Source organism: Dyella telluris, assembly GCF_014297575.1.
In the GTDB taxonomy this organism is placed as follows: Bacteria; Pseudomonadota; Gammaproteobacteria; order Xanthomonadales; family Rhodanobacteraceae; genus Dyella; species Dyella telluris.
Window position 1 is genome coordinate 1,307,736 of the sequence record NZ_CP060412.1, and the last position, 57,671, is coordinate 1,365,406.

The window sequence follows — 57,671 nt, forward strand, 5'->3', positions numbered from 1 at the left end:
GGAAAGTCATGTCAATAGACGTCTAAACGTCTATGCACCTAGCCATCGCCCTATTTCTGCAAAAACCGCGACAAACCAGGCGTTCACGGCGGTTTCAAAGCGTGACGATGATCACTTTGCCGCCAATCCGCCGCCACTCTGGAAGCCCCGGGCCTGAACGGGCCGAATCGCGGCTAAACCATCCAAGGGCGGCACATCGGTTTCGCCTGAAACCACCCCGGGTCGACGTCCGCCCGGCCAACGGACGGACGTCCATCCATCCATCACTGCTTGATTGCGACGAACGACATCGTGCGGTTGCGCAGCTTGTCGTCGAAGACCACGTTCATGGACTTGCCGTCGGCCGATATGACGGACGTGACCACGCCAACCACCTTGCCGTCGCGCTTGTCGGTTTCCACCATGGAGGCCTTGCCGGTCTGTTTCACCGTGACGCTGCTGATGCCCGGGTCACCCTTGTAGGGTGCCTCGGTGCCGTCGAGCTTCGCGGTATACGACTGCCCGGTCGGCGTGGTCATGGTGAGGGCGCCTCCCTCCTGCTTGAAGGTGATCTCGGTGCCGTTGTCGGACAGGCTGGCGATATTGGCCGTGACCCAGGAGCCGGAGATCGCATGGGAACCGGCCGGCCCCGCCGCGACCTGCTTCAGCTCGCCGCTGCCGGTGACGGGCGCGCCCTGGCTGTTGCTGCTGTCGCTGAATTCGAAGTGCGCACTCTTGCCGTCCGCCGCCACCGTGGTGGTGGTCGTGGCGACCACCTTGCCGCCCTTCTTGTCGGTCTCTCTCACGGTATGCGCATCCACGACCGCCACGGCCATGGTGTCCAGGTAGGGATGCCCGGTGACGGCGTGATCCTCACCATCGGCCTTGATGCTTACCGGCGGCACGCAGGTCTTGCAGGCATACGTACCGTCCTTGAGCACGAGCACGTCGGGCTTCTTGGGCATCTGCAGCTTGCTCATGTCGATTTTCCAGGTGCCGTCGAACGGCCCGTCGGCCATGGCACCAAGCGGAAACAGCAACAGCAGGCACAGCCCTGCGGACAGTGACTTGTTCATGGCATGACTCCCCAGCAGTTGGAATGACCGGGCGATGCCCATGTCCCCTGGGAACGTCACTGTCCGGTGGGCGCCCTCCTCTGGCCCAGCCACGCCAACCTACGCCGCAGCCATGACCACAGCCATTGGCCGGAAGTGTTAGCCGGGCCGGGGCACCGCGGCTGTTTTGCGGCCGGGAAAGACAGCGGGCTGCCGTGCAGCTTGTCCTGGCTATCGACCGGCATGCTGCAGCGATCCGCGGCCACGGCAACCCACGCCCGCGCCAACCACCCGGCCATCAACGAATGGCCCTGGGGCCATAAAGAATTTGACAGTACGTCCAGCGGCATCTCGTTATGCTTGCCTTCTGCCGCCCCAGGCATGTCATCTGAGGAAACCGCGTGTCCCTTGCTGCCAACGTCGTGATCGCCGTGATTGCCCTGCTGCACGTCTGGTTCCTGGTGCTGGAGATGTTCCTGTGGGACAAGCCGTCGGGCCGCAAGGCGTTTGGCACCACCGCGGAATTTGCCACGCAGTCGAAAGTGCTGGCTGCCAATCAGGGGCTCTACAACGGATTTCTTGCCGCGGGCCTGATCTGGGGCTTGCTGCTGGGGCCGGCTGGCCTCGCCATCAAAAGCTTTTTCCTCGCTTGCGTGCTGGTTGCCGGCATTTACGGTGGGCTTACCGCCAGTCGCAAGATACTGTGGATCCAGGCTGCGCCCGCGGCGCTCGGCCTGATCCTGCTATGGGCCTGACCTGAAATGACGACCGACACACCCTTCTCCGCCCACGAAGCCGTTGGCGAACCCTTCGACGCTGCCTCGATGCAACACGCCCGCGAGATGAGCTGGGCCGCGCTGCACGGCATCCGCGAACGCATGCGTCCCGGCATCACCGAACAAGAAGCCAGGATCGAAGCTGCTGATGTGTTCCGCCAGCTCGGCATGGAGCGGTTGTGGCATCCGGTGATCATCCGCATCGGGCCCAACACCACCAAGACCTATCGCGAGCGCTCCGAGCCGGTTCGCCTGGGCGACAACGACATCTACTTCATCGACCTGGGGCTGGTGTTCAACGGCCACGAAGGCGACGTGGGCGACACCTTCGTGGTCGGCCATGCACCAGAGATGCAAGCCTGCGCCGATGCCGCGCGCGATCTGTTCCGTGCCACCGCGGAGGCCTGGCGCAGCCGTGGCCTTACCGGCGAAGCGCTGTACGCATTTGCCGAGCAACAGGCCGAAGCCATGGGCTGGCGGCTCAACCACGAGATCAAGGGCCATCGCGTCAGCGACTTCCCCCATTCGGTGCACAAGGCCGGTGACCTGGGCGAATACGGCGAACGCCCGTCCAGCGGACTGTGGATCCTGGAGATCCAGATCAGCCACCCCACGGAGCCCTATGGCGCGTTCTACGAGGACCTGCTGACCCGGGACTGAGCACGGGAACTCCCTGCGCAGGGGTTGTCCGTGAGCGGCGACACCCGGATGGAAGGCGGCGGCGGCGGGAAGGGCAGGCCGGGCTGGGTCGTCGCTACCGGATCCACCTTTGTGGGAGCGCGCCCTGAGCGCGATGGCCCCGGTAAAGATTCGGCAGCATGAGTCGCGCACAGGGTGCGCTCCCACACAAATAAGGGCCTGCGGAACGCCCACCGGCACCCCTCCCCTACCCTTGGTACAATGGCGGGTTCGCGAACCTGATACCCCGCCATGTCTACCCATCTCACCGAAACCCGTCGCCGCCGCACCTTCGCCATCGTCAGCCACCCTGACGCGGGCAAGACCACGCTGACCGAAAAGCTGCTGCTGTTCGGCGGTGCCATCCAGATGGCCGGTTCGGTGAAGGGCCGCAAGGCCGCCCGTCACGCCACCTCCGACTGGATGGCGCTGGAAAAGGAGCGCGGCATTTCGGTGACCTCGTCGGTGATGCAGTTTCCGTATGAGGGCCGCATCGTCAACCTGCTCGACACCCCGGGCCATGCGGACTTCTCGGAAGACACCTACCGCGTGCTCACGGCGGTGGACTCGGCCCTGATGGTGATCGACTGCGCCAAGGGCGTGGAAGAACGCACCATCAAGCTGATGGAGGTGTGCCGCCTGCGCGACACGCCCATCATGACCTTCATCAACAAGCTCGACCGTGAAGGCCGCTCGCCGATCGAACTGCTGGACGAAGTGGAATCGGTGCTGGGCATTGCCTGTGCGCCGCTGACCTGGCCCATCGGCATGGGCAAGCGCCTCAAGGGTGTGTACCACCTGTTGCTCGACGAGGTGCACGTGTTCGAGCAGGGCAAGAATTTCACGCGCCAGGATTCCACCATCTTCAAGGGCCTGGACGCACCGGGCCTGGAAGCCGCCCTCGGTACCGAGGCGCTGGCCGAGCTGCGCGACGAACTGGAACTGGTGCAGGGCGCTTCGCATCCGTTCGACGTGGAGCAGTACCTGGCCGGCAAGCTCACGCCGGTGTTCTTCGGCTCGGCGGTGAACAACTTCGGCGTGCAGCTGCTGCTGGATTTCTTCGTCGAGCACGCACCGTCGCCGCGCTCGCGCGCCACGCTGTCGCGCGAAGTGACGCCGGACGAAGGCGCCCTCACCGGCTTCGTGTTCAAGATCCAGGCGAACATGGACCCGGCGCACCGCGACCGCATCGCCTTCATGCGCGTCTGCTCGGGCACCTACAGCGCCGGCATGAAGATGATGCAGACGCGTACCGGCAAGGACGTGCGCATCGCCAACGCGCTCACCTTCATGGCGAGCGATCGTGAGATCGTCGAGAACGCCTATCCCGGCGACGTGATCGGCCTGCATAACCACGGCACCATCGGCATCGGCGACACCTTCACCGAAGGCGAGATGGTCAGCTTCACCGGCATCCCCAACTTCGCGCCGGAACTGTTCCGCCGCGCGCGCCTGCGCGATCCGCTGAAGATGAAGGCGCTGCAGAAGGGCCTGGCCCAGCTGTCCGAAGAAGGCGCCACGCAGTTCTTCCGCCCGTTGATGAGCAACGACCTTATCCTGGGTGCGGTGGGCGTGCTGCAGTTCGACGTGGTGGCCTATCGCCTCAAGGACGAATACGGCGTGGATGCCACCTTCGAGCCCGTCACCGTGTCCACCGCGCGCTGGATCCACTGCGACGACGCGAAGAAGCTCGAGGAATTCCGCGAGAAGAACGCCAACAACCTCGCCATCGATGCGGCGGGGGAGTTGGTGTATCTGGCACCGTCGCGCGTGAACCTGCAGCTGGCGCAGGAGCGTTCGCCCGCCGTGCGCTTCTCGGCCACGCGCGAACACGCCACCTCGGTCGACCTGTAACGTTCCCGGCCACCGTCACCCTGGCGCAAGCTGCAGGGTGACGGCTGGCAGATGTCCGCACCGATACCTGCGCTGCTAGCCTTGTCCGCTCTTCAAGGGACATCCAGCCACATGCCAGCCAGCCCGATCGCCTTCACCCCTCCCGCCACTGCCACCACCTGGCAACGCTGGACGGTGTTCTCGCCTTTCGGCCGCATCGTGTTTTTCGCGGCGCTGTTCTTCGTACTGATCAAGCTGACTTCGGCGGCCGTGGGCGTCATGGGCCTGATGGGCCCCGGCGTGCCGCCGCTGTCGCGCGCCGTCGGCGTGCTGATCGTGCAACTGGTTTCCGCCGGCGTGGCCTATGCCGTGCTGGTCAAGGCCATCGAACGCCGGCCGATCCGCGAACTCGCCGCGACGGACATTGGCCGACTGGGCGTGCCGGGCCTGCTGCTGGGCGCCTTCCTGATGAGCGCGACCGTGCTGGTGCTGTGGTTGGCGGGCAGCTATCACGTGACCGGCACCAACCCCTCCGTGAACTGGTTGCCGGCCGTGCTGACCACCGGCCTGGGCGCGGGCATCTCCGAGGAAATCATCACGCGCGGCGTGCTGTTCCGCGCCGTGGAAGAAGGCCTGGGCACCTGGGCCGCACTGGCCATTTCGGCGCTGTTCTTCGGCGCGGCCCACATCTTCAATCCCGGCGCCACGCTGTGGAGCTCGCTCGCCATCGCCATCGAGGCCGGCGTGTTGCTGGCCCTGATGTACCACGTGACCCGCTCGCTATGGCCGTGCATTGGCCTGCATGCGGCATGGAACGTGATGCAGGGCACGGTCTACGGCATCCCCGTGTCGGGCACCGAAGCCCACGGCTGGCTCGTGTCCAGCCGCAGCGGCCCGGACTGGCTCAGCGGCGGCGTGTTCGGCGCGGAAGCCTCGGTGGTGGCCCTGACCCTCTGCTCGGCTTGCTCGGCCCTGCTGCTTATCGTGGCGATCCGGCGCGGCACCATCATCCCGCCGTCCTGGAAGCGCGAGCACGCCAGCGTGGCGTGACGCCAGCTACCGCCTTCACAAAACAGCGGATACCCTGAGGGGAACCGCCCCGGCCGGGTCACACGACCCGGCCCAAAAACTGTGAAGACGCATGGCCGCTCAGAAGAACCGGTATTCCTGGCTGGCCCACCAGCCGATGCAGCTGAAGATACTCACCGCGATCGGCACGCTGGTGCTGCTGTTCGTGATCTGCAGCGCCTTCACCTTGCGATCGCTGGCCCGGCAGGATGTCAGTGCGCACTGGTCACGTCATACCTACGACGTGCGCGCCAAGATCGACGACGTCTTCGAACACCTGCAGGCAAGCCAGATCGCCGTGCGCGGCTACCTGCTTGACCCGCGCAGCAGCGAGCTCGACAAGCACAAGAAGGCCAACGAGGATCTGGCCAAGGACATTGCCGACCTGCGCGGCCTGACCAGCGACAACCCGGTCCAGCAGATCCGCATCGATCGCCTCGCGACGATGGTGGGGCAGTGGCAGAAGGAAGCCCTGCACACCGGCATCGAGCCTATCCAGGCCATCCGTGCCAGCGGCACCGGCGAAGCCGCCGCCGAACAGGTCCGCGTGCAGAGCGAATACCTCAAGCGCGTCACGGCCGGGCTCGGCGACATCCTCGTCGTGCTCGATGACATGGACGATACCGAGCGCAACCTGCTCGACCAGCGCGAGGCCACCCAGCGCCGCGACATCACCGAAGTGCGCACGGCCATCTGGACCACCCTGCTGCTCAGCCTGCTGCTGGGCATATCGGTGGTCTACATGACCTTCCGCCTGATCACCCGGCCCATCCGCCGCATGACCGACCTGATGACGCGGCTGGCCAATCACGACCACACGGTCGAGATCCGGCAGCTGGAGCGTCGCGACGAAATCGGCGAGATCGCCCGCTCGCTGCAGGTGTTCAAGCACATGGCGATCGAAACCGCCGCGCAGGCCTGGGTGAAGACGCAGGTCTCGCAGATCGCCAGCGAACTGCAGAAAGTGGAAACCGAGCAGGAGTTCGCCGAACAGCTGAACAGCACACTGGTGCCGCTGCTGGACTGCGGCGTCGGCGTGTTCTACCGCTACAACGAAGAGCATCAGCGGCTGCGCCTGCAAGGCAGCTATGGCTACCAGCAGCGGCGCCACCTGAGCACCGAGTACGCGCTGGGCGAAGGCCTGGTGGGCCAGTGTGCGCTGGAACGCAAGCCGATCACCCTGCAGGACGTGCCCGACGACTACGTGCGCATCCATTCCGGCAGCGGCGAAGCACCGCCGCGCAGCATCACCGTGCTGCCACTGGTGCTGCGCGACAAGCTGCTGGGCGTGCTGGAACTGGGTAGCTTCCACCATTTCAGCGAACCCCAGCAGCGCCTGCTCGAAGAGTTGCTGCCGATTGCCTCGCTGTCGCTGGAAAACCTCGGCCGCGCCATCCGCACGCAGGACCTGCTCAAGCGCACCAGCGAGCAGGCCGACGAGTTGCGGGCGTCCGAGGAAATCCTGCGCCGGCAGCAGCAGGACCTCCAGGTCACCAACGAAGAACTCAACGCCAAGACCCACGAGTTGCAGGAGCAGTCGCAACGCCTGCTCGCCTCGGAAGAGGAACTGCGCGTACAGACCGAAGAACTTCAGGCTTCCAACGAGGAGCTGCGCCAGAAGACCGACACGCTGAACCAGCAGAAGCACGTGCTGGAAACCCTGCAGCAGGAGACGCAGGAAAAGGCCGAGGAACTCGCGCGGGCCAGCCAGTACAAGTCCGAATTCCTCGCCAACATGTCGCACGAGCTGCGCACGCCGCTCAACAGCCTGCTGATCCTCTCGCGCAGCCTGGCCGACAACCGGGAAGGCAACCTGGATGAGGAACAGGTGGAGTCGGCACGCATCATCCATGACTCCGGCACCAACCTGCTGCGCCTGATCAACGACATTCTGGACCTCTCCAAGGTCGAAGCCGGCAAGATGGACATCGTGCTCGACGAACTGCCGTTCGCCGACCTCGAGCGCGTGCTGATGCGCACATTCCAGCACGTGGCACAGGAAAAGAAACTCGGCTTCGTGGTGCAGATCGACCCGAGCCTGCCCGCGATCATCCGCACCGATGGCGCCAAGCTCGAGCAGATCGCCAACAATCTCATCGGCAACGCCTTCAAGTTCACCCACCAGGGCACCGTCACGGTGCGCATCGAGCGCCCGTCTGCCGCCATCGCCCTGCCGCCGGTGCTTCATGGCAAGGACGCCGTCGCCATCGCCGTGAGCGACACCGGCATCGGCATTCCGCAGGAGAAGGCGCAGAAGATCTTCCAGGCGTTCGAACAGGTCGATGCCAGCACCAGCCGCCAGTACGGCGGTACGGGCCTGGGGCTGACCATTTCGCGCCGCATCGCGGAACTGCTCGGTGGCGACATCGTGCTGGACAGCGACGCCGGCCGCGGCAGCACCTTCACCATCCTGCTGCCGCTGGAGGGTCCTTCCGGGCATGTTGCTTCGGCGACGCCCTCTCCCGCTCCCGCACCACTGCGCCCGGCCGGCACGTCGGCGCTGCTGCCAGAGACCATCGAGGATGATCGCGACAGCATCACCGGGGACGATACCGTCATCCTCATCGTCGAGGACGACCCGGTGTTCGCGCGGATCCTGGCCGACATGGTCCGCCGCAAAGGTTATCGCGTGCTGGCCGCGGCCGATGGCGAATCGGGCCTGCAGCTGGCCATGCGTTACACCCCCACCGGCATCCTGCTCGACGTGATGCTGCCGGGCATGGACGGCTGGACGGTGATCGAACGCCTGAAAGAAAACGCCGCCACGCGCCATGTGCCCGTGCATTTCATCTCGGCGGTGGACGAAGCCAATCGCGGACGCGAACTGGGCGCGGTGGGCTTCCTCACCAAGCCGGTGAGTCGCGAGGCCATCGGCGATGCCTTCGAACGCCTGATGCACTTTGCCGAAGGCCATATGCGCCACCTGCTGATCATCGATGACGACGCCGACTCGCGCGCCGCCATGCGCACGCTGCTGCGAAACGACGACGTGACCATCGACGAGGCCGGCAGCGCCGAAGAAGCCATCGAGCGCATGGCCAATGCCAGCTACGACTGCATCGTGCTCGACCTGGGCCTGCCCGGCATGTCGGGTATCGAGTTCCTCGAGCAGCTCTCCGCCACCGGGCGCATTCCGCCGGTGGTGGTCTACTCGGGCCGCGAGCTGAGCCGCGAGGAAAGCCTGAAGCTGCGCCAGTACACCGACAGCATCGTGATCAAGGGCGTGCGCTCGCCAGAGCGCCTGCTCGATGAGGTCAGCCTGTTCCTGCACAGCATCCAGGATGGTCGCACGCGTCGCGCCGGCAACGGTGCCGCCGGCGCAGCGACGACCTCGCCCGCGATCCGCACCGCACACGATGCCAGCGCACTGCAGGAGCGCAACGTGCTGCTGGTGGATGACGACATGCGCAACCTGTTCGCGCTGTCCAAGGTACTGCGCGGATGGGGCATGCACGTGACCATGGCGCAGGACGGCCAGAAGGCACTCAAGGTGCTCGCAGACGGCCATGACATCGAACTGGTGCTGATGGACGTGATGATGCCGGTGATGGATGGCTACGACACCATCCGCGCCATTCGCGCCCAACCGCAGCTGACCGCCCTGCCGATCATCGCCCTCACGGCCAAGGCCATGCGCGGCGACCGCGAGAAGTGCCTGGCGGCCGGCGCCAACGACTACCTGTCCAAGCCCATCGACATCGACAAGCTGTCGTCGATGATGCACGTTTGGCTGCATCGATGAACTCGCCCGCCGGCAAGGCGAAGGCGCCGGACACCTCGCTCGAGGACATCGAGGTCGAGCTGTTCGTTCGCGCGCTGAAGCTCCGGCATGGCTACGATTTCAGCCAGTACGCGCCCGCGTCCCTCAAGCGGCGGGTGCTGCAGCTGGCGCATGCGCAGGACACCGGCAACGTGAGCGAGCTCACCACCCGCCTGCTGCATGAACCGGGTTTTCTTTCCGTCGCCCTGGAAGGCTTGTCGGTGCCGGTCTCGGAAATGTTCCGCGACCCGGACGTCTTCCTCGCCCTGCGCGAGCAGGTGTTTCCGGTGCTCGCCTCCTACCCCCAGATCAACATCTGGCAGGCCGGCTGCGCGCACGGGCAGGAGGTCTACTCGCTGGCCATCCTGCTGGAAGAAGCCGGCCTGTATGAGCGCACGCAGATCTACGCCACCGACTTCAACGAAGCCGCCCTGCAGCAGGCCCGCGAAGGCATCTACCCGGCACGCGAGGCGCAGCTGTGGTCACGCAACTACCTCGCTGCCGGCGGCAGGCACACGCTGGCCGATTACTACAGCGCACGCTACGAGTTCATCAAGCTGGACCAGCGCCTGAATCGCCACGTGATCTTCGCCAACCACAACCTGGTCACGGACGAAGTGTTCTGCGAGGCGCACCTGGTGCTGTGCCGCAACGTGCTGATCTATTTTTCCGACCCACTGCAGGACCGCACCCTGGCCTTGTTCCGCGACAGCCTGGTGCGCGGCGGCTTCCTCTGCCTGGGCACGCGCGAGAGCCTGGATTTCGCCCCTTCGGCCAGCGACTTCGCACCGGTAGATGCAGCCCGCCGCATCTATCGCCTCGGGTCGCGCAGCGCAGGCAGGGACTGAGATGGCTGCCCCGCAGGCCATCGTGATCGGGTGCTCGGCCGGTGGACTCACCGCGCTGGAGCAGCTGCTTGCCGGGCTTGACCCGGCGCTGCCGCAGGCCATCGCCGTGTGCTGCCACACCGGTTCGGCCAATGTCGACCTGATGTGCGAGTTGCTGGCCAAGTACGCCACGCTGCCCGTGGAGGAAGCCCGCGAACGTGCCCCCATGCGCGGCGGCGTCATCCATGTGGCGCCCAGCGGCTATCACCTGCTGGTGGAAACAAGCCGGCGTTTCGCACTGTCCGTGGATCAGCGCGTGAGTTTCGCGCGCCCTTCCATCGACGTCCTGTTCGAGTCCGCCGCCGAAGCATGGCGCGAGGCGCTGGTGGGCGTGGTGCTCACCGGAGCGAACAGTGATGGCGCCCGCGGCCTGCTGAAGGTCCGCCAGGGTGGCGGCGTGGCCATCGTGCAGGACCCCGCGGATGCCGAATCCCCCACCATGCCAACGGTCGCGCTGGAACTAGCCGGCGCGGACCATTGTCTTCCCCTCGCGGACATCGCGCCGCTGCTCAATCGCCTCTGCCTGCCATGACCTTGCCTACTCCCAAGATCCTCGTCGTCGACGACACCGCCGCCAATCTCGTCGCCATGCGCCACCTGCTGGCCGACAGCGGGGCGGCGGTGTACGAAGCCAGCAGCGGCAACGCGGCCCTGGCGCTATGCCTTGACCATGAGTTCGCGCTGATCCTGCTCGACGTCAACATGCCCGACATGGATGGCTTCGAGGTGGCGTTCCTGATCGGCGAGGACGAACGCCTGCGCGACACGCCCATCATCTTCGTCACGGCGGCCTACGCGGACGATATCAACCGCGTGCGCGGCTACCACTTCGGCGCGGTGGATTACATCGAGAAGCCGGTCAACGACATGATCCTGCAGTCCAAGGTGCGCGTGTTCCTTGAGCTGTACCGCGCCCGTGCGCAGCTGAAGGCGACGCTGGAGGAGCTGGAAGAGCGCAACATGCAGCTCAACGTGGAGATCGGCGAGCGCCTGCGCATCGAGGAGCGCATCCGTCACCAGGCCACCCACGACATGCTCACCGGCCTGCCCAACCGCGTGCTGTTCCACGACCGGCTGCAGACCGCCATGCAGCGCGTGCCGCGCCACGGCCCCGAGCTGGCATTGGCACTGCTCGACATCGACGGCTTCAAGGCCGTCAACGACAACCATGGCCACCCCGCCGGCGATGCGCTGCTGAAGGCCATCGCGCACCGGCTGGCCCATGACGTGCGCGCCAACGACACCGTGGCCCGCCTGGGCGGCGACGAGTTCGCGCTCATCTTCGAAGACGTCAGCGATGAACCCTCGCTGCTGCATCGCTGCGAAGAGGTGTGCGCCATGCTGGCCGAGCCTTATCCACTGGAAGGCAGCCAAGGTCCGTTCGAGGCCCGCGTGAGCGCCAGCATCGGGCTGGCCGTGTGGCAGGGCCAGCAGCAGGATGACGAGGCGTTGATCCAGTCGGCCGACCGCGCGCTCTACCAGGCCAAGGAAAGCGGCAAGAATCGCTGCGTGATGTCGGCCTGAACTCAGGCGGCCTTGCGCGGCGACACCCACATGTCGATGCGCGCGCGGAACACCTCTTCGCCTGCCTGGTTGCGCACACTCACCCGTACCGGCCACGCATAACCGTTGGACGCCTCCGCAGCCGGCGACTCCGGCACGGCCCGGGCGACCAGCGTGCCCTTGGCCTTGGCCAGGTATTCCACCGTCATGCCCTTGGGAATCCAGCGCATGCCTGGGGGAATGGTCACGTCGGTCATCATGCCGGCGGTGAGTTCGGCCGCGTTGCACAGCGCAATCGCATGCACCGTGCCGATGTGGTTGTGCACGCGACGGCGATCGCGGATCGCCACTTCGCACGCGCCCGGCTCCAATGTCAGGAAATGCGGCGCGATGGTGGCGAAGTAAGGGGCCTTGAAACAGATCAGGCGGCCGTACAGCCAACGACCACCCGGCAGCGAAACCAGACGACGGTACAGCGACAAGGCCTGACTCATGGCGAATCTCCGGCGCGGACGGCGCCACGGCGCCGCCCTTTCGTACGTCGATGGATGGCCGTCACCCGCGCACGAAGCGAGGGCGACGGCCACGGAAGTCAGGCCGCGTCGGCCAGCTTCTTCTTGCGGTCGGCGCGCGTCACCGCGGCACCGAGTTCGGACGGGTCGAAGTCGTCCACCGAAATGAACTCGAACACCCCTTCGCGCACGCGCTTGAGCAGTTCGAATTCGGCGGCGTTGATCACGCCGGCCTGCATGGCTTCAGTGAGCTGACCCACGTAGTCGTGCGAGGTGAACTGGCCCGACTTCTGCGCCTTGCCGAACTTGCGCTCCACCGGCTCGGCCGCGATCACGTCCGGCAGCAGTGCGTTCATGCGGCCGATGGTGTTGTTCGCGGTGGGCGTGAGGTAGGTCCATTCGGTGAGGCGATCGCGGGCTTCGCCCGGTGCCGTGATGATGGCGGCCACGCGACGACCCAGGCGATCCGACGGCGGCACTTCGCGACGACCGAACGGGAACACCAGCGCACGCAGCAGCCACGACACCGGCTTCACCGGGAAGTTGCGGATGGCGCCGTCGAGTGCGGTCTGGATGCGCCACATGCACTCATGGAAAGCCCAGGCCAGCAGCGGGCGATCCGCTTCCGGACGACCGGTGTCTTCATAGCGCTTGAGCATGGCGCTGGCGATGTACAGGTAGCTCAGCACGTCGCCGAGACGGGCCGAGAGCTTTTCCTTGAACTTCAACTTGCCGCCCAGCACGCCCATGAAGGTGTCGGCACACAGCGCAAGCGCGGCCGAGTAGCGGTTGAGCTTGCGGTAGTAGCGACGCACGTAGGCATCGCCCGCCGTATCACCGATGCGTGAACCAGTCACACCCAGCGTGAACGCGCGCACGGCGTTGGAGATGCCGAAACCGATGTGGCCGAACAGCGCGCGGTCGAAGGTCTTCAGGCGATCGCCGTAATCGGCGATCGACAGCGCCTGCATTTCCTTCAGCACGTAAGGATGGCAGCGGATGGCGCCCTGGCCGAAGATCATCAGGCTGCGCGTCATGATGTTCGCGCCTTCCACGGTGATCGCGATGGGCACGCCTTGCCACGCACGGCCCGCATAGTTCTTCGGACCCAGCTGCACGCCCTTTCCGCCGTGCACGTCGAGCGCGTCACCGGCAATGGTGCGACCCCACTCGGTGGCGTGGTACTTCGCGATGGCCGACGGCACGGCGGGCTTCTCGCCGCGATCCACCGCCGCGGCGGTGGCACGTGACAGGGCAGCCGTCGCATAGGTGAGGCCGCCGATGCGGGCCAGCGCTTCTTCCACGCCCTCGAAGCGGGCAATGGAGAGACCGAACTGCTTGCGCATGCGCGCATACGCACCGGTGGCGGCTACGGCGGCGCGCACGCCGCCCGTCGCGTTCGACGGCAACGAGATGGCGCGGCCCACCGACAGGCATTCCACCAGCATGCGCCAGCCGTGACCGGCCATGTGCGGGCCACCGATCAGCACCGACATCGGCACGAACACATCCTTGCCGTGCAGCGGGCCGTTCTGGAACGGGATATTCAGCGGGAAGTGGCGGCGGCCGATTTCCAGGCCGGGCGTGGAGCGCGGCAGCAGCGCCAGCGTGATGCCCAGGTCGGCCTTGTCGCCCAGCAGCTTGTCCGGGTCATACAGGCGGAACGCCAGGCCCACCACCGTGGCGATCGGCGCCAGCGTGATGTAGCGCTTGTCGAAGGTGAGCTTCATGCCCAGCGTTTCCACGCCGTCGACCATCTGCTTGCACACGATGCCGAAGTCGGTGATGGACGTGGCGTCGGAGCCGGCGTACGGGCCGGTGAGCGCGAAGCAAGGGATTTCCTCGCCAACGGCAAGGCGCGGCAGGTAGTGGTTCTTCTGCTCGTCGCTGCCGTAGTGCAGCAGCAGTTCCGCCGGGCCCAGCGAGTTGGGCACGGCCACCGTGGATGCCACCGTGGCCGACATGGTCGCCAGCTTCTGCAGCACGGCCGAGTGCGCCAGCGCCGAGAAGCCCAGGCCGCCGTACTGCTTGGGAATGATCATGCCGAAGAACTTGTGCTTCTTGATGAAAGCCCAGACGTCCGGCGGCAGGTCGGCAAGCTCGTGCGTGATCTGCCAGTCGTCGATCATGCCGCACAGTTCTTCGACCGGGCCATCCATGAAGGCCTGCTCTTCCACGTTCAGCTCGGGCTTGGGCTGCTTGAGCAGCTCGTGCCAGTCGGGCTTGCCGGAGAACAGCTCGCCTTCAAAGCCGACCGTGCCCGCTTCCAGCGCGGTCTGCTCGGTTTCCGAAAGCTTCGGCGTGACCTTGGCGAACATCTTCAGCAACGGCGCACTGATCTGCCGGCGGCGGAAGGCGGGCATCAGCAGCGGCACGGCAATCGCCAGCTCGATCACCAGCAGGATGAAGGTAGTCCACGGCGCGCCGGCGATAAGGCCGACGACGAGGGTGGCGGCCACGGTGGCAATCGCCCAGGTACGCAGGCTGCTGCGGTGGTAGGCACAGGCGCCGGTAGCGATGATCGCCGCCAGCAGGGTCAGTATCACGGACATCACAACACCTCGTTACGAATGGCGTCTGGGTGGAACAGGGAAATCATCGGGCGGCGTTTCATCGGATCAGGCCGATACCGCATCGCTGCGATCGGCGGAAGCAAGCTTGGTCACGAAGCGGGCGATTTCGCGGATGAACGCGTCGTTGGCATCGCCCGCCACCATGTGCGTGGCACGCGGCAGCTCCACGTGTTCGGCGTGCGGCACCAGCTGCAGGAATTCGTCGACCGTGTCGCGCGACACCACGTCGCTGCGACCGCCGGACAACAACAGCACGGGAACGCGCACCTTCGCCGCGGCCGCCATCAGGCGCGGCTGGTAACGCTCGCTTTCGCGCACCAGCCCGTTGAGCAGGGCCGGATCCCAGTGCCAGCGCAGGCGGCCGTCGTCGCCTTCGCGCAGCAGTGGTCGCAATTGGTCTTCTGATTTGCGCTCGGCGCGATGCGGCAGGTATCGGGCAATTTCCTCGGCGGCCTGCGCATAGCTGGCAAAGCCGTCCGGATGGGCCTGCATGAAGGCCAAAATGCGTTCCACGCCCTTGGTTTCCCAACGCGGCGTGATATCCACCAGCACCAGCGCACGGAAGGCGGCGGGGTCAATCTCACCCGCCATGACCAGGCCCAGCAGCCCGCCCATCGACGCGCCCACCAGGATCGGCTTGTGCAGCTCCGCATGTGCCAACAGGCGCAAGTCGCCGATGAACTGCTCCATGTGGTACTCGCCATCCACCGCATGCTGGCTCTCGCCGTGGCCCCGCGCATCGAATGTCACGCAGCGGAATCCCTCGGCGGCCAACGCCCTGGCGGCTCCGCCCCAGGCGCCCCGGGTCTGCCCGAAGCCATGCGCGAACAGCAGCGATGGATGGCCCGCAGGCCGGCGCGTCTCAACGGACAGCGTCAGGCCATCAACGGCCGTGACGCGGGTGACGATCTTCTCGGTGGCGGGCTCATGTACCATACGCATGAGTATGGGTCGCAACAAACCGCTGCGTCAATACGCGCCGCGACAGGCCGAGCATCCGGCGATTCAACGACTTGCCGTCCAGCCAATTGCAATGCTGCTGTCAGGGGATACCATACGGGTATGAATGCAAGCGCCAAACCTGAACGCACCCGCCTTTCCGCCGAGGATTGGGAAGACGCCGCCCTTCGGCTGATCGCCGATCAGGGTGTTGGCGCTCTCGCCGTGGAAGCGCTGGCCCGCCAGCTGGGGGTCACCAAGGGCAGCTTCTACTGGCACTTCCGAACCCGCGAGGCCCTGCTGCAGGCGGCACTCGAGCGCTGGGAGCAGTACGGCGAGAAGGAAGTGATCAGCCAGATCGAGGCCATGCCCGATGCGCTGGGGCGCTTGCCGGAGCTGTTCCGCCGGGTGGCTCACGAAATCGCTCCCCACCGCGTGTATGCCGCGCTGCTCAAGGCGCTGGATCATCCGCAGGTGGTGCCGGTGATGGCCCGCGTGTCGCAACGACGCATGGAATTCCTCACCAACATCTACCGCGAGGCCGGCCTGGTTCCGGAAGAGGCGCTCAACCGCGCCCGCCTGACCTATGCCGCCTACGTGGGTTTCCTGCAGCTCAATTTCACGCTTGGCCTGCCACGGATCAGTCACGAGGAGTTCGACGCCTACGTGGAGCACATGATCCGCACGCTCACGCCGCGCTGATCCCGGGTACGGGGAAGTCCAGGGGAACGCCGCCTTCGGGCGGCGTTTTTTTATGCCTGCCGACAGCCCGGGCAACGGCCCCATGAGGCACGCCGGCAGCGATTCTCCCGATCCGCAAGCCACTGGCAGTCCACCTGCCAAAGTGGTCTGCTGTTACATCTGTAACTGTCCAGTGCAGCAACGAATTAGGGGTGCGCCCAGTTGCCTTTTGCTGCACCCCGACTTGTCATGCCAGTACGCGTAAGTTACCGTTTCTACTCTTTTTTGGCTTAAGACCAGAGCGAGGAAACGATGTCGAGCAAGCTGGAAGCGCTGCAGCGCTGGGTGGATGACGTGGCGGCGCTGACCCGCCCCGCGAAGATCCATTGGTGCGACGGGTCTGACGCCGAGTACAAGCAGCTGGTGCAGCAGATGCTGCAGACCGGCGACCTGATCGAGCTCAACCAGCAGACCCATCCGGGCTGCTATCTGCACCGCTCGAGCCCCTCCGACGTGGCCCGTGTCGAGCACCTGACCTTCGTCTGCACCCAAGAGCAGGACGACGCCGGCCCGAACAACCACTGGATGGCCCCGGCCGACGCGCACGCCAAGATCGACGGCCTGTTCGACGGCTGCATGGAAGGCCGCACCATGTACGTCATCCCGTACTGCATGGGCCCGATCGATTCCCCGCTGGCCCGTTGCGGCGTGGAGATCACCGACAGCCCGTACGTGGTGGCCAACATGCGCACCATGACCCGCATGGGCGCTGCCGCGCAGGCGCGCATCGAGCGCGAAGGTTCCTTCGTGAAGGGCTTGCACTCGACCGGCGAGCTCGATCCCGAGCGCCGCTTCATCATGCATTTCCCCGAAGAGCTGACCATCAAGTCCTACGGCTCCGGCTACGGCGGCAATGCGCTGCTGGGCAAGAAGTGCCACGCGCTGCGCATCGCCAGCTACCAGGCGAAGTCCGAGGGCTGGCTGGCCGAGCACATGCTCATCGTCGGCATCGAGAATCCGCAGGGCGAAACGCACTACATCGCCGCCGCATTCCCGTCGGCCTGCGGCAAGACCAACCTCGCCATGCTCATTCCGCCGGAGGGCTACCGCAAGGACGGCTGGAAGGTGTGGACCGTCGGCGACGACATTTGCTGGATGCGCCCCGGCGCGGATGGACGTCTGTATGCCATCAATCCGGAAGCCGGCTATTTCGGCGTGGCGCCGGGCACCAGCGACGCCACCAACCCGAATGCGTTGTCGACCATCGCGCGCGACACCATCTTCACCAACGTGGCCGTCACGGCCGACAACCAGCCGTGGTGGGAAGGCCTGCCAGGCACGCCGGTCACCGACTGGCAAGGCCGTCCGTACGATCCGGCCAATGGTCCGGCCGCGCATCCCAACTCCCGCTTCACCGTGAGCGCGAAGCAGTGCCCCACCTGGTCGCCGCGCGCGGAAGATGCGCAGGGCGTGCCGGTCAGCGCCATCGTGTTCGGCGGTCGCCGTCCGTCGCTGATCCCGCTGGTGTTCGAGGCGAAGGACTGGAAGCACGGCGTACTCGTCGGCGCCGCCATGGGTTCTGAAACCACGGCCGCCGCCACCGGTGCGGTCGGCGTGCTGCGCCGTGACTCGATGGCCATGAAGCCGTTTGCCGGCTACCACTACGGCGACTACTTCCGCCACTGGCTGTCGTTCGACCAGCCGGGTGCGAAGCTGCCGAAAATCTTCCACGTCAACTGGTTCCGCAAGGGCGATGACGGCCGCTTCATGTGGCCGGGCTTCGGCGACAACCTGCGCGTGCTGCAGTGGATGATCGACCGCGTGGAAGGCCGCGTCGCCGGTGACCAGACCCCGATCGGCACCCTGCCCAAGGCCAACGAGCTCCAGCTCGACGACTTGGCGCTGGATCGCTCCACGGTCGATGCCCTGCTCCATGTCGACCACGCCGGCTGGACCGCCGAGCTGGCCGCCATTGGCGAGTACCTCGAAAGCTTCGGCAACCGCATGCCCACCGAGCTGCATGCCGAGCAGCAGCGCGTTGCCAAGGCGCTGGACGATGCAGCGGTGACGCCGCGCGCGGCCGTCGCCTCCTGACGACCGCCCCACCCCGCCGGCCGACAGCGCCGGCGGGGTTTTCTGCGACTCCCATCTAAACCTTGCCGCGCGGTGGCGCATCCAAGCTGGCAAGATGATCGCAGCCTGCCCCGCCACCGGAACCACGATGCCGCCAGCACCCGCTGCGGATCCCAGCGACATGGATGACGTCCACGCGGCGGCGGCCGGTGATCGCCTGGCATTCCAGCGCCTGTATCGCGCGCATGTGGATCGCATCTACGGTGCGGTCCTGCGACTGGCCGGCTACGACCACGCCCGCGCGGAAGACCTCACGCAGGACGCCTTCGTACGCGCCTGGCAGAAGCTGTCCGGCTTTCGCGGCGAGAGTGCGTTTGGTACGTGGCTTTATCGCCTTGCCGTGAACGTCGCGTTGATGGACATCCGCTCGCGCAGCGCGGACCCGGTCGCCATGATGGACGAGGACAGCATCCCCGATCACGGCGAAACGCCCTTCTGCGCCGCCGAGCGCGACGAGCTGGAACGCGCGATCGGCAAGCTGCCGCCGCGGGCGCGTGCGGTGCTGGTACTGCATGACGTGGAAGGCTGGCGACACGAGGAAATCGGTGCCGAACTTGGCATGGCAGTGGGTTCGTCCAAGGCGCAGCTGCATCGTGCCCGTGGCCTGCTGCGGAAAGTATTGGGAGAACGCTCATGAACGAATTTGAATGGCTTCGCCAGACGCGCGCCCTGCGCGAACCGGTCACGCCGCGCCGCGACCTGTGGTCCGGCATCGATGCCGCGCTGGATGGCGTCGACACCACCAAGACGACCGCGCCCGTACCACGACGCGCCCTGCGCCAGCCGCAGAACTGGCTGATCGCGGCAAGTTTCGTCGGCCTGTCACTGTTCGCCGGCAGCCTTGCCGTGCACCTGCGCGACCGCACGCTGGCCAACGCCACCGCGACCACCGCGCCGGACATGGGCCGCTGGCGCCCGAATGATCCGCGCCTGGCCGGCGCGGCTGTTGAACTCGACGCCGCCAACATGGAACTCAAGCAGGCGATCGAACAATCACCCCATTCACCGGCATTGCAACGACTGCTCAACCGTACGCAGAAGCAACAGGCGCAATTGCGACAGATGGAACACCAGGCTGGTTGAGTCCAGCGGAGCCTTCACCATGAAAACCGCACGCTTCATCCCACTCCTGCTCAGCCTGTCGATCGGCCAGGCCCTGGCCGATACGCCCATCAACCTCAGCCACGATGCGCTGCCCAACGCACGCGTGAGCATCAGCAACATCAAGGGTGAAGTCACCGTAAGCGCCTGGGATCGCAACGAAGTGCAGGTTACCGGCCGCCTCGGCGAAGGCGCCAAGCCGCTCGCCATCGAGGGCAGCAACAGCAGCATGAACATCAAGGTCGAGTCGCAGGGCAAGTCCGGTTGGCTCAACTTTGGCAGCGATACCTCGATGGGCAGCAGCAAGCTGGACGTTCGCGTGCCGCGAGGGGCATCGCTCGACGTCGAGGTCGTCAGTGCGCCCATGAACATCGACGGCATCGACGGCGGCACCATCAAGGTCAACACGGTGAGCGGCAAGGCACGCATCAACGCGCGCTCGCCCAACGTGGATGCCAATGCGGTCAGCGGCAGCATCGAACTTGCCGGCGGCGCGGACAAGGTCTCGCTGCAAACGGTCAGCGGCGACATCCTGGCGCCCAATGTCGGCACCGAGGCGGATCTGCAGACCGTGTCCGGGCGCATCCGCGTCAACGGCGGGCCGTGGCGCAAGCTCAACCTGAGCACGGTTTCCGGCGACGTGCAGCTGGGCGGCGGTCTTGCTCCCAACGGCACCTTCGATGTCGACAGCATGAGTGGCGACGTGCAGGTGCAAGTGCCCTCCAACCTGTCGGCCACGATCAAGGCCAGCACCTTCAGCGGCGATCTGCGCAGCGACTTTGGCAACGTGCAGAAGGGCGACCACGGCCCGGGCAGCGAACTGCGGGCCACCGCGGGTAACGGCAGCGGCAAGATGAATATCGAGACCTTCAGCGGCGACCTGCGCATCCGGCGCCAGGACTGACCGCCACCTCTCGCGCAAACAAAAACGCCGGGCAATGCCCGGCGTTTTTCATGCGTGCCGGCAGCAACCGGCAGTAACGATCAGAGATCCTGGTGGTACTGCACGTACGGCGTGCGCGACTGATCCGGTTCCGGACCCGCCGGCGTGTTGACGCCACTGCCCGACGACCACAGGTTCTGCGCGCCGATACTCAGCTGGCCCTGCCACGGCAGACGCCAGGTCACGCCCAGGTCGATGCTGTTCCAGCGACGATCGGGGTTGTAACCATTACCCGGAACACCGGCCTCCGGCGCCATGGTACGACCCACGATGCTGCCGCTCAGCGGACCGCTGTCCACGCCGAAGCTCACCGCCTTCTGGTCAAGCGTGTTGACGCCCAGCAGGTTGCCCGGAAGCAGGCGCACGCGTCCGACGCTGGCACCCAGATCGATGCCGCTCTTGGCATCCAGCGACATGCGCCCGCGCGCGTTGATCTGCGTGCTGCTGTCAAAACCGGAAAGACCATTCACGCCCGGCAGTGCGCCCGGCAGCAGTCGCGGCAAGGTGGCGGCACCCTGCACATTGTCCGTGCCCACGCTCAGGCCCACGGAGTAACGGCCATCATTGTAGGTGGCCCCCACTTCGCTGCCGATGATGCGCGGCGCCTGGTTGTTGGCCCAGTTGTGCTCGCTCACGCCCACGTGAGCCTGCACGTTGGGAGCGATGCCATAACGGATATCAGAGGACTGCACCGTCGCCGAATCGACCGCGCGGAATTGCAGCGGCGCATCGGTAAGCTGGGCGGAGGTCAGCGAATCGCTGTTGGTCTGCAGCGCGAGCCAACGGCCGTCGGCACCACGCCAGAGCGGCACGCCGTTGCCCATCGCATTCTGGGTGGCCTGGTCAGGCGACTGCGAGAGCAGTCGGCTGGCGGCGCTGTACGAATCATTGGCCGAACTCTGCCCTGCCGCGACAAACGGCATGAACAAAAGTGGCAATGACAAGAACAGACGACGCATCTACGCGAAAACCCCCGCGGTACCATGTGGTCGGGACGGATTTCGCCCCCTCCCAGAGACGAATTCGCCGTAACGATACCACGTTTTACTTTTTGCTAACACCCAAAAACCAGGTTTGTGCACCGGATCCTGAAGACCCGCATCACAAATTTTTGACATCCGGAAACAGAATAGGTTCCCGGTTCATCCGGTCAGCGACAAAGCTGAATGGAGGAGATATATAGTCCTCCCCTGTCGACAACGTACGGATCCGTCCTGCGACTGATGACCCCGGTTCTCCCAAGCCACATGCCCGCCACCCCGGCGGACAGCGCTCTCGCTGCCCTTCATGCAGCGGTGGAGCGCCTCTTCCGCGCGGCCGATGCGGCCAGCGTGGCGGAGATCTGTGAGGCCATGCTTAGGGATCTGGGCATCGAGGGCCGCCTCCACTGGCGGCTGCTGGGCGACACGGAGCCGCCGAACGAGCAGCTGACCCAGCTTGATCTGGCCGAGGACCCGCAGGGCCTGCGCTCGCTGGTTCTGGCCCTGCCCACCGGCACGATCTCAGACCCCATGAGAGAAAATCTCTCGTGGATCGGGCGACTGGTGGCCTGTCGCCTGCGCCAGCTGGCCGAAACCTCGCGTCTTTACGAAGCCATCTCGCGCCTGGCCCTGGCCGAACGACTGCAGCGCGCGCTCTACGCCATCGCCGACCAGGCGGGCGCCGAGCACAACATGACCGAGATGATGCATTCGCTGCACGCCATCCTCGGCAGCCTGATGTACGCGGAGAACTTCTACATCGCGCTCTACGACGCGCCCACCGATACGGTGCGCTTCCCGTACTACGTGGACACGATGGACAAGGAGCCGCCCTCGCCCGACGAGTCGGTACCGCTGCAGGACATGCGCTACAGCCTGACCTGGAACCTGTTGCAGACCGGCCAGGCCATCATGGGTTCGGTGACCGAGCTCACCGAGCAGTTCAAGGGTCGCTTCGTGTTGCTCGGACCCGTGTGCGAACACTGGCTGGGCGTGCCCTTGCTGCGCGATGGACGCATCGTGGGCGGCATCGTGATGCAGAGCTATCGCGAAGACACCCACTACAGCGAGCACGACCGCGAACTGCTCAGCTACGTCGCCAAACACGTGCAGACGGCGCTCGAGCGGCGCGAGGCGCACGAAGAGCTCGAGCGCCGCGTCTCCAGCCGTACCGCGGCCCTGCGCGAGGCCAACCGCGTGCTGCGCCAGCAGGTGCTGCAGCGCCAGCGTGGCGAGCGTTTGCAGGCCGCCCTCTTCCGCATCGCCGAGCTGGCCAACGCCTCCGAGAGCATCGACAACTTTTACGCCGCGGTGCATCGCGTCATCGGCGGCCTGCTCTATGCGCGCAACTTCTACATCGCGCTGCTGGACGAAGAACAGAAGACGCTGAGCTTCCCCTACTCCGTGGACGAGTTCGACACGGTGCGCCTGCCGCGTGCCCATGGCCGGGGCGTCACCGAGTACGTGCTGCGCCATGCCAAGCCGCTGCTGGCTGATCCGGCCGAATTCGACCGCCTGCAGCACATGGGCGAGGTCACCCATCGTGGCTCGCGCTCGCTCTGTTGGCTGGGCGTGCCGCTGATCTGGGGCGACCGCGCCATGGGCGTGCTGGCGGTGCAGAGCTATTCGCAGGAACACACTTACGACGTCCGCGACCAGGAGTTGCTCACCTTCGTGGGCTACCACGTAGCCAACGCACTGCAACGCAAGCACACCACCGAGTCGCTGAAGCAGGCCTACGCAAGCCTGGAGCGCCGCGTCACCGAACGCACGCGCGCCCTTGCCCTGGCCAACCGCGACCTGCGTGAGCAGATTGCCGAGCGCGAGCGCGTGGAGCGCCGCCTGAAGTACGAAACCCTGCACGACTCGCTGACTGGCCTGCCCAATCGCACGCTGTTGCTGCAGCGCCTTGAACAGGCATTGCAGCGCTATCACAGCGATACGCAGGAACTGTTCGCGGTGCTGTTCATCGACCTGGACCGCTTCAAGGTCATCAACGACTCCGTCGGCCACCTGGTGGGCGACGACCTGCTGTTCCAGGTGGGTGGTCGCATCCGTGCCTGCCTGAAGACGCGCGACGTCGTTGCTCGCCTGGGCGGCGACGAATTCGCCGTGCTGGCCGAAGGCATCACCGACCCCAAGATGGCGATGCTCATCGCCGAACGCATCATCGACGAGCTGCAGACGCCCTTCCGCCTCGGCGCGAAGGAGATCTTCACCTCGGCCTCGATCGGCATCGCCCTGCCCAGCCCGCACTATCAGCGCCCGGAAGAGCTGCTGCGCGACGCCGACGCCGCGATGTATCGCGCCAAGGATGAAGGCCGCCATCGCGCGGCGGTGTTCGACGATCGCCTCCGCCGCGAAGCCTTGTCCCTGCTGGAAATGGAAGGCGACCTGCGCCGCGCGCTGAGCCGCAACGAATTCGTGCCGTTCTACCAGCCCATCGTGGCCCTGCAGACCGGCCGCACGGTGGGCTACGAGGCCTTGCTGCGCTGGCGCCATCCCGATCGTGGCCTGCTCACGCCGGGCGACTTCCTGGCCGTGGCCGAGGAAAGCGGCTGCTCGGAAAGCATCGACTGGCAGATCTTCGAACAAGTCTGTGCACAGGCCGAAGCGCTGGCCGGCAGCGACGGCTTCGTGAGCATCAATGTGTCCGGCCGGCACTTCCGCTCGCTGGACCTGGACAAGCGCATGCTCGACCTGATCGAGTCGCATCGCGTGCCGCCACGCTGCCTGCGCATCGAGGTCACCGAGCGCGCCCTGCTGGAGAACGCCGCGCAGGTGAAGCGCATGCTCGATAACCTGCGCAGCCAGGGCGTGAGCATTGCCCTGGACGATTTCGGTACCGGCTACTCGTCACTCAGCTACCTGCACCAGTACCCCATCGAAACGCTGAAGATCGATCGCTCCTTCATCGTGGAATTGCCGCGTGAAGGCGGGCATGGTGCGGCCGTGGTGCGCGCCATCCAGGCGCTGGCCAATTCGCTGCAGATGCAGGTGATCGCCGAAGGCATCGAGGATGAGGAACAGCGCGAGGCGCTGCTGCGCATCGGTTGCCGCTACGGCCAGGGCTTCCTGTTCGCCACGCCCAAGATGGCCGAGGTGTGGCTGCAGCGGGAACACCACTTCGCTCTGCCCTGAGGGCACGCCCATTCGTTCGCCATTCCGGCGCACCCCGCAAAAGGGGACAAGGGCCGGAGTGACGAGCAAAAAAACGGCGCCTCAAGGGCGCCGTTTTTCTTGCTCGCGAAGCAAGGCTTACTGCGTCGTCTGGGGCGCACTCGTGGTCGGGCTGACGCTGAGCAGGTGCTCGGCATCGACGCGATCGAAGGTGTAGCGCTGTGCACAGAATTCGCAGATCACCTCGATCTCGCCTTCACGGGCTTCCAGCGCCGCTTCCACTTCGTCGCGGCCCAGCGAGCGAAGCACCGCCTCGACACGCTCGCGCGTGCAGCTGCAACCAAAGGCCAGCGGACGGGGCTCGAACAGGCGCACCGACTCCTCGTGATACAGGCGGTACAGCAGCTGTTCCGGTGCGGTGGCGAGCAGCTCTTCTGCGCCCAGGGTGGCCGTAAGGTGCTGGATGCGCGTCCAGGCATCCGCATCCTCCACCACGTCGTGGCCACCTTCGTCCGGCAGCTTCTGCAGCATCAGGCCCACGGCATGCTCGCCGTCGGCGGCCAGCACGATGCGTGCCGGCAGCTGTTCGGACTGGCTGAAGTAGTTCTCCAGCGCCGAGGCCAGCTCCGGATGCTGCAGGTCGACCAGGCCCTGGTAACGCTGGCCACGCTCGGCATTGCCGATGGTGATGGCCATGATGGCATCCGGCAGCTCGGCCAGATCCAGCGTGGCCGGCAACGGATCGCTCCAGCGCGCCAGGCCACGCAGGCGACCCTGATCGGTGCATTCGGCAAACAGCAGGCGCAGCGGGCCGCTGCTCTTCAGCTCCACCGAAAGCGCGCCTTCGAGCTTGATGTTGCCCGTCAGCAAGGCGCTGGCGGCCAGGGTCTGGCCAAGCACGGAGCGCAACGTGGCCGGATAGGCGGAACGACCGGCGACTTCGCGCCAGGCCGGCCCCAGACGCACGAGCACGCCGCGCACGCCGGCGCGCTCAAGCATGAAGCGATGCAGCACATCTTCGACAAGCACGGTTTCCACGGGATGGACCTCTCAAGAACAATTCAACTAGATGGGGGCGCCTGCATGCGGGCACAACGGCCGGCGGCGAGAGGGGGCTGGGGCCCCTATACTGCCGCCAATTCCGCCCAAGCGCCGCCATGACATCACGACGCCCGTTCGCCGCCCGCCTTTTGCGCTCCATCATCCTGGTCGCGGTTGCCTGGCTGGCGCTCAGCTGGCTCATCGTACTGATCCTGCGGTTCGTGCCACCCTGGACGTCGGCGGTGATGATGGAGCGCCAGGTTGGCGCGCTCATCCATGGCGAGAAAGACTTCCATCTGCAGCACCACTGGGTGCCGTGGAGCCAGGTGTCGCCGTATGTGCCGCTGGCCATGGTGGCCGGTGAGGATCAGAAATTCCCGTTTCACCACGGTTTTGACTTCGACTCCATCCAGGACGCCGTGGACGCCGCCGACGAGGGACGTCGCTTGCGCGGCGCCAGCACCATCAGCCAGCAGACCGCCAAGAACCTGTTCCTGTGGAACGGGCGCAGCTTCGTGCGCAAGGGGCTGGAGGCGTATTTCACCGTGCTGATCGAACTGACCTGGCCCAAGCAGCGCATCCTTGAGGTGTACATGAACATGGCGGAGCTGGGCGACGGCATTTATGGCGTGGGCGCCGCCAGCGATGCGTTCTTCCACGTGCCGCCCGCGCGGCTCAGCGCGGCCCAGGCGGCCCGCCTGGCCGCGGTGCTGCCCAGCCCCCGCCGCTTCCATGCCGACCGCCCCACCGCCTACGTGCAGAGCCGTGCGGACTGGATCCAGCAACAGATGGCACAGCTCGGCGGCCCGGGATACCTGCAGGGCAGGCAGCAGCCGCGTGACACGCGCCGCCGTTGAGGCTCGCCCGACACCGACGCATGCACTAGCATTCGCCGTTCCATCAAGAAGCCGCTCGCGCCCATGCCACGCCTCACCGTCGTCGTGCCCGCCTATAACGAAGCCGCCGTACTGGAGATTTTCCACGCGCGGCTGGGAAGCGTGCTGGCCGAGCTCCCGCTGGACTGCGACGTGCTCTACATCGATGACGGCAGCAGCGACACCACCTGGGAGCTGATTGGCGCATTAGCCGCAAGAGACAGCCGCATTGGCGCGCTCAAACTGTCGCGCAACTTCGGCAAGGAGGCTGCGCTCACCGCAGGCCTGGACCATGTCGATGCCGATGCGGCCGTGGTCATCGATGCCGATCTGCAGGACCCGCCGGAACTGATTCCCGCCCTGGTCGAACGCTGGCGCGAGGGCTTCGACGTGGTCTACGCCACCCGCTCTGCACGCGAGGGCGAAACCGGCTTCAAGAAGTTCACTTCCGCCCTGTTCTACCGGAGCATGGAGCGCGTCTCGGACACGCGCCTGCCCCGCGACACCGGTGACTTCCGGCTACTGTCCCGCCGCGCACTGGACGCCTTGCACCAGCTGCGCGAGCGCCAGCGCTTCATGAAAGGCCTGTTCACCTGGATCGGTTACCGCCAGACGGCCGTCCATTACCTGCGCGAACCGCGCCAGGCGGGCGTGACCAAGTGGAATTACTGGCGGCTGCTGCAGCTGGCCATCGAGGGTTTCACCTCCTTCTCCACGGCGCCGCTGCGACTCGCCACCTGGGTGGGCATGGCGGCATCGCTGCTGGCCTTTCTGTTCGGGATCTGGGTGTTCGGCAAAGCCTTGCTGTTCGGCGACGTGGTGCACGGCTACCCGTCGCTGATGGTGGTGATCCTGTTCATGGGCGGCGTGCAGATGCTGGCCCTGGGCGTGATCGGCGAGTACCTGGGACGCAACTACGCCGAGAGCAAGCAGCGGCCGCTGTACTTCATCGAGGAAAAACGCACGCCCCGCGCGCGCTCCTGAGGGCTGCCCTGCCCGCGCTTCACGCCGGGCCAACACCACGTCCCCACGGCGGCGCTAGACTCTTTCCATGCGGCCGGATGGCGGCCTCCCGAGAGGTGCAAGCATGCGACAGGTCAAGCATTTGCTGGAAGGCAAGGGCACCGACATCTTCAGCATCGCACCGGACGCGCCCGTACTCGAAGCGATCAAGCACATGGCGGAGCGACGTGTCGGCGCGCTGCTGGTGATGCGCGGCGAACGGCTGGTCGGCATCGTTTCCGAGCGTGACTACGCGCGGAAAGTGATCCTGCAGGGTCGCTCCTCCGCGCAAACCGCGGTCTCCGAAATCATGAGCAGCCCGGCGCTCACCGTGGGGCCGGATACCGACGTGTTCGACTGCATGCGCCTGTGCACCGACAGCCGTATCCGCCACCTGCCCGTGGTCAGCGGCGATCGCGTGGTCGGCGTGATTTCGATCGGCGACCTGGTGAAGGAAGTGATCGACGCCCAGGCCGAACAGATCGAACAGCTGCAGCGTTACATCACCAGCTGAGCGTCAGGCCTCGGCCGGGTTTGACGGGTGTGCCGACGCTTTGGCGACCTGCTGCTCTGGCAGCAGGTCGGGTGAGCGGGCTGCGCGCGCCGCCACCCAGGTAGCCAGCGCGGACACGCCCGCGCCGATGCCTGCCATGCCGGTGGCGGCCACGCCCAGCGTGCCCAGCAGGCTCACGCCACTGGTGACCAGCACGTCGCCAAAGCGCCAGATGGCCGTCTCCACGAAGTTCTTGCCCTTGTAGCGCGTTTCGCGCGGCACCCGGGTGTACAACGCATCCACCGCGGGCTTGGTCATGCCGTAGGCGAAGCCGCGCGAGCCCACCATCATGATCGAAAGCATCGGCACCACCAGGCCGAGCAGGTTCACGTTGCCGATGCCAAGCACGACCACGAGCAACAGCAGTACGAAATTGACCAGCGAAGGGACCACCAGCGCCGCTCCCGCGCCCTTGCGGATCAGCAACCAGCGCGTGAGCGTGAGCTGCAGCACGACGCCCAGCAGGTTCGCCGCAAGGTCCAGGTCGTTGTAGAACGAGGTACGCGCGATGCGATCGGGAATGTGCGCCTTGGTGTAGTCGGCCATCAGGGCGTAGGCCAGCGTACCGATGCCATCGCCCAGCACCATCAGGATGGCCATGTAACGCAGGAACGGGCGCGTCCACAGCTCCTTGATGCCGGCCCAGAGCGAACCACCGATAACCTCGCCGTCACGCGCCTCGGCGCGGCAATCGTGTCGCGACGACAGGTTCAGCAACAGGACCAGTGCGAACACCAGCGCCGCCGCCGAGACCACCAGCAAGGCCGCCACGCCAATCACCTGCACCAGTGCCTTGGTCACCAGCGGACCGAAGATGGCACCGGCCATGCCGCCCAACGCAATCAACGGGAAGATGCGCCGCGCCTGCACGCTCTGGAAGATGTCGGCCATGAAACTCCAGAACAGCGACACCACGAACAGGTTGAACACGCTGACCCAGATGAAGAACCCCACGCCGAGCGCACGCGCGCCGATGCGGTCCTGCGCCATGAAAGCCGGCACGAAGGCCAGCAGGCAGGCCACGAAAAAGCTGTAGCTCCAGCCCAGCAGGCGCCTGCGCGGAAAGTGCGACACCAGCGCACCGAACACCGGCGTCAGCAGCAGCATCACGCCGAACGTGCTGGCGTAGAACAAAGGAAGCGATTGGGAACCGACGGCGCCGCTGAGCTGGTCGCGCACAGGCCGGATGATGTAGTAAGCCGTCATCACGAAGAAAAAGGCCACCGCAGAAAGAATCGATGCGAGGCCTTCGTTCGCTGCGGCAGGTCGGGGGGTATTCACCGGCGTTTCCAGCGTGGGTCCGGTACAGACTAGCATGCCGGTATGACGGGCAAGGATCAGGGGGCGAGGTGATCTACGACTACATCATCGTGGGCGCGGGTTCGGCAGGTTGCGTGCTGGCCAACCGCCTCAGTGCCGACGGTACGAAGCGCGTGTTGTTGCTGGAGGCCGGTCCATCGGACTGGCATCCGTTGATCCACATGCCCGCCGGCATCGCACGCCTGGCCAACAACCGCCGCCTCAACTGGAGTTACCGCACCGAGCCGGAGGCCCAGTTGAACGGGCGCACCTTGTGGTGGCCGCGCGGCAAGACCCTGGGTGGCTCCAGCTCGATCAACGCCATGTGCTACATCCGCGGTGTGGCCGGCGACTATGACCGCTGGGCGGAAGCCACCGGCGACGCGCGCTGGTCGTGGGAAAACGTACTGCCATGGTTCCGGCGCAGCGAGGACCAGGCGCGTGGCACCAGTGAACTTCACGGCAGCGGCGGGCCGCTGGGCGTCAGTGATCTGCGCTATCACAACCGCTTGTCCGAGGTGTTCATCGACAGCGCGATCACCGCGGGCTTGCCGCGTAACGACGATTTCAACGGTCCAAGCCAGGCCGGCTTTGGCTTCTATCAGGTAACCCAGCGCAACGGTGCGCGCTGCTCAACCGCCGTGGCCTATCTGCGGCCGGTACGCGAGCGCAGCAATCTCGAGATTCGCACGGGCGCACTGGTGGCGCGCGTGGTCATCGAACGCGGCCGCGCCCTCGGCGTGCAGCTGCAGGGCAGCAAGACCGTCATCGAAGCGGGCGATGTCATCCTGGCCGGTGGCGCGGTGAATACGCCGCAGGTGCTGATGCTGTCTGGCGTGGGGCCGGCCGATCACCTGCGCGAACACGGCATCGGCGTGCAAGTCGACCAACCGGAGATCGGTGCGAACCTGCAGGATCACCTGGACATCTGCACGCTGGACGGCAGCACGCAGAAGATCACGTACGACCATCTCAACGAGCTGGCTGCTGGCTGGCGCTTCCTGCGTCATCGCGAAGGGCCGGGCACCTCCAACGTCGCCGAAGCCGGCGGTTTCGTGCGCAGCCGGCTCGCCACCGACGAACGCTGCGACCTGCAGTTCCATTTCGTGCCGGCGCTGCTCGACGACCATGGCCGGCACCGCCTGCCCGGCTACGGATACACCGTGCACGCGTGCTACCTGCATCCGCGCAGCCGGGGCCAGCTGCGGCTGCGCTCGGCCAACCCCGCCCAACCTATCGCCATCCATGCCAACTACCTGAGCGATGCGGAAGGGCACGACCTGCAGCGCATGATCGAAGGCGCGCGGCTGTCGCGCGACATCCTCTCGCAGCCGGGCTTCGCTCCCTTCCGCGGCAAGCCGGTGTTCCCGGAGCAGGCGATCACCAGCGACGCGAAGTACGCCGCGTTCATCCGGCGGAAAGCCGAAACGATCTATCACCCGGTCGGCACCTGTCGCATGGGTAAGGATGCGAACTCGCCGCTGAACAGCGAGATGTGTGTCCGCGGCCTTGAGAACCTGCGTGTGGTGGACGCATCAGTGATGCCCAGCCTGCCCAGCGGCAACACCAATGCGCCCGTCATCATGATTGCCGAGCGCGCCAGCGAGCTGATCCTGAACGGAAACAAGCCCGCGGCCCGCCGATCTTCGGATTAGCGTCCATCCACCGTCCGGACAGCGGATTTTCAACCGCCCCTGCGTTACTCTCGGCCGGTCGTCATGGATGAACCCGGCTCGCACGACCCAAGGCCCGGCTCTTTCCGAGCTGTTTTTCGACCAGGTGTCCCATCGACGCCCATCACTATCGAACAGCATGACGTTTCGCACGCTTCCACTGCTCATCGCCGCCACGCTGGCCTTCGCCGGTACGACATCGCTCGTGCGCGCGGCCACCCCGACGAACGAAGCCAGTGTCCCCACATCATCGCAAGGCGTGCCCGCCGATCGCATGAAGGACACCCTCGCCGCCTATCAGCAATGGCTGGATCGGCTTGACCAGCGCAACGCCGTCGCGGGCCTGGCCACCGCCGTGGTGGCCGACAACAAGGTGGTGTTCGAGGGCACCATCGGTTATGCCGACGCCGCCACGCGCGAGCCGGTCACGCCCGAGACGGTGTTTCGCCTGGCCTCCCTGTCCAAGGCCTTCGCCACCGCGCTTACCGGCGTGCTGGTGAACGACGGCAAGCTCTCCTGGGATACCAAGCTGGTCTCGGTGCTGCCCTTCTTCCGGCTCAAGAGCGACAGCGCCGCAGAACACGCCACGGTGCGCGACATCCTCGGCCAGCGTCTGGGCCTGCCCAAGAACACCTACGACAACATGCTCGAAGAGAACGTGTCGTACGAAGAACTGGCGCGCCGCCTGGATGAGGTCACGCTGACCTGCGATGTCGGTCAGTGTTACGGCTACCAGAACATCGCCTTCAGCCTGATCGGCGACGTGGTCTACGCGCAGACCGGCGACTTCTTCACACGCCAGGTCGACAAGAACATCTTTTTTCCGCTGGGCATGAAAACGGCCAGCTACGGTCGCGAGGGGCTCGAGGCCAGCAAGAGCTGGGCGCACCCGCATCGACCCAGCGGCAACGGCTGGATTCCGTTCGAACCCAAGGAAGCGTATTACCGCGTGGCTCCTGCCGCCGGCGTCAACGCCAGCCTCAAGGACATGGAGCAGTGGCTGATCGCACAGATGGGCGGGCGACCCGACGTGCTGCCGCCAGCGCTGCTGGCCACGCTGCACGCGCCCGAGGTGGCCACGCCCGTGGAGATGCATTCCGCACCCTGGCGACGCGCGCGCCTTGAGGACGCCTCGTATGCCCTGGGCTGGCGCGTGTTCGACTACGAGGGTGAAACCTTGATCTTCCACGCGGGAGCCGTCGAGGGTTATCGCACCATGATCGGCTTCCTGCCGAAATACCACGTCGGCATGGTGATGATGTGGAATTCCGCCGATCCCCTGCCCGCCGGCCTGCTACCCATGGTGTTCGACAGCCTGCTCGGCCTGCCGCACGTGGACTGGGCCGGCATCGAAAGCGACGCGCCCACCACGCACACCACTGCCAAGGGCAAGGCGCGCCACAAGGGCAAGACCGCCGCCACCACCAGCAACGGCACCAACTGAGTACCGCTCAAACGAAAGCGCCGCAGGAAACCCTGCGGCGCTTGTGCGTTGCATGGTCCTGCCGCCGCAGCGGCAGGACGTCCGTCAATTGAGCTTGAAGACGATGCGGCGCTTGTCCTGCGACGGAACCGGATTGCCGTCCTGCGTCGCCGGCTGGAACTTCCAGCGGCTCACCGCCTCCGTGGCAGCGCGGTCGAACACATGGCGCGGCTCGGCATCCACCACCTTCACGTCGTCCACCGTGCCTTCCGGCGTGATGGTGAAGGTCACCTCCACCCAGCCTTCCTGGTTCGCACGGACGGCGGTAGTGGGATAGCGCGGAGCCACATTGCGCAACAGCACCGCCGGATGCGTACCACCGGCGCTAGCCGCCGCCGTATTGCTGGCTGTGGCTGCCGTGGACGCCGCCTGCTGCTGGCGGGATGCTTCGCTGGCCTGTTGCTGCTGGCTGGCACGTGCCTGCGCCGCACGCTGGTCAGCCAGCGCCTTCTGCTGCGCTTCGGCCGCGAGGCGATCGGATTCAGCCTTGTCGGACACCGCCTTCTGCGCCGCCAGTTGCTGCTGCTTTTCCTTGTCCGAAGCCAGCTGCTGCTCACGATCCAGCAGCTTGCGCTGGGCATCGAGCTTGGAACGCAGGATGGTCAGCGTGTAGTTGGCAGGGTCGGCCCTCGCCAACAGGTCGATCTGGCGCTGGGCTTCGTTGAAGTCGCGCTGGTTGATCGCCTGCTCAGCCACGCTGGCGCCCACCGGGAAGGTTTCGCGCAGGGCGTCGGCGGCCACCTGGTTGCCCGGCTGCTTCTCCAGCACCTTCAGGTAGAACTCGAAGGCGTTGTTGCCTGCGGGCGCAAGCAGGCGCTGCTCGTTCACCGCCTTGCGGGCTTCGGCGAGCAGCTGGTTCATGCTCATGGCCGCCACGTTGACCGGCGGTGGCGGCGCTTCGGCACCGACCTTCACCGGTGTCGACGGGTGCGCGCCGAGGTCGGCCGCGACCATGTCCATGTGCGGCTTGATGATGAGGAACCAGGACGCTGCGCCGAGAACGGCGATCACAGCGACAATGGCAATGGCAGCGGGCCGAATGGCCCCACGCGCGTGACGACGCACGTGATGTTTGTATCGGGTATCCATGAGCTCTCACCGAGTGGCATCAGATACCCGCGCTTTTTCCCCCTGTGAATCCAGGAGCGGCAAGCCCCCCAGGCTAGCCGCGGCGCGGATGTGTGAAAGGTAACCGTAACGAAGCACTACGGCAAATCGCACGTCGCGTCGGCGACGGAGCGCACAGCTGGCCAGCTTCGCCGGATACAGGAGGGAGGCCGCGGCCGCTAGGAAATTTTCTTACCCCAGAAACGAAGCGTCCCGGCAAGGGCCGGGACGAGTCGCTCTTTCGAATGACTCTCCCCGCGCTGGGCACCGCGGGGAGAAAAGTCGTTCTTGCTGCTTCTTATTAAGAGTAAAGCTTACTTCTTGGCCTTGGGGGCCTTGGCAACCTTCGGGGCCTTCGCAGCCTTGGTGGCCTTCACAACCTTGGCAGCGGCAGCCTTCTTCACGACGCGCTTGGCAGCAGCCTTCTTCACGACGCGCTTGGCAGCAGCCTTCTTCACAACCTTCTTGGCGACGGCCTTCTTGACCGCACGCTTCACGGCGGCCTTCTTGACGGCGCGCTTGACAGCGGCCTTCTTCACGGCGCGCTTCACAACGGCCTTCTTCACGGCGCGCTTCACAGCGGCCTTCTTCACGGCGCGCTTCACGGCGGCCTTCTTGACCGCCTTCTTGGCGACCAGCTTCTTTGCAACGGCTTTCTTGGCAGTGGCCATAATTCGTCTCAGCTCCTCATCAGTTGGCAGTGGTTGCCCAGTAAAAGCATGCAGGAACGCCTCCACCAGCAAATCGCTGTTGGTGGCGTGCCGAAGATTGTTCACCTGACGACGGGTGCGTTCGTCAGACAGGGGCCTCAGAACGTGCAACGGAATCGAGACCGTGATCTTGCGTACTGCGCCGGCCTTTTCTCCATGCTCGATATAAGGCTTGATGAATTTCGATGTTGCCATGGCACCCGTTCTCCGTGTTCCGATGCGAAAGCTATTCCTGAAGATTTCAACTGTCAATTGATTTTAACCACGAAATCAATCCGTTTCACCCACCCCCAGGAGGGTCCAAACCCCCGCCAGACAAGGCCTTACGGGGGTTCAAGGGCATTTTCATTTGGACGTCCATACACCCAGATTTAAATGCATTACCGATTACTTGTATTTGATTAAAACCGCTTAAAACAAGGCATTTTGTCTTTCCACTGCCATGTGCACTGCAGCACGCCTGTCTCACAAACCGAGACACATCAGGCACATGCCGGGCAAGCCCCGGCGGAGCCTTCCTGGATGAACAAAAGTCGACTGAAAATTTTTTTTGGGCGACCGGCCCGAACAGCCTCTCCGGACCGCCTTGAAGGGTGTCGAAGGCACCGAAGCGGGGCGACCGTCGATTCGCACCCGATGTCGGCCGCACACCGTTCCGGACTTCTATCGGCATGGACGGCGACAACTGCAGTACGAAAAAACACTGCTTCCGTTGTTGCCCGGACCACCCGGCGAACGTCGAAAAACTTCCCGACGTCACCTCAAAAAAGACGCCGGCCGCTTGAGGCGGCCGGCGTCGGGCGAAGCGTCGAAAGCCGGGCTTAGTGGTCTTCGTTCTCGACCAGCTCTGCGTAAGCATCGGCGTCGAGCAGCTCGTTGAGTTCGCCGCGATCGCTCGCGCGGACCAGGAAGATCCAGCCGTCGCCGAAAGCATCTTCGTTGATGGTTTCCGGCTTGTCGTTGAGGTTCTCGTTGACCGCGACGATTTCGCCGGAGACCGGGCTGTAGATGTCAGAGGCCGCCTTGACCGACTCGACCACGGCCACGCCGTGACCGGCCTGGACGCTCGCGCCGATCTCCGGCAGTTCGACGTACACCAGGTCGCCGAGCTGGCCCTGGGCATGGTCGGAGATACCCACGCGCACCAGGCCGTCGTCTTCGACGCGGGCCCATTCGTGGGACTTGAGGAACTTCAGATCGCCGGGAATCTCGCTCATGATCGGGTCCAATCGTTGATGTGGGATCGGGGTGGAGTGCCAATTCTAGCCGCTCCACCCGGTTGGCAACACGGGCCTCGCCCGCGCTACCGAAGGTGGAAAATCAGATGCCCTCGCAGGGCTTGCCGTCGCGGACGAACGGGTACTTCACCACGCGCACCGGCACTTCCTTGCCACGGATATCGACGCGCACGTCGCCCGGCTCGCCCACCGGAATGCGCGCAAACGCCACCGCCTTGTTGAGCGTGGGGGCGAAGCTGCCCGAGAGGATCTCGCCCGTGCCGTTGGCGGTAAGCACCGGCTGGCCGTGGCGCAGCACGCCCTTGTCGTCGAGCACCAGGCCGACCATCACGCGCTGTACACCGGCTGCCTTCTGCGACTCGAGCGCCTTGCGGCCGATGAAGTCGCGGCCCTCGTCCAGGGCGATGGTCCAGCCGAGGTTGGCTTCCCACGGCGACACCGTTTCGTCCATGTCCTGGCCGTAGAGGTTCATGCCCGCCTCGAGGCGCAGCGTGTCACGCGCACCCAGGCCGGCCGGCGCAACGCCGGCGGCAGCGAGTGCCTGCCACAGGGCCACGGCGTGCTCCTGCGGCACGACGATCTCGAAGCCGTCTTCACCGGTATAGCCGGTACGGGCGACGAACAACGGCATGCCATGCGGGCCTTGCGCGGCGGCGGCGGCGAACTTGCCGAGCTTGTTGATGCGCTCATGGTCGACCTCGGCCAGCACGCTGATCGCCTTGGCGCGGGCGTTCGGACCCTGCACGGCGATCATGGCGAAGTCCGGGCGCTCCTTGACCTCGACACCGAAGGCCTTGGCCTGCGCTTCGATCCACGCCAGGTCCTTGGCGCGGGTAGCGGCGTTCACCACCAGGCGGAAGAACTCCTCGCCGAGGAAATAGACGATCAGGTCGTCGATCACCCCACCCTGCTCGTTGAGCATGCACGAGTACAGCGCCTTGCCCTGCACCTTCAGCTTGTCCACGCTGTTGGCCAGCAGGTGGCGCAGGAACTCGCGCGTACGCGTGCCGTGCAGGTCGACCACGGTCATGTGCGAGACGTCGAACATGCCGGCATCGCGACGGACGGCGTGGTGTTCCTCGATCTGCGAGCCGTAGTTGATCGGCATGTCCCAACCGCCGAAATCGACCATGCGCGCGCCGAGGGCGCGGTGGGTGTCGTTGAGTATGGTCTTGTCGGTCATCGCCGTGGTGCCCTGGGGAAAGAAACATTATCGCCGGGGCCACGGACACATTCCAAGCCAAGCGCGCCAGGCACTTACCGTGCGTTGGCGTATTCGTCGCGCTTCGTGCAGCGCAGCATGCGCCCGAGCAGATTCATAGCGCCACCGCTGTCATCCCCGCAGGATCAGGGATGACAGCGGACACCATCAGGCGATACGACGGCGCGCGCTCAGGCTGAGCGCGGCGCGTGCCCCAGCCCCGCGAGCAACTGATCGACCACCTGCTCGGCCAGCTGCTCCGGACGCAAGCCTGCGGTCAGCAGGTGCAGCTCGGCATTCTCAGGCGCCTCGTAAGGCGAGTCGATGCCGGTGAAGTTGACGATCTCGCCTGCGCGGGCCTTGCGATAGAGACCCTTCGGGTCGCGGCGCTCGCATTCATCCAGCGTGGTATCGACGAAGACCTCGAGGAACTCACCCTCCTCGAACAGCCCGCGCGCGAACTGGCGCTCGCTCTGGAACGGCGAGATGACACACACCAGCACGATCAGCCCGGCGTCGACCATCAGGTGCGCCACCTCCGCGACACGGCGGACGTTCTCCACGCGCGCCTCGGGCGTGAAGCCCAGATCCTTGTTCAACCCATGGCGCAGGTTGTCACCGTCCAGCATATAGGTGTGGTAGCCAAGCGAATGCAGGCGACGCTCCACCAGGTTGGCGATGGTGGACTTGCCCGCACCGGACAGGCCGGTGAACCACAGGCAGCGCGGCGACTGGCCTTTGCTCACGCTGCGCGCTTCCTTGTCCAGGTCGGTGTGCTGCCAGTGCACGTTGGAGGCGCGGCGCAGCGCGAAATCCAGCATGCCGCAGCCCACCGTGGCATGGGTGGTGCGGTCGATCAGGATGAAGCCACCCAGGGTGCGGCTGTCCGCATACGACTCGAACGGGATGGCGTGGTCCAGGTCGATGTTGCAGTAGCCGACCTCGTTGAGGTCGAGGCGTCGCGCCGCCAGTTCGGCCTGCGTGTTCACGTCGACCTTGTGCTTGATCGAGGTGATGCGCGCATTCACCGTGCGCGAGCCGATCTTCAGCCAGTAGGCGCGGTTGGGCAGCAGCGACTCGTCGCCCATCCACAGCACATGGGCGGCGAACTGGTCCGCCACGGGTGCGGGGCGGGCGGCATCGGCGATGACGTCGCCGCGGCTGGCGTCGATCTCGCGGTCGAGCGTGAGCGTCACCGCCTGGCCGGCCACGGCCTCCGACAGGTCGCCGTCGGCCGTAACGATGCGTTCCACCCGAGCCCGGCGCATGGCCGGCTGCACCACGATCTCCGAGCCCACCGCGAGGCGGCCGCCGCACACGGTGCCGGCATAGCCGCGGAACGAGGCATCGGGGCGGTTCACCCATTGCACCGGCATGCGGAAGTCTTCCGCCTGGGCCACCGTGGTGTCGGCCGACTCCAGCAGCTCAAGCAGGGTCGGCCCCTGGTACCAAGGCAGGCGCGACGAGGCCTTGCCCACGTTGTCACCACCGGGCGCGATCACCGGCAGGCAATGCACGCTGGTCAGGCCGAGCTGGTCGGCCAGCTCGCGGTATTCGTGGGTAATTGCCGCATAGATGTCTTCGCGGGCATCGACCAGATCCATCTTGTTCACCGCCAGGATCACCTGGCGTATGCCCATCAGGGCACAGATATAGCTGTGCCGGCGCGTCTGCGGCAGCAGGCCCTTGCGGGCATCCACCAGCACCACGGCCAGCTGGGCAGTGGACGCGCCGGTGGCCATGTTACGGGTGTACTGCTCGTGGCCCGGGCAGTCCGCCACGATGAAGCTGCGCCGCGGCGTGTGGAAATAGCGGTAGGCCACGTCGATGGTGATGCCCTGCTGTCGCTCGGCATCCAGGCCGTCGGTCAGCAGGGAGAAGTCCAGCGCGTCCGGCGACTCCGCATGCAGCTTGCGGCTGTCGCGGGCCAGCGCGACCAGCTGGTCATCCGGCACCATGCCGGCGTCGTACAGCAGGCGGCCGAGCAGTGTGCTCTTGCCGTCGTCCACGCTGCCGCAAGTGATGAAGCGCAGCAGGCCGGTGTCCGGGGCGGCGTTCTTGGTGGCATCGGTCATGGCCATCAGAAGTAGCCCTCCTGCTTCTTGCGCTCCATGGAAGCCGTACCGTCGTTGTCGATCACCCGGCCCTGGCGTTCGGAGCTGCGGGAAGCAGCCATCTCATCAATGATCTGGTCCAGCGTGTCAGCGGTGGATTCCACTGCGCCCGTGAGCGGGTAGCACCCCAGCGTGCGGAAGCGCACGTTGCGCATCTCGACCGTCTCGCCCTCGCGCAGGGTGAAGCGCTCGTCGTCCACCATGATGAGTGCCCCATCACGGGCAACCACCGGGCGAGGTTTGGCGAAATACAACGGCACCACCGGAATGCGCTCACGACGGATGTAATGCCACACATCCATCTCGGTCCAGTTCGACAAGGGGAAAACACGCACACTCTCGCCCTTGTGGATGCGGGTGTTGAAGTTGTGCCAGAGCTCCGGACGCTGGTGCTTGGGGTCCCAGCGATGCTGGGCATTGCGGAAGGAAAACACCCGCTCCTTGGCGCGGGACTTTTCCTCGTCACGGCGCGCACCACCGATGGCGGCATCGAAGCCGTACTTGTCCAGCGCCTGCTTGAGCGCCACGGTTTTCATCACATCCGTATGCACGGCCGAGCCGTGCGTGAGCGGAGAGATGCCCTGGTTCACGCCGTCCTGGTTGATGTGCACCAGCACGTCCACGTCGCCCGCCGCGGCCACCTCATCGCGGAACGCGATCATCTCGCGGAACTTCCAGGTGGTGTCCACATGCAGCAAAGGCATGGGCGGACGGGCCGGATAGAAGGCCTTGCGCAGCAGATGCAGCAGGACAGAGGAATCCTTGCCGATGGAATACAGCATCACGGGACGCTCGAAGGCGGCCGCCGTTTCGCGAAAGATGTGGATGCTCTCGGCTTCAAGGGCGTCCAGATGGGACATGGAAGACATGCTTGACGTCACAGGTTCCTGGGGGCCCGGCGGCTGCCAGGCGCACGATCAATGGGGCAATTTAGCTGAAAATGGCGGGACGGACAGTGCAGGCACCCACACGGCGTAAGGAAACGCTTCAAGTGCGCCCACGATGACCTCACCATCATTTCGTCACCCGTCCTACGCGACACTCCACTAAGATCGCGCCCCATGAGTACATCGATGGCGACAGGAAGCGCACAACTCGATGCCACGACCACGCCGCCACGCCTGCAAGTGACCGGTGACTGGACGCTGGCCCACTACGCCACGCTGGAACGCACGGTCGATGCACTCAAGCGCAAGCTGGACAAGAACACACCGATCGACCTGAGCGCCCTGGGTGCGCTCGACACCGCCGGCGCGGCCCTGCTCGCCGGCCTGCTTGGTGCTGCCCAGTTGGGCGACCTGGCCACCGCCGACCCGACCCTGCCTGCAGCCCAGAGGGCGTTGCTGCAGACGGTCGGCAAGGCGATGGCTGGCTATGTCGAGCCACGCACGACACGCCGCCAGGACGCCGTGACGGAGGTGCTCGCGCGCATCGGCGCCACCATGGAGACGGTCTGGCACCAGCAGGTGCGCCTGCTCGGTTTCGTCGGCCTGACCCTGGAGAGCCTGACGCGAACCATCCTGCATCCGCGCCGCTGGCGAGTCACCTCCCTGGTGTCGCACATCGAGCAAACCGGGCTGGACGCGGTGCCCATCGTGGCCCTGCTCACCTTCATGGTGGGCGCCGTGGTGGCCTTCCTGGGCTCCACCGTGCTGGCGGACTTCGGTGCCACCATCTATACGGTGGACCTGGTGGCCTTCTCGTTCCTGCGCGAGTTCGCCGTGCTGCTCACCGCCATCCTGATGGCGGGCCGCACCGCCAGCGCCTTCACTGCGCAGATCGGGTCGATGAAGGCCAACGAGGAAATCGACGCCATCCGTGCCCTGGGTCTGGACCCGATGGAACTGCTGGTGCTGCCACGTGTGCTGGCCATGCTGGCCTCGCTGCCCATGCTCACCTTCCTCGCCATGATCGCCGGACTGGTCGGGGGCGGCCTGGTGTGTGCACTGGTGCTCGACATCCCGCCGGTCATGTTCATCAACCTGGTCAAGTCGGACATTGGCGTGCGGCACTTCCTGGTGGGCATTGCCAAGGCACCGGTCTTCGCCTTCCTCATTGCCGTCATCGGCTGCCTGGAAGGCTTCAAGGTGACTGGCAGTGCCGAGTCCGTCGGCGAGCACACCACCTCGAGCGTGGTGCAGTCGATTTTCGTGGTGATCCTGCTCGATGCGCTGGCGGCACTCTTTTACATGGAGATGGGCTGGTGAACGCCGTCGCGAAATCCAAGCCGCAGGAGAACGTGATCCAGGTGCGCGACCTGGTGAACCGCTTCGGCACGCAAACCGTTCACGAGCACCTGGACCTGGATGTCCGCCGGGGCGAGATCCTTGGCGTGGTTGGCGGCTCCGGCACGGGCAAGTCGGTGCTTCTGCGCAGCATCGTGGGATTGCGCCGTCCCACGTCGGGGCAGGTGCACGTGTTCGGCCAGGACCTGCTGAGTCTTTCGCCCAAGCAACGCTCCCTCGTGGAGCGCCGTTTCGGCGTGTTGTTCCAGAACGGCGCATTGTTCTCCTCGCTCAACATCGTCGAGAACGTGGCCATGCCGCTGATCGAGCACGCACACCTTGCACGACCCGATGCGCAGCAGCTGGGCGGCGTGAAGCTGGCGCTTGCTGGCCTGCCCGCGGGCGCGGAATCGAAATACCCCTCGGAACTGTCCGGCGGCATGGTGAAGCGCGCGGCGCTCGCCCGGGCGCTGGCGCTGGATCCGGAGATCCTCTTTCTGGACGAACCCACGGCCGGCCTGGATCCGATCAGCGCTGCCGCGTTCGACCAGCTGATCCTGACCCTGCGCGATGCGCTGGGCCTTACCGTTTTCCTGGTGACCCACGATCTGGACACGCTCTACACCATCTGTGACCGCGTCGCCGTGCTGTCGCAGAAGAAGGTGCTGGTCGTGGGCCCGCTGGACGAGGTCGCCCAGTGCCCGGACCCGTGGGTGCAGTCGTATTTCCATGGTCCGCGCGGCCGCGCCGCCGAAGAAGCGCATGAGCGCGCCCCATCCCCCGAGGTAAAGTGATATGGAAACCCGTGCCCACCACGTATTGATAGGCCTGTTCACGGTGATCGTGGTCGCCGCCGCGCTGCTCTTCGCGCTATGGCTCGCCAAATCCAGCTCGGACCGCCAGTTTGCCGAGTACCAGGTGGTGTTCAACGAGGCGGTCGTCGGCCTCTCGCAGGGCAGCGCCGTGCAGTACAACGGCATCAAGGTCGGCGATGTCACCCAGCTCAAGCTCGACCCCCAGAACCCCAGCAAGGTGCTGGCGCGTATCCGCGTGGGCGGCGACACGCCGGTGAAGCAGGACACCCACGCCAAGCTCACCATGACCGGCGTCACCGGCCTCTCGATCATCCAGCTCAGTGGCGGTTCGCTTGCCAGCAAGCCGCTGGAATCGCGCAACGGCCAGCCGCCCGTGATCGTGGCCGACCCGTCGCCGCTCAGCCGCATCCTTGCCAACGGCGAGGACCTGGTGACCAACATCAATGAGGTGGTGGCGCGCGCCAACATGCTGCTGTCACCGGAGAACACCGAGCGCATCAGCCGCACGCTGGAACACCTGGACAAGGTCACCGGCGCCGTCGCCGACCAGCGTGACGACATCCGCCAGTTGCTGCAGCAACTGGCGCAGGCAAGCAAGCAGGCCAACGAAACGCTGGCGCAGACGGATCAACTGGTGCGCAACGCCAACGGGCTGGTCGATAACCAGGCCCGCGCCGCGCTCGACAGCGCACGCGATGCCATGGGCTCGCTGCAGCACTCGGCCACCACCATCGACCACATGCTCAGCGACAACCGCGCTGCCATCGATGGCGGCCTGCAAGGCTTCAGCGAACTGGGGCCGGCCGTGCGCGAGCTGCGCGATGCGGCGGGTTCGCTGCGCGGCATTTCGCGGCGCTTCGACGACAACCCGGCCGGCTTCCTGCTCGGCCGCGAACGCAACAAGGAGTTTGAGCCATGAGGTTGCTCGCCCATCTTTTCGCCGGGACGGCGATCACCCTGTTGAGCGCATGCTCCGTGCTGCCCAAGTCAGAGCCGCAGGAGATCTATCGCCTGCCCGCTACCGCGCTGCCGCACGACCATGCCGCGCCGGTGAACTGGTCCCTGCGCGTCGATATGCCCAACGCCGAACGCATGATCGACAGCTCGCGCATCACGGTGCTTCCGCAGGGCGACGAGATGAGCGTCTACAAGGGCGCACGCTGGAGCGACACGGCCCCCAAGCTGTTGCGCAACCGTTTCGTCGACGCCTTTCGCGACAACGGACGCATCGCCGAGCTAAGCAGTGACGAGACCAGCCTGCAAGCGGATTACTCCCTGTCGGGTGACCTGCGCGCCTTCCAGTCCGTGTACGAAAACGGCCAGCCTGTGGTGGTAATCCGCTTCGACGCACGACTGGTGAAAAACAACGGGCTGCGCATCGTGGCCAGCCATCGCTTCGACATCACCCAACCAGTCGGGGGCACCAGCGTGCCGCAGGTCGTTGCCGCGTTTGGCCAGGCGACCGACGCACTCGCCTCGCAGCTGGTGAACTGGACGCTGCAACAGCCGCTGGATGCCCACGACGTGCATACAGACTGAGGCATCAACGCAACGAGGCGTCCACCCAGCGGAAGGTCAAATTGAGGCGAGGCCCGGCGGCCTCGCGGGTTCTGGGCAGGTCATGCAGGTAGAGCCGCTGCGTATCGCCCGCCATGCGCAGCAGGCTGCCATGCCCCAGCACGATGCCGAGCACGCCAGCGTGCGCATTTTCCGCACGCGGCTTGAGGCGAAAACGGCGCTCGGTACCCAGACTCAGGGAAGCAATCACCGGCTGCGGCCCGAGCTCCGGTTCGTTGTCGCTATGCCAGCCCATGGAGTCCCGGCCACTGCGGTAAAGATTGGCCAGTACGCTGTTGAAGCGAGCTCCGCAGGCTTGCGCCACGCGATCTCGCAGCGACGCCAGCGCCGGCGTCCAGGGATGCGGCTCAAAGCGCGTGCGTGAATAGACATAGGTGGCGTCCTTGTCCCCTATCCAGCAACTCAGGCGCGGGGAATCCACTTCCCGCCCGAACATGCGGATGCGGTGTACTTCCCACGCAATGTCCGCCTGCAGCTCGGCCAGCAAAGCGTCTGCCTCGTCGCCGCTCAACCACGGCGACCACAACGAAAGCTCGCCACCTGGCAGCGGCAAGGGTTGCCAGCCACTGGCGGAGGTTGGGCCAAACAAATCCATGTGCGCTTACCGGCGACGTATTACTGGATGGCCGGGAACGTCGGCTCCACGTCGAGCGTTGCCGCACACACCGAGGCCAGTTCCAGCAGGCGAAGATCCGAGCCGCGCGCACCGACCAGCTGCAACCCAATGGGCATGCCATCAGGCAGATAGCCCATGGGAATGTTCACCGCCGGGCAGCCGGCCAGGCTGGCGAAGCTGGTGAGATCGGCCTGCGAGTCGGGTACCGGGCCATCGAGCGGGAACGCACCCTGCGGCGTGGTCGGCATCACCAGCACGTCGATCTGCGCAAACAGGCGGCGCATCTTGAGCGTGGCAGCATCCAGCACGCGGTCGGCGGCGGCGTAATCGGCCGCACTCTTGCCGGCGGCGTAACTCAACAGGCGGCGGAAATGTTCCGAAGCCCGATGGTCGGTATCGGCCAGGTCGGCAGCAAAGGTGCCGAGCATCTCCGCCTCCATCAACAGCAGGCCGGCGCGACGCGTGCGGGCGAAATCCCAGTCGTCGAAATCCACGGTGCGGCGCTCGCCCAGCTCGCGCGGCCATTTGTCCAGTGCAGCCTCGAACACGTCCACGACATCACGATGCACGCCAACGGCCGCCAGGTTGGGCAGGAACCCGGCGCGCAGACGGCCAGGCTCCCAGTCCGGCGGCGACAGCGCCACGCGGCGGCGACGCGAACGGGCGTCATCGGCGTCATAGCCGGCCAGCACCTGCAGCAACACGGTGAGGTCGTCCGCGCTGCGCGCCAACAGGCCCACGGTATCCAGGCGGCGCGCCGCCGGCACCATGCCGCGCGCCGAAATCTCGCCGTGCGTCGGTTTGAGCGCATAGACGCCGCAATAGCTCGCGGGAATGCGCACGGAACCCAGGCTGTCCGACCCGATCGCCGCCACTGCCAGGCCGGCCGCCACGGCCGCTGCCGCGCCACCCGACGAACCGCCCGCGGTATAGCCGTGGCGATGCGGATTGTGCGTTGCACCGAAATGCGGATTGTTGGTGACCGCACCCAGCGCACCTTCATCCATGTTGGTCTTGCCGACCAGCACCGCGCCCGAGGCGCGAAGGCGTGCCACCACATGGGCATCGTCGGCCACCGGCGCACCGCGCCCGGCAAGGCCGGCACTGGTGGACCAGCCGGCGACGTCGAAATTGTCCTTCAGTGCGATGGGAAGGCCATCCAGCCGGCCGATCACGCCGTCACGCCGCCGGTGCTGTGCTGCCAGCGCCTGCTCCTGCAGCATGGCCGAGCTGACGTTCACGTAGGCGTTGAGCTGTGGATTGACGCGCTCGATGGCCTCCAGATAGGTCTCGGCCAGTGCCTGCGGCTGGACGCGCTCCACCGCCAGCCAATGCAACAGCTGGCACATGGTGGCCCGACGCAGGTCACGTTCGCTGATCGGTGGCTGCACACTCATGCTCTCTTCCCTGGCTCCGTCAGATGGGATTATGGCTAATGCAGATGAAGGGATTGCAAGGATCCGGCCACCGTTGCCCCCGGTGGCCCGAACCCGGACAATGCCGCTTTGCCCGTTCCATACGTCTGGGAACGGTATTCGAGCCGCCCTAGCCCGTTGGAGTCCGCCATGAGCGACCGCGAAATCATGGAATACGACGTCGTCGTCGTTGGCGCAGGCCCTGCCGGGCTGGCGTTCGCCATCCGCCTGAAGCAGCTGAAGCCGGAAACGAGCGTCTGCGTCATTGAAAAGGCCTCCACCATCGGTGCGCAGATTCTGTCGGGCGCGGTGATTGAGCCGCAGCCGCTGGACGCGCTGCTGCCGGGCTGGCGCGACAATCCGCCGCCGATCTGCGTGCCGGCCACCGAGGACGAGTTCTGGCTGCTGAGCAAGACCGGCGGGCGCAAGCTGCCGGTGCCCCCGGGCATGAACAACCACGGCAACTTCATTGTGTCGCTGGGCGCCATGTGCGCCTGGCTGGCACCGCAGGCCGAAGCGCTGGGCGTGGACGTGTTCCCGGGCTTTGCCGCCGCCGACAACGTCTACAACGACGACGGCTCCGTGGCCGGTGTGCGCATCGGCGACATGGGCGTGGCGAAGGACGGCTCGCACAAGGCCGGCTACACGCAGGGCATCGACATCAAGGCCAAGGTCACCGTGCTGGCCGAAGGTGCCCGCGGCAGCCTCACCAAGCAGCTGATCAAGCGCTTCGCGCTGGACAAGGACAGCGACCCCCAGGGCTACTCCATCGGCATCAAGGAGCTCTGGCAGGTGCCTGCCGGGCGCGTGCAGCCGGGCAAGATCGTGCACAGCTTCGGCTGGCCCGCCGACAGCCACACCTACGGCGGCAGCTTCCTGTATCACCTGGACAAGGACCGCATCGCGCTGGGCTACGTCAGCGGCCTGGATTACAGCGACCCGAACTACCAGCCGTGGGAAGCCTTCCAGCAGTGGAAGAACCACCCCTCGGTGAAGTCGCTGCTCGAAGGCGGCACCATTCTTTCCGCCGGCGCGCGCGCCATCGTCACGGGCGGCTACCAGTCCCTGCCCAAGGTGGAGATGCCCGGCGCCCTGCTCATCGGTGACACCGCCGGCCTGCTCAACGTGCCCAAGATCAAGGGCACCCACCAGGCGATCAAGAGCGGCATGCTCGCCGCCGAACACCTGGTGGCGAACGATCTCAACCCGGCCGGCTTCGACGCCAAGCTGCGCGCCTCCGACGTGATGGCGGAACTGAAGAAGGTCCGCAACGTCAAACCCGGCTTCAAGAAGGGCCTGTGGTTCGGCATGTTGAACGCCGCATGGGAAACCGCCCTCGGCGGCGCGTCGCCGTGGACCCTGAAGAACAAGGCCGACTGGTCGAGCCTGCACAAGCTCGGCGCGCAGGAGGAACCCAAGCGCGACTACGTGCTGCCACGCGAACTGCCCCCGCGCGATCGCCTGGCCGGCGTCTACTTCGCCGCCACCGAGCACGACGAAGACCAGCCCATCCACCTGCACGTGGCCGACACCAACGTGTGCGTGACCCGGTGCACCGTGGAATACGGCAATCCCTGCACCCGCTTCTGCCCCGCCGGCGTCTACGAGATCGTCGACGAAGCCAAGCCCGATGGCAGCAACGGCAAGCGCCTGCAGATCAACGCCGCCAACTGCGTGCACTGCAAGACCTGCGACATCAAGGACCCCTACCAGATCATCAACTGGGTGACGCCGGAAGGCGGTTCGGGGCCGAATTACCAGAACCTCTGATACGAGGATAGTGCGCTGTCCGCTCGACTGACATGGCGATTCAAGCGCCTGCATTACACGCTGCAACGGATTCGTAGCAGCGTGGCGTTGCGTGGCTGGCGGGGAACGCTGGCCCGGATGAGGCAGGAATTCGAGCGTCGTCCCGCGCTCGATGATTCGTTGCAGGTGGCTCCACTAGACGTGCCGTTCGAGCCATTCTCGCTGCCAACCAGCGAATGTCCTCAGGTTTCTGTAGTCATTCCGGTCTACGGCAAACTGCCTTACACGGTGGCCTGTCTTCGCTCACTTCAGCGACACGCGCCTGACGCTGCTTTCGAACTCATCGTGGTCGATGATGCTTCACCTGACGACAGCGCCGCGTCGCTGGCTCGGATCGAAGGGCTGAGGTTGCTGTCCAATGAAACCAATCTGGGCTTCATCGGCAGTTGCAACGCAGGTGCCCAGGTGGCACGCGGCGAGTTCCTGCTTTTCCTCAACAACGACACGCAAGTTCTGCCCCAGTGGCTCGATGGCCTGCTGGCCTGCTTTGCCGAGCAGGCAGACTGCGGCATTGCCGGCAGCAAGCTGGTCTATCCGGACGGGAGATTGCAGGAAGCGGGCGGGCTCGTGTTTGCCGACGGCGGCTGCTGGAATGCAGGCCGGTTCGAGCAACGTGACGCACCGGCCTGGCAATGCCGTCGCGAGGTCGACTATGTCAGCGGTGCATCCCTGCTAATCCGCAAGGAAGTGTTCCTTCGGGTTGGTGGTTTTGACACTCGCTACGCCCCCGCCTACTACGAAGACACCGACCTTGCCTTCGCGGTGCGCCAGCTTGGCCTGAAGGTTTACTACGAGCCGGCAAGCGTGATTGCGCACTACGAGGGCATCAGTGCTGGCACCGACCTGGCATCGGGCATGAAACGCCATCAGGCGCCGAACCAGGCCAAGTTCTTGGCCAAGTGGGAAACGGCCCTTGCCAGCCAACCGCCCCCAGGAACCGCATTGGCACAGGCCCTCCGCTGGCGTCGCCGTGGACGCGTACTGGTTGCGGACAGCATGACGCCGGACCCCACCCGCGATTCAGGCTCGCTGCGGCTCTGCGCCATACTCAAGTTGTTGGCCGCCCAAGGCTGGAGCACCAGCTTCCTGCCCGATGACGGCAGCGCCAGCGAAAGCGAAATCCGCATGCTGGGAACACTTGGCACGGAAGTGCTGTGCCGCCCCTGGGTCTCCAACCTGCCGACGTGGCTGCGCGAACATGGCCCCGAACTGAACGCGGTGATCCTGTGCCGGCATACCGTCGCAGGGCAATATGCTGCTCTCGTACGCAAATACGCCCCGCAGGCCCGCCTGGTGTTCGACACTGTGGACCTGCACTTCCTGCGCGAACAACGCGCGGCAGAACTGAGTGGCAACTCCTCGCTGGCGCGACAGGCGCAGGCATCACGCAAGAGTGAACTGGCCCTCATCAGAGAGGCTGACATAACCTTTGTGGTGAGCCCGCACGAGCAGGCCCTGCTGGCGCTGGAACTGCCAGCGGCCCGCGTGGAACTGCTGTCCAACATCCACGACGTATACGGCTGCCGCCGCCCGTACACCGAGCGGCGCGACCTGGTTTTCATCGGCGGCGTTGGCCACCCGCCCAACGCCGACGCCGTGCGCTGGATTGCCAGCGAAATCCTGCCCGTGCTGCGTAGCCGCATACCCGACATACGCATCCACGTCCTGGGCGACATAACCGAGGAAGCGAAGCGCGAACTGGCCGTTCCGGGTCTGGAGTTGCACGGCCGTGTCCCCGACCTGACGCCATGGCTTGACGGCGCACTCGCCTCGCTCGCCCCTCTTCGTTTTGGCGCCGGGGTGAAGGGCAAGATCAACATGGCAATGGGCCATGGCCTGCCGGTGATTGCAACGAGAATTGCAATTGAAGGCATGCAGTTGGAACCCGGTGTCGACGTGCTCGTGGCGGAAGATCCGGCCGATTTTGCCGTCGAAGCCTCGCGCCTAGCGTCTGACGAGGGTTTGTGGACGGTTTTGTCACGCAACGGCCTTCGCAACGTGGATGAGCACTTCTCGCCCCGTGTTGCTGCGGCCACCCTTCACCGCGTACTGGATTGACCCGCTCCGCCGCAACGGGGACCATGCCTGGGCCACCGGGATAACGTGTATGCCGCTCTTCGATCTCGCCAAACGCCAAGTCTTCCAGCTGCTGCGCGCGGGCTTCCGCCTGATGCCCATGCCGGTGGCGACACGTGATCGCTGGAGGCAGCGTTTCCTGGATCGCTACGCGGGCATGGTGCCCACGGGACCACGCGGACGTGCGCCTGTCGGAAGCTCACGCCGCCCGCTGCAGCGTGCAGTGGAGCACGCCATCGGTCATGTGCCGCGTCGCAAGGAGCCACTGCCATCACCGCTTCCGGCGACGTTGGTTGCCTTCTATCTGCCGCAGTTCCACGCGATTCCAGAGAACGATACATGGTGGGGCGCGGGCTTTACTGAGTGGCGCAATGTGACCCGTGCGCTCCCGCAGTACGAGGGCCATGCACAACCTCGGCTACCCAGTGAGTTGGGTTTTTACGACCTGCGCCAGCAGGACGTAATGCGCAAGCAGATGCAACTCGCACGCGAGTATGGCATCGGAGCTTTCTGCACCTACTTCTACTGGTTTGCCGGCACGACACTGCTGGAGGCGCCTCTGCGCCAATGGCTTGCCAGTGCTGATCTCGACCTGCCCATCTGCCTGTGCTGGGCGAACGAAAACTGGTCGCGACGCTGGGATGGACGCGCGGAAGACGTCTTGATTGGCCAGCAACACAGTGCGGAGGACGACCTAGCCTTCATTGCACATGTCGCCGCCTACCTGAAGGATCCGCGCTACCTTCGGGTCGAAGGCAAGCCGATGCTGCTGGTGTATCGCCCCGGCCTGCTGCCGTCGCCCGAGGAAACAGCCGTGCGCTGGCGCGCGTGGTGCCGGGACAACGGCATAGGTGAGATCCACCTTGCCTATGTGCAGAGTTTCGATCGCGTCGACCCGGCCAGCATCGGCTTCGACGCAGCGGTGGAATTCCCGCCGAACAACACCTCGTTGAATCCAATCACCAGCGAACAACAGCTGATCAATCCGGACTTCGCTGGCGACGTGCTCGACTGGCGCGAACTCGTGCGTAACGCCACGGGCGCCGCCAAGCCCAGCTATGTGCTATATCCGAGCGTCAATCCGGGCTGGGACAACGAACCGCGTCGGAGCGGCCGCGGCCGCGTGCTGGCCCATGCATCGCCACGCGCCTATCGGGACTGGCTGCGTCATGCGGTGTCCGTGGCCCAGGCACGCTCGCCGCGCACGCCGATGGTCTTCATCAACGCGTGGAACGAGTGGGCCGAAGGCGCCGTGCTGGAGCCCGATGTACGTCTCGGGTACGCCTGGCTGGATGCCACCCGTGCCGCACTGCTGCCGTCGCGTGAAGGCACGGACAAGCGCCCCTGCGCCGTCGTGCACGCGTGGTACGCCGAAGTGCTCGATGACGTGATCCCGAGCTTGAATGCCAGTGCGCTCAACTGGCGGCTCGTCATCACAACGGCACCTGAACGCGAGCGCGACATCCGGACTCGGCTGAAGGCCCTCGGGGTCGATGCGGAAATCCATGTCTTCGAGAACCGTGGACGCGATATATTGCCCTTCCTCCACGTCGCCGACCGATTGCTCAACGAAGGCGTCGACGTCGTCCTCAAGCTGCACACGAAGCAGTCGGTGCATCGAGAGGACGGCTCGCAGTGGCGTGACGAATTGCTACACAGTCTGACCGCCGCTAACCGCGCCTCGCGCATCGTGGAAGCCTTCGCCAGGAATCCACAGCTGGGGCTGGTTACGCCAGAGGGCCATTCGCAGCCGTTGGAGCATTTCTGGGGCGCCAACGAGACGAACGTCCGTGCACTCTGCGTCAGGCTTGGCCTTTCCCAGCCCGCGCCCGGCAGCGAGTTCGTCGCCGGAAGCATGTTCTGGGTCCGCCTTGCTGCGCTTCGCCCGCTGCTCGACGCTCATATGGCGCCTTGGGAGTTCGAGCACGAAGCAGGCCAGATCGATGGGACGACGGCTCACGCTGTGGAACGCCTCTTCTCTCTGGCAACATTGTCCGCTGGCTTCGCCACATCGGATGCCGCCCGCCTGTGCGGCCTGGCTCCGGGCGCGCCCCATAGGCCTTATCCGTATGCCCGAAGGACGCGTTAAGCGCCTGTTTTCTTTGACTTTATTGGCGTATTCATACAAATGTTTGAAGCCGAGTAGAATGTCTTTTTTTCTGCCCGCGCGGCGGCTTATTAGTTAAGGACCCACCGATGAAGATTATTGTTGGCTACAAGCGCGTCGTGGACTACAACGTCCGCATCCAGGTGAAACCCGATGGCACCGGCGTCGTGACCGATGGTGTGAAGCTTTCCGCCAACCCGTTCGACGACATCGCACTGGAAGAAGCCCTGCGCCTGCGCGAAAAGGGTGTGGCCGAAGAAGTCGTAGTGGTCGGCATCGGCCCAGCGGACCTCACTGCACACTTGCGCAACGGACTCGCCATGGGTGCCAACCGCGCCATCCATGTAGTGACTACTGACGCCGTGCAGCCGCTTACCGCCGCCCGCATCTTCCAGAAGCTGATCGAAAAGGAGCAACCGGGCCTGGTCATCCTCGGCAAGCAGGCTATCGACGATGACGCCAACCAGACCGGCCAAATGCTGGCCGCTCTCTGGGACCGTCCGCAGGCCACCTTCGCCAGCAAGGTCGAGATCACCGATGGCAAGGCCACGGTCACCCGTGAAGTCGACGCCGGCCTGGAAGTTATCGAGGCGGAACTGCCGGCCGTGATCACCACCGACCTGCGCCTCAACGAGCCGCGCTTCATCAAGCTGCCGGACATCATGAAGGCCAAGTCCAAGCCGATCGACACCATCGAGTTCGGCTCGCTCGGGGTGGAAGCCAACGACCATCTCAAGACCACGCACTACGCCGCGCCGGCCAAGCGCAGCAAGGGCGTGATGGTGAAGGATGCGGCCGAACTGGTCGCGGCGCTGAAGCAGAAGGGTCTGCTTTAAGCAGCCTCAAGGAGATAACGACATGTCCAAGATCCTCGTCATCGCCGAACACCTGGACGGCAAGCTCAATTCTTCTACCGCACGCGCCGTAAGCGCCGCCGCGGCGATCAAGCCTGAAGCCATCGACGTGCTGGTGCTGGCCGACAACGTCAGTGCCATTGCCGCCGATGCGGCAATGATCGAAAGCGTGAGCCGCGTGCTCACCATCGCCCGCGCCGAGAACGCGCACCCACTGGCCGCCGTGCTGGCACCGCAGATCGCCAAGGCCGCCGCCGGTTACAGCCACGTCTTCGCCCCGTCGACCACATTCGGCAAGGACGTGCTGCCGCGCGTCGCCGCTCTGCTTGGCGTCGCCCAGGTCAGCGACGTGATGAGCGTTGAAGGCGCCCACACCTTCAAGCGCCCGATCTACGCGGGCAACGCAATCATCACCGTCGAAGCCGATGCGAACAGCACCGTGGTAGCCACCATCCGCACGGCGTCCTGGGCTGCTGCCGCGAGCGGTGCGAACAGCGCGCCAGTGGAAGCCCTGAACATCGATGTCGCACTGCCCTCGCATTCCCGCTTCGTCGAACTGCAGTCGGGCAAGAGCGATCGCCCAGACCTGCAGAGCGCAAGCAAGGTCGTGTCGGGTGGCCGTGGCGTGGGCTCGAAGGAGAACTTCGAGATCATCTTCAAGTTCGCCGACAAGATCGGCGCAGCCGTAGGTGCCTCGCGCGCAGCCGTCGACGCTGGCTACGTGCCGAGCGACCTGCAGGTGGGTCAGACCGGCAAGATCATCGCCCCCGAGCTGTACATGGCGATCGGTATTTCCGGCGCGATCCAGCATCTCACAGGCATCAAGGACGCCGGCACCATCGTCGCCATCAACAAGGACGGCGAGGCGCCGATCTTCGAGATTGCCGACATCGGGCTGGTGGGCGATCTGTTCAAGATCATCCCGGAACTCGAACAAGCGCTTTGATGCCCGATGAGTGAAATCAGCCTCAAGAGCTTCAAAGCCTACGATATCCGCGGTCGCGTACCGGACGAGCTGAACGAAGACCTCGCCCGGCGCATCGGTAATGCCACGGCCCAATTGCTGGGCCCGGGCCCCATCGTGCTCGGCCGCGACGTGCGGCTGAGCAGTCCCGCGCTGCAGGACGCGCTGGCCGAGGGCATCACGGCCAGTGGACGCGATGTCATCGATATCGGGCTTTGCGGCACCGAAGAGGTTTATTTCCAGACGGCCCACCTACGCGCGGCTGGCGGCATCATGGTGACCGCCAGCCACAACCCGATTGACTACAACGGACTCAAGCTCGTGCGCGAGGGCTCCCGCCCCATCAGCGGTGACTCGGGCCTCTTCACCATTCGCAACAACGTCGCCGCTGGCCGGTGTGTCGAAACCATCACGCATGGGACCGTGCGAGTTGTCACTGACAAAAGTGCCTACATCGCCCACCTGTTGACCTACGTCGACGCAGCGTCGCTCAAACCGCTGAGGATCGTCACCAACCCAGGTAATGGTGGTGCTGGTCTCGTGATCGATGAACTGGCGTCGCATCTGCCCTTCGAGTTCTTGCGCATCCAGCATGAGCCGAACGGCCACTTCCCCCACGGCATTCCCAATCCGCTGTTGCCGGAGAATCGGCAGGCCACAGCCGACGCCGTCCGTGCTCATGGCGCGGACTTCGGCATCGCCTGGGACGGCGATTTCGATCGCTGCTTCTTCTTCGATGCCTCGGGTCGGTTCATCGAGGGCTACTACCTGGTCGGACTGCTGGCAACGGCGCTGCTGGCCAAGCACCCTGGCGAAAAGATCATCCACGACCCGCGATTGACGTGGAATACGATCGAGATGGTGACCACGGCAGGTGGCATCCCGGTCCAGAGCAAGACCGGCCACGCCTTCATCAAGGAGCGCATGCGCGCGGAGAACGCCGTCTATGGCGGCGAAATGAGCGCGCATCACTACTTCCGTGATTTCGCCTATTGCGACTCCGGCATGATTCCCTGGCTGCTCATCGCAGGCCTGATCTCCCGTACCGGCCAGCCGCTGGCATCCATGGTTGAGGACCGCATGCAGGCTTTCCCCTGCAGTGGCGAGATCAACTTCAAGGTGGGCGACGCCGAGACCGCGATCGAGCGCGTGCTGGCGCATTACGCCTCGCTTGCACCTGTCATGGACCGGACCGACGGCATCAGCGCCGACTTCGGCTCGTGGCGCTTTAACCTACGTAGCTCCAATACCGAGCCACTGTTGCGCCTCAACGTTGAAGCGCGTGCAGACGCGGGCCAGTTGGAGCGTCAGGTCGCGCAAATCACGGCCCTGCTTGGCGCAGCCTGAGCGCGCCAGCTAGCCCGATGTGATGCCAGAGCCAGTAACATGGCTTTGTCCCAGATCTCGTGCACCATGTGAAAGATATCCGTTCGAAGTCCGGCGATCTGCCGAACGCTCCATGTCTGGATCCGGCCCGACATGACATGGTCCCGAGCAGCACAAATTGCGACCGCCATTTCATGCGTCAACCGCAGCCTCGTCGACACTCAGAGCACGGACATGATCACCAAGGGTGCTGAGGCGTCGATCTTCGACATGGCCGATTTGGCCTGGTGCGGATGCGAACCTTGGGACAGTTGCGTCCACAGCCCTGCAATCCGGCATGAAAGAGTCGCCGGAGGTCACACAGTCACTGAAATTACATTGGAAATCGGCACAACTTATGCTTCCAGCGGGCTTCGGGCGCGACCAGCAAGTTCCAGCCCACGGATGGATGCCCATGAAGCTGGGTATTTCAGCAGCCTGCTAGACCCCTGAAACTCATGAAATTCGTCGACAATGAGCGGGGCCAGTGCTGCCATTCTGAAGACCCTGGCTTGCCGACTCTAATGTTGGTGTTGCAATGGCAAAGCCACCCAGAACGGCCTGTGTTTTAGCGCCAGCGGACATGACACAATACGCGGAACTAGCTGATTGGTCATAAGGATCTATGAAGACGCTGCTCGTTACCGGCGGTGCCGGTTTTATCGGTGCAAATTTCGTCCTCCAGTCCGTTGCCGTAGGGCATCGCGTCATCAATCTGGACAAGCTTACGTACGCCGGGAATCTAGATACGCTCGCCTCTCTCGAAGGCAATGCCCGCCATATCTTCGCACACGGCGACATTGGCAATCGCGCGTTGATCACCCAACTTCTTACCCAGCACAGGCCAGACGCCGTAATCAACTTTGCGGCCGAGTCCCATGTTGATCGCTCGATAGACGGCCCTGCAGCTTTCATCGAAACCAATGTGGTTGGCACACTGGGACTGCTTGAAAGCACGCGCGACTATTGGCGCAGTCTGGACAGCGCTGCTGCCTGTTCGTTCCGCTTCCTGCATGTATCAACCGACGAGGTCTACGGCTCGCTCGGCCCCGAGGGCAGCTTCAAAGAAACCACGCCCTATGCTCCCAATTCACCCTATTCGGCGTCGAAGGCTGCCTCGGACCATCTCGTCCGCGCATTCCATCACACCTATGGCCTGCCAACGCTGACAACCAATTGCTCCAACAATTACGGGCCTTACCAATTCCCTGAAAAACTGATTCCGCTAATCATCCAGAAGGCGCTGGCCGGCGAGGCACTGCCGGTCTATGGCGACGGGCTGAACATCCGCGACTGGCTGTATGTTGGGGATCACTGCACCGCCATCCAGCGGGTGCTCGAAGCGGGCTTGGTTGGCGAGACCTACAACGTGGGTGGCAACGCCGAGCGCGAGAACCTGACCGTCGTGAAGGCCATCTGCGCACTGCTGGACGAACGCCATCCGCTGGCAGACGGCCGTCGTCGCGAATCCCTCATCACCTTCGTCAAGGATCGCCCAGGACACGATCGTCGTTACGCTATCGATTCGTCGAAGCTGCAGAACGAGCTCGGCTGGCGCCCCTCGCAGACGTTTGAATCGGGCATCGCCCATACCGTCGATTGGTATCTGGAAAACAAAGCGTGGACTTCTCGTGTGCTTGACGGAAGCTATCGCATGGAGCGACTCGGCGTATGAGCAGCCAGAAGGGCATCATCCTCGCCGGTGGTTCCGGCACGCGGCTTTATCCCATTACTCAGGCAGTGAGCAAACAGCTGCTGCCCGTGTATGACAAGCCCATGATCTATTACCCACTCGCCACGCTCATGCTGGCGGGTATTCGCGACGTGCTGGTAATCAACACTCCGCACGAGCAGGCACTCTTTCAGCGCCTGTTAGGTGACGGTAGCCAATGGGGCATCAACATCTCCTACGCCGTCCAGCCGTCCCCGAACGGTCTGGCGGAGGCCTTCATCATTGGCCGCGACTTTGTCGGAAACAATCCCAGCTGTCTGGTGCTTGGCGACAACATCTTCTACGGCGTAGGTCTTACCGAACGTATGAAGCGCGCTGCGGCACGCGAGCACGGCGCAACAGTATTCGGCTATTGGGTCAAGGATCCTGAGCGCTATGGCGTGGCTGAATTCGACGCTGCGGGCAAGGTGATCGGTCTGGAGGAAAAGCCGGCCGAGCCGAAGTCCCACTACGCGGTGACTGGACTGTACTTCTACGACAATCGCGCCCCCGACTTCGCCGCGAACCTGAAGCCCTCAGTGCGCGGCGAGCTGGAAATCACGGATCTCAACCGCTGCTATCTCGACGACGAGTCGTTGCATTTGGAGCAATTGGGTCGAGGCTACGCCTGGCTGGATACGGGCACCCACGAGTCCCTGATGGAAGCTGGCGATTACATCCAGACCATCGAGAACCGGCAAGGCCTGAAGGTCTGCTGCCCTGAAGAGATCGCTTACATCAAAAAGTGGATCGATGCAGAGCAATTGCTGCGACTTGCAGCCCCGCTCTCCAAGACGGGTTATGGGCAGTACCTCCAGAACCTGACCAAACAAGGCTACGTTGGATGAAGTTCATCGAAACATCGCTACCCGGCTGCGTTGTGATCGAACCGCAAGTGTTCGGCGACTCGCGCGGGTTTTTCTACGAGAGCTACAACGAGGCCAAGTATCGCGAGGCGGGCATCGACAGGCGATTCGTGCAGTCGAACGTCTCCCGCTCGGCACGCGGGGTGTTGCGTGGCCTGCACTACCAGTGGCCACATCCGCAGGGAAAGCTCGTCAGCGTCCTGGAGGGTGAAGTCTTTGATGTCGCGGTGGATATCCGTCGCGGCTCCCCGACATTCGGCCAGTGGGCGGGCGTAATGCTCACTGCGGAGAACCATCGGCACTTCTGGATCCCTGAAGGTTTCGCGCACGGTTTTTGCGTGCTGTCCGAATTCGCCACGTTCTCGTACCAGTGCACGGACCTCTACGATGCCAAGGCGGATGGCGGCGTTCGCTGGAACGATCCGGCGATCGGCATCGACTGGCCGATCAGCT

Annotated in this window: 47 protein-coding genes (1 of these 47 only partly in view); 32 read left to right on the forward strand and 15 right to left on the reverse strand. The window is 65.0% G+C overall.

Annotated elements, in window-relative coordinates; translation table 11 throughout:
* Nucleotides 1–263 precede the first annotated feature (263 nt).
* Nucleotides 264–1,055 (reverse strand): hypothetical protein, encoded by a 792-nt coding sequence (locus tag H8F01_RS06050; RefSeq protein ID WP_187058124.1) that lies wholly within the window; start codon nucleotides 1,053–1,055, stop codon nucleotides 264–266.
* A 380-nt stretch (nucleotides 1,056–1,435) separates the two neighbouring features.
* Between H8F01_RS06050 and H8F01_RS06055 the strand changes: the two genes are divergently transcribed.
* From H8F01_RS06055 to H8F01_RS06090, 8 genes are all read left to right on the forward strand, one after another.
* Nucleotides 1,436–1,789, forward strand: a complete 354-nt coding sequence (locus tag H8F01_RS06055) for a DUF1304 domain-containing protein (protein WP_187058125.1) — start codon at nucleotides 1,436–1,438, stop codon at nucleotides 1,787–1,789.
* Between the two features lie 6 nt (nucleotides 1,790–1,795).
* Nucleotides 1,796–2,470 (forward strand): M24 family metallopeptidase, encoded by a 675-nt coding sequence (locus H8F01_RS06060; RefSeq protein WP_238481164.1) that lies wholly within the window; start codon nucleotides 1,796–1,798, stop codon nucleotides 2,468–2,470.
* Between the two features lie 270 nt (nucleotides 2,471–2,740).
* Nucleotides 2,741–4,342 (forward strand): peptide chain release factor 3, encoded by a 1,602-nt coding sequence (locus tag H8F01_RS06065; protein ID WP_187058126.1) that lies wholly within the window; start codon nucleotides 2,741–2,743, stop codon nucleotides 4,340–4,342.
* Nucleotides 4,343–4,453: 111 nt separating this feature from the next.
* The gene (locus H8F01_RS06070; RefSeq protein ID WP_187058127.1) at nucleotides 4,454–5,371 is read left to right on the forward strand and encodes a CPBP family intramembrane glutamic endopeptidase; all 918 of its coding nucleotides are present in this window, start codon (nucleotides 4,454–4,456) and stop codon (nucleotides 5,369–5,371) included.
* Between the two features lie 91 nt (nucleotides 5,372–5,462).
* On the forward strand, nucleotides 5,463–9,131 hold the full coding sequence (locus H8F01_RS06075; RefSeq protein ID WP_187058128.1) for a response regulator: 3,669 nt from the start codon (nucleotides 5,463–5,465) through the stop codon (nucleotides 9,129–9,131).
* Nucleotides 9,128–9,997: a CheR family methyltransferase gene (locus H8F01_RS06080; RefSeq protein ID WP_187058129.1), complete on the forward strand. Its 870-nt coding sequence runs from the start codon at nucleotides 9,128–9,130 to the stop codon at nucleotides 9,995–9,997. Before H8F01_RS06075 ends, H8F01_RS06080 begins: the two co-directional genes overlap by 4 nt.
* Nucleotide 9,998: 1 nt before the next feature.
* On the forward strand, nucleotides 9,999–10,568 hold the full coding sequence (locus H8F01_RS06085; protein ID WP_187058130.1) for a chemotaxis protein CheB: 570 nt from the start codon (nucleotides 9,999–10,001) through the stop codon (nucleotides 10,566–10,568).
* Complete coding sequence (locus H8F01_RS06090; RefSeq protein WP_187058131.1) at nucleotides 10,565–11,560, forward strand: diguanylate cyclase domain-containing protein; 996 nt, start codon at nucleotides 10,565–10,567, stop codon at nucleotides 11,558–11,560. The genes H8F01_RS06085 and H8F01_RS06090 overlap by 4 nt, the downstream gene beginning before the upstream one ends.
* Before the next feature lie 2 nt (nucleotides 11,561–11,562).
* On the opposite strand, the gene H8F01_RS06095 is transcribed toward H8F01_RS06090, so the two are convergent.
* From H8F01_RS06095 to H8F01_RS06105, 3 genes are all read right to left on the reverse strand, one after another.
* Nucleotides 11,563–12,033: a hotdog fold domain-containing protein gene (locus H8F01_RS06095; protein WP_187058132.1), complete on the reverse strand. Its 471-nt coding sequence runs from the start codon at nucleotides 12,031–12,033 to the stop codon at nucleotides 11,563–11,565.
* A gap of 98 nt (nucleotides 12,034–12,131) precedes the next feature.
* Complete coding sequence (locus tag H8F01_RS06100; RefSeq protein ID WP_187058133.1) at nucleotides 12,132–14,603, reverse strand: acyl-CoA dehydrogenase; 2,472 nt, start codon at nucleotides 14,601–14,603, stop codon at nucleotides 12,132–12,134.
* A 66-nt stretch (nucleotides 14,604–14,669) separates the two neighbouring features.
* Nucleotides 14,670–15,560, reverse strand: coding sequence for an alpha/beta fold hydrolase (locus H8F01_RS06105; protein ID WP_187059179.1), 891 nt, complete (start codon nucleotides 15,558–15,560; stop codon nucleotides 14,670–14,672).
* A gap of 126 nt (nucleotides 15,561–15,686) precedes the next feature.
* Here H8F01_RS06105 and H8F01_RS06110 point away from each other — a divergent pair, with 126 nt between their 5' ends.
* The 5 genes from H8F01_RS06110 to H8F01_RS06130 all read left to right on the forward strand — a co-directional run bounded on the left by H8F01_RS06110 (nucleotide 15,687) and on the right by H8F01_RS06130 (nucleotide 20,382).
* Nucleotides 15,687–16,265, forward strand: coding sequence for a TetR/AcrR family transcriptional regulator (locus H8F01_RS06110; RefSeq protein ID WP_187058134.1), 579 nt, complete (start codon nucleotides 15,687–15,689; stop codon nucleotides 16,263–16,265).
* Between the two features lie 291 nt (nucleotides 16,266–16,556).
* Nucleotides 16,557–18,338: a phosphoenolpyruvate carboxykinase (GTP) gene (locus H8F01_RS06115; protein WP_187058135.1), complete on the forward strand. Its 1,782-nt coding sequence runs from the start codon at nucleotides 16,557–16,559 to the stop codon at nucleotides 18,336–18,338.
* Between the two features lie 127 nt (nucleotides 18,339–18,465).
* Nucleotides 18,466–19,014 (forward strand): RNA polymerase sigma factor, encoded by a 549-nt coding sequence (locus H8F01_RS06120; RefSeq protein WP_187058136.1) that lies wholly within the window; start codon nucleotides 18,466–18,468, stop codon nucleotides 19,012–19,014.
* Nucleotides 19,011–19,460 (forward strand): hypothetical protein, encoded by a 450-nt coding sequence (locus H8F01_RS06125; protein WP_187058137.1) that lies wholly within the window; start codon nucleotides 19,011–19,013, stop codon nucleotides 19,458–19,460. Before H8F01_RS06120 ends, H8F01_RS06125 begins: the two co-directional genes overlap by 4 nt.
* Nucleotides 19,461–19,479: 19 nt before the next feature.
* Nucleotides 19,480–20,382, forward strand: coding sequence for a DUF4097 family beta strand repeat-containing protein (locus H8F01_RS06130; protein ID WP_187058138.1), 903 nt, complete (start codon nucleotides 19,480–19,482; stop codon nucleotides 20,380–20,382).
* Nucleotides 20,383–20,462: 80 nt separating this feature from the next.
* Here the strand turns inward: H8F01_RS06130 and H8F01_RS06135 are convergent, their stop codons facing one another.
* Entirely contained in the window at nucleotides 20,463–21,380 is a 918-nt protein-coding gene (locus tag H8F01_RS06135) for a hypothetical protein (protein WP_187058139.1), read from the reverse strand.
* A gap of 264 nt (nucleotides 21,381–21,644) precedes the next feature.
* Between H8F01_RS06135 and H8F01_RS06140 the strand changes: the two genes are divergently transcribed.
* Nucleotides 21,645–24,542: a bifunctional diguanylate cyclase/phosphodiesterase gene (locus H8F01_RS06140; protein ID WP_187058140.1), complete on the forward strand. Its 2,898-nt coding sequence runs from the start codon at nucleotides 21,645–21,647 to the stop codon at nucleotides 24,540–24,542.
* A 117-nt stretch (nucleotides 24,543–24,659) separates the two neighbouring features.
* Here the strand turns inward: H8F01_RS06140 and hslO are convergent, their stop codons facing one another.
* A complete protein-coding gene (gene hslO / locus H8F01_RS06145) occupies nucleotides 24,660–25,559 on the reverse strand; it encodes an Hsp33 family molecular chaperone HslO (protein WP_187058141.1) in 900 nt (299 codons plus the stop codon).
* Between the two features lie 119 nt (nucleotides 25,560–25,678).
* On the opposite strand from hslO, the gene mtgA reads away from it, so the two are divergent.
* From mtgA to H8F01_RS06160, 3 genes are all read left to right on the forward strand, one after another.
* On the forward strand, nucleotides 25,679–26,419 hold the full coding sequence (gene mtgA, locus H8F01_RS06150) for a monofunctional biosynthetic peptidoglycan transglycosylase (RefSeq protein ID WP_187058142.1): 741 nt from the start codon (nucleotides 25,679–25,681) through the stop codon (nucleotides 26,417–26,419).
* A 63-nt stretch (nucleotides 26,420–26,482) separates the two neighbouring features.
* Nucleotides 26,483–27,421: a glycosyltransferase family 2 protein gene (locus H8F01_RS06155; RefSeq protein ID WP_187058143.1), complete on the forward strand. Its 939-nt coding sequence runs from the start codon at nucleotides 26,483–26,485 to the stop codon at nucleotides 27,419–27,421.
* 103 nt (nucleotides 27,422–27,524) lie between these two features.
* Nucleotides 27,525–27,953 carry a CBS domain-containing protein gene (locus tag H8F01_RS06160; RefSeq protein ID WP_019467106.1) on the forward strand — a complete coding sequence of 143 codons (429 nt, stop codon included), beginning with the start codon at nucleotides 27,525–27,527 and terminating at the stop codon, nucleotides 27,951–27,953.
* A 3-nt stretch (nucleotides 27,954–27,956) separates the two neighbouring features.
* On the opposite strand, the gene H8F01_RS06165 is transcribed toward H8F01_RS06160, so the two are convergent.
* Complete coding sequence (locus H8F01_RS06165) at nucleotides 27,957–29,228, reverse strand: NTP/NDP exchange transporter (RefSeq protein ID WP_238481239.1); 1,272 nt, start codon at nucleotides 29,226–29,228, stop codon at nucleotides 27,957–27,959.
* A 113-nt stretch (nucleotides 29,229–29,341) separates the two neighbouring features.
* On the opposite strand from H8F01_RS06165, the gene H8F01_RS06170 reads away from it, so the two are divergent.
* Nucleotides 29,342–30,946: a GMC family oxidoreductase gene (locus H8F01_RS06170; RefSeq protein WP_187058145.1), complete on the forward strand. Its 1,605-nt coding sequence runs from the start codon at nucleotides 29,342–29,344 to the stop codon at nucleotides 30,944–30,946.
* Nucleotides 30,947–31,103: 157 nt separating this feature from the next.
* Nucleotides 31,104–32,408 (forward strand): serine hydrolase domain-containing protein, encoded by a 1,305-nt coding sequence (locus H8F01_RS06175; protein WP_187058146.1) that lies wholly within the window; start codon nucleotides 31,104–31,106, stop codon nucleotides 32,406–32,408.
* An 84-nt stretch (nucleotides 32,409–32,492) separates the two neighbouring features.
* On the opposite strand, the gene H8F01_RS06180 is transcribed toward H8F01_RS06175, so the two are convergent.
* The 6 genes from H8F01_RS06180 to cysD all read right to left on the reverse strand — a co-directional run bounded on the left by H8F01_RS06180 (nucleotide 32,493) and on the right by cysD (nucleotide 39,686).
* A complete protein-coding gene (locus tag H8F01_RS06180; protein ID WP_187058147.1) occupies nucleotides 32,493–33,536 on the reverse strand; it encodes an energy transducer TonB in 1,044 nt (347 codons plus the stop codon).
* 332 nt (nucleotides 33,537–33,868) lie between these two features.
* A complete protein-coding gene (gene metJ / locus H8F01_RS06185; RefSeq protein WP_187058148.1) occupies nucleotides 33,869–34,459 on the reverse strand; it encodes a met regulon transcriptional regulator MetJ in 591 nt (196 codons plus the stop codon).
* 626 nt (nucleotides 34,460–35,085) lie between these two features.
* Nucleotides 35,086–35,481 (reverse strand): glycine cleavage system protein GcvH, encoded by a 396-nt coding sequence (gene gcvH, locus H8F01_RS06190; protein WP_187058149.1) that lies wholly within the window; start codon nucleotides 35,479–35,481, stop codon nucleotides 35,086–35,088.
* Nucleotides 35,482–35,584: 103 nt separating this feature from the next.
* Nucleotides 35,585–36,685, reverse strand: a complete 1,101-nt coding sequence (gene gcvT, locus H8F01_RS06195) for a glycine cleavage system aminomethyltransferase GcvT (RefSeq protein ID WP_187058150.1) — start codon at nucleotides 36,683–36,685, stop codon at nucleotides 35,585–35,587.
* 209 nt (nucleotides 36,686–36,894) lie between these two features.
* On the reverse strand, nucleotides 36,895–38,784 hold the full coding sequence (cysC, locus tag H8F01_RS06200; protein ID WP_187058151.1) for an adenylyl-sulfate kinase: 1,890 nt from the start codon (nucleotides 38,782–38,784) through the stop codon (nucleotides 36,895–36,897).
* The gene (gene cysD / locus H8F01_RS06205; RefSeq protein ID WP_187058152.1) at nucleotides 38,784–39,686 is read right to left on the reverse strand and encodes a sulfate adenylyltransferase subunit CysD; all 903 of its coding nucleotides are present in this window, start codon (nucleotides 39,684–39,686) and stop codon (nucleotides 38,784–38,786) included. The genes cysC and cysD overlap by 1 nt, the downstream gene beginning before the upstream one ends.
* 192 nt (nucleotides 39,687–39,878) lie before the next feature.
* Between cysD and H8F01_RS06210 the strand changes: the two genes are divergently transcribed.
* Genes H8F01_RS06210 through H8F01_RS06225 form a run of 4 tightly spaced genes read left to right on the forward strand, consistent with a single transcriptional unit; the run spans nucleotide 39,879 to nucleotide 43,396 of the window.
* On the forward strand, nucleotides 39,879–41,024 hold the full coding sequence (locus H8F01_RS06210) for an MlaE family ABC transporter permease (protein WP_187058153.1): 1,146 nt from the start codon (nucleotides 39,879–39,881) through the stop codon (nucleotides 41,022–41,024).
* Complete coding sequence (locus H8F01_RS06215; protein WP_238481166.1) at nucleotides 41,021–41,836, forward strand: ABC transporter ATP-binding protein; 816 nt, start codon at nucleotides 41,021–41,023, stop codon at nucleotides 41,834–41,836. Before H8F01_RS06210 ends, H8F01_RS06215 begins: the two co-directional genes overlap by 4 nt.
* A gap of 1 nt (nucleotide 41,837) precedes the next feature.
* Nucleotides 41,838–42,776, forward strand: coding sequence for an MlaD family protein (locus H8F01_RS06220; protein WP_187058154.1), 939 nt, complete (start codon nucleotides 41,838–41,840; stop codon nucleotides 42,774–42,776).
* Entirely contained in the window at nucleotides 42,773–43,396 is a 624-nt protein-coding gene (locus H8F01_RS06225; protein ID WP_187058155.1) for an ABC-type transport auxiliary lipoprotein family protein, read from the forward strand. Before H8F01_RS06220 ends, H8F01_RS06225 begins: the two co-directional genes overlap by 4 nt.
* Nucleotides 43,397–43,400: 4 nt before the next feature.
* Here H8F01_RS06225 and H8F01_RS06230 read toward each other — a convergent pair whose 3' ends face one another.
* Nucleotides 43,401–44,030 carry an alpha-ketoglutarate-dependent dioxygenase AlkB family protein gene (locus H8F01_RS06230; RefSeq protein ID WP_187058156.1) on the reverse strand — a complete coding sequence of 210 codons (630 nt, stop codon included), beginning with the start codon at nucleotides 44,028–44,030 and terminating at the stop codon, nucleotides 43,401–43,403.
* 20 nt (nucleotides 44,031–44,050) lie between these two features.
* Nucleotides 44,051–45,448, reverse strand: a complete 1,398-nt coding sequence (locus H8F01_RS06235; RefSeq protein ID WP_187058157.1) for an amidase — start codon at nucleotides 45,446–45,448, stop codon at nucleotides 44,051–44,053.
* Nucleotides 45,449–45,616: 168 nt separating this feature from the next.
* On the opposite strand from H8F01_RS06235, the gene H8F01_RS06240 reads away from it, so the two are divergent.
* The 9 genes from H8F01_RS06240 to rfbC all read left to right on the forward strand — a co-directional run.
* On the forward strand, nucleotides 45,617–47,236 hold the full coding sequence (locus H8F01_RS06240; protein ID WP_187058158.1) for an electron transfer flavoprotein-ubiquinone oxidoreductase: 1,620 nt from the start codon (nucleotides 45,617–45,619) through the stop codon (nucleotides 47,234–47,236).
* An 81-nt stretch (nucleotides 47,237–47,317) separates the two neighbouring features.
* Nucleotides 47,318–49,333 (forward strand): glycosyltransferase, encoded by a 2,016-nt coding sequence (locus tag H8F01_RS06245; protein ID WP_238481167.1) that lies wholly within the window; start codon nucleotides 47,318–47,320, stop codon nucleotides 49,331–49,333.
* 49 nt (nucleotides 49,334–49,382) lie between these two features.
* Complete coding sequence (locus H8F01_RS06250) at nucleotides 49,383–51,440, forward strand: glycoside hydrolase family 99-like domain-containing protein (protein WP_187059182.1); 2,058 nt, start codon at nucleotides 49,383–49,385, stop codon at nucleotides 51,438–51,440.
* Between the two features lie 107 nt (nucleotides 51,441–51,547).
* Nucleotides 51,548–52,294, forward strand: a complete 747-nt coding sequence (locus tag H8F01_RS06255) for an electron transfer flavoprotein subunit beta/FixA family protein (RefSeq protein WP_187058159.1) — start codon at nucleotides 51,548–51,550, stop codon at nucleotides 52,292–52,294.
* Nucleotides 52,295–52,316: 22 nt separating this feature from the next.
* On the forward strand, nucleotides 52,317–53,258 hold the full coding sequence (locus tag H8F01_RS06260) for an electron transfer flavoprotein subunit alpha/FixB family protein (protein ID WP_187058160.1): 942 nt from the start codon (nucleotides 52,317–52,319) through the stop codon (nucleotides 53,256–53,258).
* Nucleotides 53,259–53,273: 15 nt separating this feature from the next.
* Entirely contained in the window at nucleotides 53,274–54,623 is a 1,350-nt protein-coding gene (locus H8F01_RS06265; protein WP_274380596.1) for a phosphohexomutase domain-containing protein, read from the forward strand.
* Between the two features lie 643 nt (nucleotides 54,624–55,266).
* Complete coding sequence (gene rfbB / locus H8F01_RS06270) at nucleotides 55,267–56,316, forward strand: dTDP-glucose 4,6-dehydratase (RefSeq protein WP_187058162.1); 1,050 nt, start codon at nucleotides 55,267–55,269, stop codon at nucleotides 56,314–56,316.
* The gene (gene rfbA / locus H8F01_RS06275; RefSeq protein ID WP_187058163.1) at nucleotides 56,313–57,200 is read left to right on the forward strand and encodes a glucose-1-phosphate thymidylyltransferase RfbA; all 888 of its coding nucleotides are present in this window, start codon (nucleotides 56,313–56,315) and stop codon (nucleotides 57,198–57,200) included. Before rfbB ends, rfbA begins: the two co-directional genes overlap by 4 nt.
* Nucleotides 57,197–57,671: the 5' portion of a dTDP-4-dehydrorhamnose 3,5-epimerase gene (rfbC, locus tag H8F01_RS06280; protein ID WP_187058164.1), read on the forward strand. Its footprint extends 83 nt past the window's final position; 475 of the gene's 558 nt are visible here — the first part of the coding sequence; its start codon is at nucleotides 57,197–57,199; its stop codon lies beyond the right edge, outside the window. The genes rfbA and rfbC overlap by 4 nt, the downstream gene beginning before the upstream one ends.

What these genes read in the sequence shown, in the direction of transcription:
- H8F01_RS06225 (WP_187058155.1), top strand. Translation starts at nt 42,773, where the DNA reads ATGAGGTTGCTCGCCCATCTTTTCGCCGGGACGGCGATCACCCTGTTG.
- H8F01_RS06095 (WP_187058132.1), bottom strand. Translation starts at nt 12,033, where the DNA reads ATGAGTCAGGCCTTGTCGCTGTACCGTCGTCTGGTTTCGCTGCCGGGT.
- H8F01_RS06175 (WP_187058146.1), top strand. Translation starts at nt 31,104, where the DNA reads ATGACGTTTCGCACGCTTCCACTGCTCATCGCCGCCACGCTGGCCTTC.
- H8F01_RS06115 (WP_187058135.1), top strand. Translation starts at nt 16,557, where the DNA reads ATGTCGAGCAAGCTGGAAGCGCTGCAGCGCTGGGTGGATGACGTGGCG.
- H8F01_RS06235 (WP_187058157.1), bottom strand. Translation starts at nt 45,448, where the DNA reads ATGAGTGTGCAGCCACCGATCAGCGAACGTGACCTGCGTCGGGCCACC.
- H8F01_RS06110 (WP_187058134.1), top strand. Translation starts at nt 15,687, where the DNA reads ATGAATGCAAGCGCCAAACCTGAACGCACCCGCCTTTCCGCCGAGGAT.
- H8F01_RS06130 (WP_187058138.1), top strand. Translation starts at nt 19,480, where the DNA reads ATGAAAACCGCACGCTTCATCCCACTCCTGCTCAGCCTGTCGATCGGC.
- H8F01_RS06100 (WP_187058133.1), bottom strand. Translation starts at nt 14,603, where the DNA reads ATGTCCGTGATACTGACCCTGCTGGCGGCGATCATCGCTACCGGCGCC.
- H8F01_RS06160 (WP_019467106.1), top strand. Translation starts at nt 27,525, where the DNA reads ATGCGACAGGTCAAGCATTTGCTGGAAGGCAAGGGCACCGACATCTTC.
- metJ (WP_187058148.1), bottom strand. Translation starts at nt 34,459, where the DNA reads ATGGCAACATCGAAATTCATCAAGCCTTATATCGAGCATGGAGAAAAG.
- H8F01_RS06240 (WP_187058158.1), top strand. Translation starts at nt 45,617, where the DNA reads ATGAGCGACCGCGAAATCATGGAATACGACGTCGTCGTCGTTGGCGCA.
- H8F01_RS06255 (WP_187058159.1), top strand. Translation starts at nt 51,548, where the DNA reads ATGAAGATTATTGTTGGCTACAAGCGCGTCGTGGACTACAACGTCCGC.
- gcvT (WP_187058150.1), bottom strand. Translation starts at nt 36,685, where the DNA reads ATGACCGACAAGACCATACTCAACGACACCCACCGCGCCCTCGGCGCG.
- H8F01_RS06260 (WP_187058160.1), top strand. Translation starts at nt 52,317, where the DNA reads ATGTCCAAGATCCTCGTCATCGCCGAACACCTGGACGGCAAGCTCAAT.
- H8F01_RS06220 (WP_187058154.1), top strand. Translation starts at nt 41,838, where the DNA reads ATGGAAACCCGTGCCCACCACGTATTGATAGGCCTGTTCACGGTGATC.
- H8F01_RS06140 (WP_187058140.1), top strand. Translation starts at nt 21,645, where the DNA reads ATGACCCCGGTTCTCCCAAGCCACATGCCCGCCACCCCGGCGGACAGC.
- cysC (WP_187058151.1), bottom strand. Translation starts at nt 38,784, where the DNA reads ATGGCCATGACCGATGCCACCAAGAACGCCGCCCCGGACACCGGCCTG.
- H8F01_RS06250 (WP_187059182.1), top strand. Translation starts at nt 49,383, where the DNA reads ATGCCGCTCTTCGATCTCGCCAAACGCCAAGTCTTCCAGCTGCTGCGC.
- H8F01_RS06075 (WP_187058128.1), top strand. Translation starts at nt 5,463, where the DNA reads ATGGCCGCTCAGAAGAACCGGTATTCCTGGCTGGCCCACCAGCCGATG.
- rfbB (WP_187058162.1), top strand. Translation starts at nt 55,267, where the DNA reads ATGAAGACGCTGCTCGTTACCGGCGGTGCCGGTTTTATCGGTGCAAAT.
- H8F01_RS06090 (WP_187058131.1), top strand. Translation starts at nt 10,565, where the DNA reads ATGACCTTGCCTACTCCCAAGATCCTCGTCGTCGACGACACCGCCGCC.
- H8F01_RS06125 (WP_187058137.1), top strand. Translation starts at nt 19,011, where the DNA reads ATGAACGAATTTGAATGGCTTCGCCAGACGCGCGCCCTGCGCGAACCG.
- H8F01_RS06230 (WP_187058156.1), bottom strand. Translation starts at nt 44,030, where the DNA reads ATGGATTTGTTTGGCCCAACCTCCGCCAGTGGCTGGCAACCCTTGCCG.
- H8F01_RS06180 (WP_187058147.1), bottom strand. Translation starts at nt 33,536, where the DNA reads ATGGATACCCGATACAAACATCACGTGCGTCGTCACGCGCGTGGGGCC.
- mtgA (WP_187058142.1), top strand. Translation starts at nt 25,679, where the DNA reads ATGACATCACGACGCCCGTTCGCCGCCCGCCTTTTGCGCTCCATCATC.
- H8F01_RS06120 (WP_187058136.1), top strand. Translation starts at nt 18,466, where the DNA reads ATGCCGCCAGCACCCGCTGCGGATCCCAGCGACATGGATGACGTCCAC.
- rfbA (WP_187058163.1), top strand. Translation starts at nt 56,313, where the DNA reads ATGAGCAGCCAGAAGGGCATCATCCTCGCCGGTGGTTCCGGCACGCGG.
- H8F01_RS06060 (WP_238481164.1), top strand. Translation starts at nt 1,796, where the DNA reads ATGACGACCGACACACCCTTCTCCGCCCACGAAGCCGTTGGCGAACCC.
- cysD (WP_187058152.1), bottom strand. Translation starts at nt 39,686, where the DNA reads ATGTCTTCCATGTCCCATCTGGACGCCCTTGAAGCCGAGAGCATCCAC.
- H8F01_RS06070 (WP_187058127.1), top strand. Translation starts at nt 4,454, where the DNA reads ATGCCAGCCAGCCCGATCGCCTTCACCCCTCCCGCCACTGCCACCACC.
- H8F01_RS06065 (WP_187058126.1), top strand. Translation starts at nt 2,741, where the DNA reads ATGTCTACCCATCTCACCGAAACCCGTCGCCGCCGCACCTTCGCCATC.
- H8F01_RS06080 (WP_187058129.1), top strand. Translation starts at nt 9,128, where the DNA reads ATGAACTCGCCCGCCGGCAAGGCGAAGGCGCCGGACACCTCGCTCGAG.
- H8F01_RS06135 (WP_187058139.1), bottom strand. Translation starts at nt 21,380, where the DNA reads ATGCGTCGTCTGTTCTTGTCATTGCCACTTTTGTTCATGCCGTTTGTC.
- H8F01_RS06210 (WP_187058153.1), top strand. Translation starts at nt 39,879, where the DNA reads ATGAGTACATCGATGGCGACAGGAAGCGCACAACTCGATGCCACGACC.
- H8F01_RS06085 (WP_187058130.1), top strand. Translation starts at nt 9,999, where the DNA reads ATGGCTGCCCCGCAGGCCATCGTGATCGGGTGCTCGGCCGGTGGACTC.
- H8F01_RS06105 (WP_187059179.1), bottom strand. Translation starts at nt 15,560, where the DNA reads ATGGTACATGAGCCCGCCACCGAGAAGATCGTCACCCGCGTCACGGCC.
- H8F01_RS06155 (WP_187058143.1), top strand. Translation starts at nt 26,483, where the DNA reads ATGCCACGCCTCACCGTCGTCGTGCCCGCCTATAACGAAGCCGCCGTA.
- H8F01_RS06050 (WP_187058124.1), bottom strand. Translation starts at nt 1,055, where the DNA reads ATGAACAAGTCACTGTCCGCAGGGCTGTGCCTGCTGTTGCTGTTTCCG.
- gcvH (WP_187058149.1), bottom strand. Translation starts at nt 35,481, where the DNA reads ATGAGCGAGATTCCCGGCGATCTGAAGTTCCTCAAGTCCCACGAATGG.